Origin of the sequence: Rhodohalobacter mucosus (assembly GCF_003150675.1) — a bacterium.
GTDB lineage: Bacteria > Bacteroidota > Rhodothermia > Balneolales > Balneolaceae > Rhodohalobacter > Rhodohalobacter mucosus.
The window spans coordinates 1-57,671 of the sequence record NZ_QGGB01000007.1; the positions used below are offsets into that span (position 1 = coordinate 1).

56 protein-coding genes and 1 tRNA gene (1 of these 57 running past the window's edge) are annotated in these 57,671 nt (G+C 45.7%); 19 read left to right on the forward strand and 38 right to left on the reverse strand.

What is annotated here, in order from left to right:
• Positions 1–335: 335 nt before the first annotated feature.
• From DDZ15_RS09460 to rpoN, 8 genes are all read left to right on the forward strand, one after another.
• Complete coding sequence (locus tag DDZ15_RS09460; protein WP_109646865.1) at positions 336–1,640, forward strand: dihydroorotase; 1,305 nt, start codon at positions 336–338, stop codon at positions 1,638–1,640.
• Between the two features lie 35 nt (positions 1,641–1,675).
• Complete coding sequence (locus DDZ15_RS09465) at positions 1,676–3,703, forward strand: DUF3857 domain-containing protein (protein WP_109646866.1); 2,028 nt, start codon at positions 1,676–1,678, stop codon at positions 3,701–3,703.
• Positions 3,704–3,713: 10 nt separating this feature from the next.
• The gene (tsaB, locus tag DDZ15_RS09470) at positions 3,714–4,415 is read left to right on the forward strand and encodes a tRNA (adenosine(37)-N6)-threonylcarbamoyltransferase complex dimerization subunit type 1 TsaB (protein WP_109646867.1); all 702 of its coding nucleotides are present in this window, start codon (positions 3,714–3,716) and stop codon (positions 4,413–4,415) included.
• A gap of 60 nt (positions 4,416–4,475) precedes the next feature.
• Positions 4,476–5,324, forward strand: a complete 849-nt coding sequence (gene accD / locus DDZ15_RS09475; protein WP_109646868.1) for an acetyl-CoA carboxylase, carboxyltransferase subunit beta — start codon at positions 4,476–4,478, stop codon at positions 5,322–5,324.
• A gap of 109 nt (positions 5,325–5,433) precedes the next feature.
• Positions 5,434–6,432 carry a GTPase ObgE gene (obgE, locus tag DDZ15_RS09480; protein WP_109646869.1) on the forward strand — a complete coding sequence of 333 codons (999 nt, stop codon included), beginning with the start codon at positions 5,434–5,436 and terminating at the stop codon, positions 6,430–6,432.
• Entirely contained in the window at positions 6,410–7,534 is a 1,125-nt protein-coding gene (dprA, locus tag DDZ15_RS09485; protein ID WP_158278671.1) for a DNA-processing protein DprA, read from the forward strand. The genes obgE and dprA overlap by 23 nt, the downstream gene beginning before the upstream one ends.
• A 102-nt stretch (positions 7,535–7,636) precedes the next feature.
• On the forward strand, positions 7,637–8,224 hold the full coding sequence (locus DDZ15_RS09490) for a DUF3109 family protein (RefSeq protein ID WP_109646871.1): 588 nt from the start codon (positions 7,637–7,639) through the stop codon (positions 8,222–8,224).
• A complete protein-coding gene (rpoN, locus tag DDZ15_RS09495; protein WP_109646872.1) occupies positions 8,217–9,752 on the forward strand; it encodes an RNA polymerase factor sigma-54 in 1,536 nt (511 codons plus the stop codon). Before DDZ15_RS09490 ends, rpoN begins: the two co-directional genes overlap by 8 nt.
• A gap of 214 nt (positions 9,753–9,966) precedes the next feature.
• Here rpoN and DDZ15_RS09500 read toward each other — a convergent pair whose 3' ends face one another.
• On the reverse strand, positions 9,967–11,469 hold the full coding sequence (locus tag DDZ15_RS09500; RefSeq protein WP_109646873.1) for a hypothetical protein: 1,503 nt from the start codon (positions 11,467–11,469) through the stop codon (positions 9,967–9,969).
• Between the two features lie 2 nt (positions 11,470–11,471).
• Positions 11,472–11,951 (reverse strand): Lrp/AsnC family transcriptional regulator, encoded by a 480-nt coding sequence (locus DDZ15_RS09505; RefSeq protein ID WP_109646874.1) that lies wholly within the window; start codon positions 11,949–11,951, stop codon positions 11,472–11,474.
• Positions 11,952–12,122: 171 nt separating this feature from the next.
• Between DDZ15_RS09505 and serS the strand changes: the two genes are divergently transcribed.
• The gene (gene serS / locus DDZ15_RS09510; RefSeq protein WP_109646875.1) at positions 12,123–13,391 is read left to right on the forward strand and encodes a serine--tRNA ligase; all 1,269 of its coding nucleotides are present in this window, start codon (positions 12,123–12,125) and stop codon (positions 13,389–13,391) included.
• Positions 13,392–13,712: 321 nt separating this feature from the next.
• Here the strand turns inward: serS and dusB are convergent, their stop codons facing one another.
• Positions 13,713–14,702 (reverse strand): tRNA dihydrouridine synthase DusB, encoded by a 990-nt coding sequence (gene dusB, locus DDZ15_RS09515; RefSeq protein WP_109646876.1) that lies wholly within the window; start codon positions 14,700–14,702, stop codon positions 13,713–13,715.
• A gap of 194 nt (positions 14,703–14,896) precedes the next feature.
• Between dusB and DDZ15_RS09520 the strand changes: the two genes are divergently transcribed.
• The 3 genes from DDZ15_RS09520 to radA all read left to right on the forward strand — a co-directional run bounded on the left by DDZ15_RS09520 (position 14,897) and on the right by radA (position 18,529).
• The gene (locus tag DDZ15_RS09520; RefSeq protein WP_109646877.1) at positions 14,897–15,973 is read left to right on the forward strand and encodes a class I fructose-bisphosphate aldolase; all 1,077 of its coding nucleotides are present in this window, start codon (positions 14,897–14,899) and stop codon (positions 15,971–15,973) included.
• 140 nt (positions 15,974–16,113) lie between these two features.
• Complete coding sequence (locus tag DDZ15_RS09525) at positions 16,114–17,196, forward strand: lysylphosphatidylglycerol synthase transmembrane domain-containing protein (protein WP_242978968.1); 1,083 nt, start codon at positions 16,114–16,116, stop codon at positions 17,194–17,196.
• On the forward strand, positions 17,183–18,529 hold the full coding sequence (gene radA / locus DDZ15_RS09530; protein ID WP_109646878.1) for a DNA repair protein RadA: 1,347 nt from the start codon (positions 17,183–17,185) through the stop codon (positions 18,527–18,529). The genes DDZ15_RS09525 and radA overlap by 14 nt, the downstream gene beginning before the upstream one ends.
• A 92-nt stretch (positions 18,530–18,621) precedes the next feature.
• Here radA and rpsU read toward each other — a convergent pair whose 3' ends face one another.
• On the reverse strand, positions 18,622–18,816 hold the full coding sequence (gene rpsU, locus DDZ15_RS09535) for a 30S ribosomal protein S21 (protein WP_109646879.1): 195 nt from the start codon (positions 18,814–18,816) through the stop codon (positions 18,622–18,624).
• Between the two features lie 246 nt (positions 18,817–19,062).
• On the opposite strand from rpsU, the gene mnmC2 reads away from it, so the two are divergent.
• From mnmC2 to vapC, 4 genes are all read left to right on the forward strand, one after another.
• Positions 19,063–19,854 carry a tRNA (5-methylaminomethyl-2-thiouridine)(34)-methyltransferase MnmC2 gene (mnmC2, locus tag DDZ15_RS09540; protein ID WP_109646880.1) on the forward strand — a complete coding sequence of 264 codons (792 nt, stop codon included), beginning with the start codon at positions 19,063–19,065 and terminating at the stop codon, positions 19,852–19,854.
• 235 nt (positions 19,855–20,089) lie between these two features.
• Positions 20,090–21,283, forward strand: coding sequence for an aminotransferase class V-fold PLP-dependent enzyme (locus DDZ15_RS09545; protein WP_109646881.1), 1,194 nt, complete (start codon positions 20,090–20,092; stop codon positions 21,281–21,283).
• A 618-nt stretch (positions 21,284–21,901) separates the two neighbouring features.
• Positions 21,902–22,099, forward strand: coding sequence for a type II toxin-antitoxin system VapB family antitoxin (locus DDZ15_RS09550; RefSeq protein WP_109647179.1), 198 nt, complete (start codon positions 21,902–21,904; stop codon positions 22,097–22,099).
• Positions 22,096–22,491, forward strand: a complete 396-nt coding sequence (vapC, locus tag DDZ15_RS09555; RefSeq protein ID WP_109646882.1) for a type II toxin-antitoxin system VapC family toxin — start codon at positions 22,096–22,098, stop codon at positions 22,489–22,491. Before DDZ15_RS09550 ends, vapC begins: the two co-directional genes overlap by 4 nt.
• Positions 22,492–22,782: 291 nt before the next feature.
• On the opposite strand, the gene DDZ15_RS09560 is transcribed toward vapC, so the two are convergent.
• On the reverse strand, positions 22,783–23,490 hold the full coding sequence (locus DDZ15_RS09560; protein ID WP_109646883.1) for a hypothetical protein: 708 nt from the start codon (positions 23,488–23,490) through the stop codon (positions 22,783–22,785).
• 354 nt (positions 23,491–23,844) lie between these two features.
• Between DDZ15_RS09560 and DDZ15_RS09565 the strand changes: the two genes are divergently transcribed.
• Both DDZ15_RS09565 and DDZ15_RS09570 read left to right on the forward strand, forming a co-directional pair.
• Positions 23,845–23,918 (forward strand) — tRNA-Ile (locus tag DDZ15_RS09565).
• A gap of 232 nt (positions 23,919–24,150) precedes the next feature.
• A complete protein-coding gene (locus tag DDZ15_RS09570) occupies positions 24,151–25,326 on the forward strand; it encodes a tyrosine-type recombinase/integrase (protein WP_109646884.1) in 1,176 nt (391 codons plus the stop codon).
• A 99-nt stretch (positions 25,327–25,425) separates the two neighbouring features.
• Here the strand turns inward: DDZ15_RS09570 and DDZ15_RS09575 are convergent, their stop codons facing one another.
• From DDZ15_RS09575 to DDZ15_RS09605, 7 genes are all read right to left on the reverse strand, one after another.
• Positions 25,426–26,301: a DUF2971 domain-containing protein gene (locus DDZ15_RS09575; protein ID WP_146198563.1), complete on the reverse strand. Its 876-nt coding sequence runs from the start codon at positions 26,299–26,301 to the stop codon at positions 25,426–25,428.
• Between the two features lie 754 nt (positions 26,302–27,055).
• The gene (locus tag DDZ15_RS09580) at positions 27,056–27,415 is read right to left on the reverse strand and encodes a hypothetical protein (protein ID WP_109646886.1); all 360 of its coding nucleotides are present in this window, start codon (positions 27,413–27,415) and stop codon (positions 27,056–27,058) included.
• A gap of 244 nt (positions 27,416–27,659) precedes the next feature.
• Entirely contained in the window at positions 27,660–28,418 is a 759-nt protein-coding gene (locus DDZ15_RS09585) for an NERD domain-containing protein (RefSeq protein ID WP_109647180.1), read from the reverse strand.
• A gap of 20 nt (positions 28,419–28,438) precedes the next feature.
• Complete coding sequence (locus DDZ15_RS09590; protein ID WP_109646887.1) at positions 28,439–28,630, reverse strand: PLDc N-terminal domain-containing protein; 192 nt, start codon at positions 28,628–28,630, stop codon at positions 28,439–28,441.
• Positions 28,631–28,819: 189 nt separating this feature from the next.
• Positions 28,820–29,926 carry a type I restriction enzyme HsdR N-terminal domain-containing protein gene (locus DDZ15_RS09595; RefSeq protein WP_109646888.1) on the reverse strand — a complete coding sequence of 369 codons (1,107 nt, stop codon included), beginning with the start codon at positions 29,924–29,926 and terminating at the stop codon, positions 28,820–28,822.
• An 84-nt stretch (positions 29,927–30,010) separates the two neighbouring features.
• Positions 30,011–30,682, reverse strand: a complete 672-nt coding sequence (locus DDZ15_RS09600; protein ID WP_109646889.1) for an ankyrin repeat domain-containing protein — start codon at positions 30,680–30,682, stop codon at positions 30,011–30,013.
• Between the two features lie 187 nt (positions 30,683–30,869).
• Positions 30,870–31,367 (reverse strand): hypothetical protein, encoded by a 498-nt coding sequence (locus DDZ15_RS09605; RefSeq protein WP_109646890.1) that lies wholly within the window; start codon positions 31,365–31,367, stop codon positions 30,870–30,872.
• Positions 31,368–31,619: 252 nt separating this feature from the next.
• Here DDZ15_RS09605 and DDZ15_RS09610 point away from each other — a divergent pair, with 252 nt between their 5' ends.
• The gene (locus DDZ15_RS09610; RefSeq protein WP_109646891.1) at positions 31,620–31,844 is read left to right on the forward strand and encodes a hypothetical protein; all 225 of its coding nucleotides are present in this window, start codon (positions 31,620–31,622) and stop codon (positions 31,842–31,844) included.
• Here DDZ15_RS09610 and DDZ15_RS09615 read toward each other — a convergent pair.
• The 26 genes from DDZ15_RS09615 to DDZ15_RS09740 all read right to left on the reverse strand — a co-directional run.
• Complete coding sequence (locus DDZ15_RS09615; RefSeq protein ID WP_109646892.1) at positions 31,824–32,093, reverse strand: hypothetical protein; 270 nt, start codon at positions 32,091–32,093, stop codon at positions 31,824–31,826. The genes DDZ15_RS09610 and DDZ15_RS09615 overlap by 21 nt on opposite strands.
• Positions 32,094–32,106: 13 nt before the next feature.
• Entirely contained in the window at positions 32,107–32,427 is a 321-nt protein-coding gene (locus tag DDZ15_RS09620) for a hypothetical protein (protein ID WP_109646893.1), read from the reverse strand.
• Positions 32,402–32,947 (reverse strand): hypothetical protein, encoded by a 546-nt coding sequence (locus DDZ15_RS09625; RefSeq protein ID WP_109646894.1) that lies wholly within the window; start codon positions 32,945–32,947, stop codon positions 32,402–32,404. The genes DDZ15_RS09620 and DDZ15_RS09625 overlap by 26 nt, the downstream gene beginning before the upstream one ends.
• Positions 32,944–33,186 (reverse strand): hypothetical protein, encoded by a 243-nt coding sequence (locus DDZ15_RS09630; protein WP_109646895.1) that lies wholly within the window; start codon positions 33,184–33,186, stop codon positions 32,944–32,946. The genes DDZ15_RS09625 and DDZ15_RS09630 overlap by 4 nt, the downstream gene beginning before the upstream one ends.
• A 16-nt stretch (positions 33,187–33,202) precedes the next feature.
• On the reverse strand, positions 33,203–33,664 hold the full coding sequence (locus DDZ15_RS09635; protein WP_109646896.1) for a hypothetical protein: 462 nt from the start codon (positions 33,662–33,664) through the stop codon (positions 33,203–33,205).
• Between the two features lie 3 nt (positions 33,665–33,667).
• Positions 33,668–34,225 (reverse strand): transglycosylase SLT domain-containing protein, encoded by a 558-nt coding sequence (locus tag DDZ15_RS09640; protein ID WP_109646897.1) that lies wholly within the window; start codon positions 34,223–34,225, stop codon positions 33,668–33,670.
• Positions 34,225–35,619: a hypothetical protein gene (locus tag DDZ15_RS09645; protein ID WP_109646898.1), complete on the reverse strand. Its 1,395-nt coding sequence runs from the start codon at positions 35,617–35,619 to the stop codon at positions 34,225–34,227. The genes DDZ15_RS09640 and DDZ15_RS09645 overlap by 1 nt, the downstream gene beginning before the upstream one ends.
• Before the next feature lie 2 nt (positions 35,620–35,621).
• Positions 35,622–36,188 (reverse strand): hypothetical protein, encoded by a 567-nt coding sequence (locus DDZ15_RS09650; RefSeq protein ID WP_109646899.1) that lies wholly within the window; start codon positions 36,186–36,188, stop codon positions 35,622–35,624.
• A 2-nt stretch (positions 36,189–36,190) separates the two neighbouring features.
• Positions 36,191–36,613 carry a hypothetical protein gene (locus DDZ15_RS09655; protein WP_109646900.1) on the reverse strand — a complete coding sequence of 141 codons (423 nt, stop codon included), beginning with the start codon at positions 36,611–36,613 and terminating at the stop codon, positions 36,191–36,193.
• Positions 36,614–36,615: 2 nt separating this feature from the next.
• The gene (locus tag DDZ15_RS09660) at positions 36,616–37,389 is read right to left on the reverse strand and encodes a hypothetical protein (RefSeq protein WP_146198564.1); all 774 of its coding nucleotides are present in this window, start codon (positions 37,387–37,389) and stop codon (positions 36,616–36,618) included.
• 76 nt (positions 37,390–37,465) lie between these two features.
• Positions 37,466–38,080, reverse strand: a complete 615-nt coding sequence (locus DDZ15_RS09665; protein ID WP_109646902.1) for a hypothetical protein — start codon at positions 38,078–38,080, stop codon at positions 37,466–37,468.
• A gap of 94 nt (positions 38,081–38,174) precedes the next feature.
• Positions 38,175–38,717: a hypothetical protein gene (locus tag DDZ15_RS09670; protein WP_109646903.1), complete on the reverse strand. Its 543-nt coding sequence runs from the start codon at positions 38,715–38,717 to the stop codon at positions 38,175–38,177.
• 28 nt (positions 38,718–38,745) lie between these two features.
• Positions 38,746–46,311 carry a helicase-related protein gene (locus tag DDZ15_RS09675; protein ID WP_158278672.1) on the reverse strand — a complete coding sequence of 2,522 codons (7,566 nt, stop codon included), beginning with the start codon at positions 46,309–46,311 and terminating at the stop codon, positions 38,746–38,748.
• Positions 46,312–46,323: 12 nt separating this feature from the next.
• Entirely contained in the window at positions 46,324–48,012 is a 1,689-nt protein-coding gene (locus DDZ15_RS09680; RefSeq protein ID WP_242978969.1) for an ATPase/DNA packaging protein, read from the reverse strand.
• 2 nt (positions 48,013–48,014) lie between these two features.
• Entirely contained in the window at positions 48,015–48,341 is a 327-nt protein-coding gene (locus tag DDZ15_RS09685) for a peptidoglycan-binding domain-containing protein (RefSeq protein WP_109646905.1), read from the reverse strand.
• Between the two features lie 3 nt (positions 48,342–48,344).
• Complete coding sequence (locus DDZ15_RS09690) at positions 48,345–48,746, reverse strand: hypothetical protein (RefSeq protein ID WP_242978971.1); 402 nt, start codon at positions 48,744–48,746, stop codon at positions 48,345–48,347.
• Positions 48,746–49,426 carry a hypothetical protein gene (locus DDZ15_RS09695; protein ID WP_109646906.1) on the reverse strand — a complete coding sequence of 227 codons (681 nt, stop codon included), beginning with the start codon at positions 49,424–49,426 and terminating at the stop codon, positions 48,746–48,748. The genes DDZ15_RS09690 and DDZ15_RS09695 overlap by 1 nt, the downstream gene beginning before the upstream one ends.
• 3 nt (positions 49,427–49,429) lie before the next feature.
• The gene (locus DDZ15_RS09700) at positions 49,430–49,705 is read right to left on the reverse strand and encodes a hypothetical protein (RefSeq protein ID WP_146198565.1); all 276 of its coding nucleotides are present in this window, start codon (positions 49,703–49,705) and stop codon (positions 49,430–49,432) included.
• A gap of 3 nt (positions 49,706–49,708) precedes the next feature.
• Complete coding sequence (locus DDZ15_RS09705) at positions 49,709–50,038, reverse strand: hypothetical protein (protein WP_109646908.1); 330 nt, start codon at positions 50,036–50,038, stop codon at positions 49,709–49,711.
• A gap of 11 nt (positions 50,039–50,049) precedes the next feature.
• Positions 50,050–50,472 (reverse strand): hypothetical protein, encoded by a 423-nt coding sequence (locus tag DDZ15_RS09710; protein WP_242978972.1) that lies wholly within the window; start codon positions 50,470–50,472, stop codon positions 50,050–50,052.
• Positions 50,473–50,479: 7 nt separating this feature from the next.
• Complete coding sequence (locus DDZ15_RS09715) at positions 50,480–51,391, reverse strand: transglutaminase-like domain-containing protein (protein WP_158278673.1); 912 nt, start codon at positions 51,389–51,391, stop codon at positions 50,480–50,482.
• A 113-nt stretch (positions 51,392–51,504) separates the two neighbouring features.
• The gene (locus DDZ15_RS09720) at positions 51,505–51,726 is read right to left on the reverse strand and encodes a hypothetical protein (protein WP_109646910.1); all 222 of its coding nucleotides are present in this window, start codon (positions 51,724–51,726) and stop codon (positions 51,505–51,507) included.
• Between the two features lies 1 nt (position 51,727).
• Positions 51,728–52,168 (reverse strand): hypothetical protein, encoded by a 441-nt coding sequence (locus DDZ15_RS09725; protein WP_242978974.1) that lies wholly within the window; start codon positions 52,166–52,168, stop codon positions 51,728–51,730.
• Positions 52,168–52,977 (reverse strand): hypothetical protein, encoded by an 810-nt coding sequence (locus tag DDZ15_RS09730; RefSeq protein ID WP_109646911.1) that lies wholly within the window; start codon positions 52,975–52,977, stop codon positions 52,168–52,170. Before DDZ15_RS09730 ends, DDZ15_RS09725 begins: the two co-directional genes overlap by 1 nt.
• A gap of 387 nt (positions 52,978–53,364) precedes the next feature.
• Positions 53,365–54,837: an ATP-dependent nuclease gene (locus DDZ15_RS09735; RefSeq protein ID WP_109646912.1), complete on the reverse strand. Its 1,473-nt coding sequence runs from the start codon at positions 54,835–54,837 to the stop codon at positions 53,365–53,367.
• 26 nt (positions 54,838–54,863) lie between these two features.
• Positions 54,864–57,671, reverse strand: partial view of a type III restriction-modification system endonuclease gene (locus tag DDZ15_RS09740; RefSeq protein ID WP_109647183.1) — the 3' portion only. Its footprint extends 168 nt past the window's final position; only the last 2,808 of its 2,976 coding nucleotides appear in the window; its start codon lies off the right edge, out of view; the stop codon is at positions 54,864–54,866.

Consider the following 57,671-nt stretch of genomic DNA (forward strand, 5'->3'; position numbering starts at 1 on the left):
TCAATCAACCCGACAATTTGTTTACGCAAGGTAGGTGAAAACTCCCGGCGTTGCCGAAGATATTTTTTAGACATAAAGAATCGGTTTATAAGTGATAATTTATGTCAACCTATTTTAGGCACCTACAACCCTGCACCCTGCACCCTGCACCCTGCACCCTGCACCCTGCACCCTGCACCCTGCACCCTGCACCTTGTAACCTTCAGACTGCTGCGTGCAGTTCGCAGTCCCGAGCCTTCGGGACAACCTGTATCCCGCTCCATTTAACAAGCTTCACATCTGAACCAAATTCAGCCTATATTTAATCATTAAATCCAAACGTAAATGTACTTTTCATGGCTCAGACTCCCAATCTGCTTATCAAAAACTGCAAACCCGTGGGTGATGGTTTTACCGGAAGCAAAACAATGGATATCCGGATTAAAAACGGCATTATAGATGAAATTTCTGATTCATTGAGTAAGTCCGGCGATGAGGAGGTCTTTGATGCCCAGGAAGCTTACGTGAGCGGAGGATGGATGGACATGCATGTTCATTTTCGTGAGCCGGGTTTTGAACATAAGGAAACGATTGAATCCGGCTGCCGGGCTGCCTCATTCGGCGGATTCACAGAAGTTGCATGTATGCCCAATACACAGCCTCCGATCCATACACGCGACGTGGTGGAGTACATCAAGAAAAGATCTGAAAAGGAAGCCGTTGAGGTGCACCCCATCGGTTGTGTTACGAAAGAACGAAAGGGCGACTCCATAGCCGAGATGAGCGATATGAAAGACGGCGGGGCCGTCGCCTTCAGCGACGACGGAGATCCGGTATCGAGCGCCAGGGTAATGCGCGTTGCACTCGAGTATTCATCCATGCTCGGCATGCCCATAATCAACCATGAGGAAGACCTGGAACTCTCGCGGCCCGGCCACATGAATGAAGGCACGGTATCAACACGGCTTGGCATTGAGGGTACGCCGGGCATTGCAGAAGAAACCATGATTGCACGCGATATTCTGCTCGCAGGATTCACGGGCGGACACATACACGTGGCCCATATCAGTACGCGAAAAGCGGTGGACCTTGTGCGAAGGGCCAAAGCGGAAGGCATACATGTAACCACTGAAGTCTGTACTCATCACTTCGATCTTACGGACGAGGAAATTGACCGGCGCCATTTCGATACCAATGTGAAAATGCATCCTCCTCTCAGAACCCGGGACGATGTGGAAGCAATGATTGAGGGGCTGCAGGACGGCACCATTGATGTGATTTGTACAGATCACGCCCCGCACGCCATTGAAGAGAAGGAGGTAGAGTTTATCTATGCACCCAACGGAATTACCGGACTGGAAACGGCATGGAGCGTGACAGTGAAAAGATTGCTGGAGCCTGGAAAAATGGAACTCACTTCCATTCTGGAAAAACTGGTTAAAAATCCCAGAACCATCCTCAATCTCAGTGTTCCGGTGCTTAAACACGACGAGCCTGCAAATCTCACATTGTTCAATACGCACGAAGAGTGGATTTATTCGGAAAAAGAGGTGCGATCAAAATCAAAAAATTCTCCTTATCTGGGTGAAATGATGAAAGGCAGGGCGGTAGCTATTTATAACAAGGGACAATTCGTTGAAAATATACTTCGGGAACAATGAGGTTCGATTTATTCGTTGACCGGTAAAGTAAATTCATGAAACTTCTGCGACTGTCTATTCTATTTCTGCTGATTTTATCGGGATGGTTTCCGATGCGGGCGGATGTTGCAGGTGCGCAGAACATCACCATGGAAACTGAGGTTCTCGAACAAATTGAAATTTTTGACCGCTTCGGAAATATTTTCGACCAAAATTTCAATGAGTCAGGGTATCCCGGTGAACCCTGGTATTTTCAGCTTAAAGAAACAGTGGTTCGGTTCGACCGCCGTCCGCAGGGCATAACAGCCTTTATCGATTATCTGGTCAGAATACGGATTACAACAGACGACCCTTTACGAATAGCAGAAGCGTCACTGGTGGGGATTCCCTACTATTTCCAGGAAAACATGGAGCGTGTTATCAATCTGGAAGGGTACACCTACCAGCCCGATGGAGAACGGAGCTATTTCAGCGGAGAAGATGCAGCAGTGGTAGACCTGAACAGCAGGTACAAAATCCTTGAATTTCAGATGCCGGATGTGAAAGAAGGGTCTGTAATTGAGTACAAATATACCCTTGTGAGGAGATATATTGAGGAACTTCCCGACGTACAGTTCTCCCATCAGGTACCCGTAAAAAAGGTAAACCTCTACATGAAAAATGAACCCTATTTGCGGTATCAGGCTGTGGAGGAGAATATCGACTTTGATCTGAACTATACCGAAACCCGGGTCGATACCAGCAGCATACCGATGGTTTTTACCTACCGAAGGCCAGAACCCGTTTTCATTCAGCAGTGGAGTGCTGAAGATATTCCGGCGGTAGATGCAGCAGCCTACGTGTCATCGGTAGACGACGTGCGCGGCAAGTTGAAATTCCAGATCAGTGAATTCGGAAATCCGCGGCAACCGCTTGAAAACAGCTGGGAATTTGTGGCGGCGCAAATTCAGAGAACTATTAATCCGTTTAAAATGCTTGCAGAAAACACCGCCCTGACAGATCTCGGGTCATCTCTCTACAGTGATCTTGGTACGTCGGAAGCCCGAATCGACTCCCTGTTTCATTACGTAAATTCCAGGGTTCAGTTCAATAATACGGGATCAGTCTTTGCGGATTCCGGACTGAGTCATGTGCTCCGGGGCGAGCCTGCAGATCAGGCAGAGATTAATATGGTACTGCTTGCGCTTTTGCGCGGGTCGGGCTTTGAGGCCTATCCGCTCTACATCTCCGGGAGAGAGTTCGGAAGAATAAATCTCTCTTTTCCGTCTTTATATCAATTCAATCGCATGCTGGTGGTTGCCCGGAAGCCGGCAGACAATGAATGGATATTTATGGACGCCTCCTTCAGCCACAGTCTGCCGGGGCTGATTCCTGTTGAATCTTTCAGTGAGCAGGGTATGATTCTGAAAGAGAATGAATATGAGTGGACAGAAATAGAACCTGAAAAAAGCTTTTTTGGGCTGGATGTTAACCTGGAAGCGCAGCTGAGTGAAAACGGAACACTGAGCGGTGAGTTTTCGGGTGAAGTAAGTGGGTACCCGTCCAGAATTTTACGTCGCGACATTGCGCTCAAGCGTCCATTAAATGAGATTCTGAAGCAGCTTTTTTTTGATTCGTATCCTGAAGCTGAACTGCGAAATGCGTCTGTATCGCCCCTGGCCGGCAACCGGAATGTTTCTGTGATCAGCGCCGATTTCGTACTATCCGACTACGCAGTCACATACACCGAAGGCATGGACTATCGTCCGATGGTGGTTGGATACCTGTTCAGTAATCCGTTTGAGAAAACAGAACGCAGGGTACCGATCAGCCTGGACGCTCCTGAAACATTAAGTATCGATTACCGCATAACATTGCCCGAGGGGTATCGGTTTGATGTGTCGGGTGAAACACGGTCGACCAGCCTGCCGGGTGCTCAGCTATTTGAAGAGTACCTTCTGTTCGATAACCGGATAGAGTATCTGTTCGACATTGAGATCACCACGAAAGAATTCCCGGCAGATGCCTATGCACAGCTCAGGCAGATTTATGATCGCTGGGTGGCCCTCAGCAATAATGCCTGGTTTATTGAAAGAAATCCCTGATTTTTAAAAGATGACGCTGGATACTCATTTATACAAATACATTCTGGCCATTGAAACGGCTACTCCGGTCTGTTCTGTCGCACTGCGGAAACCGGACGGCAGGATGATTGAAAAACGTGTGGAAGGAACCGGGGTGCATTCCGAGAAAACATTCATGTTCATCAGAGAACTGATGGAGTCTGCCGGGATCGGCGCGCAGGACCTGGATGCTGTGCTATTCAGTAACGGTCCTGGCTCTTATACAGGTTTAAGAATCGGTGCGGCAGCCGTAAAAGGCCTTCTTTTTGGCACAAAAATAAGCCTCTATCTCTTTCCCACCCTTCTTTCATATGCGGTGAGAGCACTGCCAGACGATGGAAATGCTTCTCAAACGATACACGCTGTGATTAACGCCCGCCGGAACCATCTCTACATTCAGAAGGCCGGAGCTGATCTTGAAAAGATCGGTAAACCGGCAGTATCCGAACTTGAGCAGATAAAAAAAGAGCTTAATGAAGGAGATATTCTGATCGGAACAGGCTGGGATAGGCTGAACCTGGAACCCAACGATAAAATCGGGACGATAGGAACAGAGGGGATATCGGCAACGTCGCTCATTAAAGCATTCGGGAATGACAGGCTGAAAGACTATTTTGAAAAAGCAGAACCAAAGTCATTTGAACCGCACTATCTTACTCTTTCGCAGGTAAATAATTCACGGATTCAAGGTTAATGGTTTTTGCTTCGGCCGATTATCATTATTTTTGCTGCAACTGATCATTAATGTCTCAATATGTCCTGGTTTAAAAGAAAAGATTCGAATATACAGACGGATAAGAAAAAAGATATGCCTGAAGGGGTGTGGGTAAAAGTGCCTGAAACCGGCGACACCATCCACAGGCGTGAACTGGAAGAAAATCTATGGGTGGACCCAATCAGCGGATATCACTTCCGCATTGGTAGCAAAGAGTATTTCTCCATCCTGTTTGATGATGAAAATTTCAAGGAAATTGCAGATGATATTCTGCCCACGGATCCTCTTGAGTTTGTTGACCGAAAGAAATATGCCGACAGAATCAAAGATACGCAGAAAAAAACGGGTTTAACCGATGCAGCCAGGGTTGGCGTCGGTAAGATGGGCGGACACAATGTGGTTATTGCCTGTATGGACTTCAGCTTTATCGGAGGAAGCATGGGGTCTGTAGTGGGTGAACGGCTTGGACAGGCAATCGATCATGCCCGGGAAAAGAAATATCCCCTCATTATCATCTCTCAGTCAGGAGGTGCAAGGATGATGGAGAGTGTACTGAGCCTGATGCAGCTTCCCAAAACATCCGCCAAACTTGCCCGGCTTGATAAGGAGAGAGTTCCATATATCTCGCTCATGACCAACCCGACAACGGGCGGTGTTACAGCCAGCTACGCTATGCTTGGTGACTTCAATATCGCAGAGCCCGGATCGCTTATAGGTTTTGCGGGTCCGCGGGTGATACGCCAGACCATCGGGAGAGATCTGCCTGAGGGCTTCCAAACGGCAGAATACCTGGTTGAGCACGGTTTTCTTGACTTCATCGTGCCAAGAACCAAGATGAAGAAGAAATTGTCAAAACTGCTGACCATTCTGGAAAATAAATCGGGCTGACGTTCATCAGACCCCCGATTGCGTGTAAAAAAGTTGTCCGAATGATTAGGGTGCGGAAATGCACACCCTGTAAAAAACTATCTGAATCACAGTCAGAGGAGTTATCTCGATGAGATTTGCCGACTATGCTAAAATATATGTTACTGCGGGAAAGGGCGGGGATGGAATGGCTCATTTCCGTAGGGAAAAGTATGTTCCGAAAGGCGGTCCCGACGGTGGCGATGGAGGTAAAGGTGGAGATGTAATTCTGGTGGGTAATAAACAGCTGAACACGCTTCTTGATCTGCGATACCGGAAATTTATAAAGGCTGACCGGGGTGGCCACGGACAAACATCACGTAAAACGGGCAGAGACGGTAAAACCGAACGGCTCGAAGTGCCTTTGGGAACCGTAGCCTACGATGCAGAATCCCGTGAACGTTTGGGGGAAATTACGGAAGATGGTCAGGAATTGATCGTAGCTAAAGGCGGAGACGGGGGGCTGGGCAACTGGCATTTCCGAAGTGCCACCAATCAGACTCCGCAACACGCACAGGAGGGAAAAGACGGTGAGGAGAGAGTTGTGGAGCTGGAGCTTAAATTGATTGCAGATGTAGGACTTGTGGGTTTTCCCAATGCAGGCAAAAGCACGCTCCTTTCAGCACTTTCAGAGGCAAAACCAAAAATTGCCGATTATCCGTTTACAACGCTGGAACCTAATCTCGGGGTGGTTGCCTTTTCCGATTATCGCAGTTTTGTGATGGCGGATATACCCGGAATCATTGAAGATGCCCATCAGGGTAAAGGGCTTGGGCTACAGTTCCTGAGGCATATTGAGCGAAATAATGTTCTCCTGTTTATGGTTGGCTGTGATTCTGATATTGAAGAGGAGTATAGCGCACTGCTTCACGAACTGAAGGCGTATCGGCCCGATCTTCTTGATAAACCGCGAATCCTCGCCATTACAAAAATGGACCTAAAGGAGGGGTATGAACTTGACAGCCCGCCGGAGATTGATGATGATGTGGAGGTGATTAAAATCTCATCAGCTACAGGATACGGGATGGAAGAACTGAAAGAGCTGATCTGGAGGAAATTGCAAAATATTGGAGAGGAAGAGCCACTATAGAGGATTGATTGCGCTGCAGCTTGTGCCCGGCCTGGGGCTTCAGCGTGCCAGGATACTGCTGCAGCAGCTCCGTGCCGAGGATGCTTCGGAGCTGTTCAGATGCAGCATCAGGGAACTGACGAAAACAGACGGTATCGGGGAGAATGTGGCCGGTAACCTGGTGAGATTCAATGAATGGCAAAAGGTTGACAGGATCCTGTTACAGACCCAAAAGGCGGGAGCCCGGTTCATCGCTTTTGATGATGAACACTATCCGGAACTTCTGCGCCATATCTATGATCCGCCGCTTATTCTGTGGCTCAGGGGAAGCAGTGAAGCGCTTACCGCCCCAGGGATCGGGGTTGTCGGAACACGTCGCCCCGGCCGGTACGGACTTTCACAAACAGTAGAATGGGTAAAAAACCTTGTCAGCAGCAACGTATCCGTCAACAGCGGACTGGCATACGGTGTGGATACCGCTGCACACCGGGAAACGCTCGACGCAGGCGGAAAAACGGTTGCCGTTCTGGGGTCCGGTATCAATGTGATTTATCCGGCCAGAAATTCAGGCCTGGCGAAGCGGATAACGGAGCAGGGAGGTGCGCTGATTACCGAATATCCGCCGAATACACCACCGGATGCGGTAAATTTTCCCGGCAGAAACCGGATTGTAAGCGGTATGAGCCATGGAATTCTGGTTGTAGAGTCGGGAATCAAAGGCGGCAGCATGATTACGGCCCGCTATGCGCTCGATCAGAACAGGGAGGTATTTGTAGTTCCGCACCCGCTGGGATACGCAGGTGGTGAAGGCTGTAACTATTTGATCCGGACCGGTCAGGGGAAACTTGTTCAGACACCCGATGATATTTTTGATGAACTCTCCATTGGGCCGGCAGACGTCATAAAGTCCACACAATTGCACCCCGGTGAGGCCTGGAAAAAACTGGACCTGAGTCCCGGACAAACGGAGATATGTAAGGCGCTCAATGTGGATAAGCTCCATATCGATGTACTCTGCGAAAAGTTAAACCTTCCCGGTTATAAGGTATTGCCTGAAATGCTGGAACTGGAAATGAGAGGCGTGGTAAGGCAGTCGGCCGGAAAATACTTTGAACTGGTTTGACCGGTCTGTCGTTACTTAATATTGTGAATCAGTTCGTAAAATCACCTTTTAAATGATCTATTTACATTTTGCGGGTAGTGTAAATTTCGTTTCCTTAAGTGTATGATTCGAGTAGGAGACGTCATATTGTCGGAAGATATTGCAACGGCCAAATTTGCATGCAATATTTCTCTGTGTAAAGGAGCCTGTTGCGTTGTAGGTGATGCGGGTGCACCCGTTTCACGCCGTGAAATACCCGTACTGAACAAAGCTTTTCGCAAGCTCAAGGGATCACTTGCACCTGAAGCAGTCAAAAAAGCGGAAGAAGAGGGTGTTGTTCTCGGCGATCCGGAAAACGGTTATGAAATCAACTGCATTAACACCGGGGAATGTATTTTTGTTGAAAAAGACGAACATGGCATAGCAACCTGTGCCATACAGAAAGCATATTATGAAGGCCGGTTTAACTGGGAAAAGCCGATAAGCTGTCACCTCTATCCGGTTCGGCTGAAGCATATCGCAGGTTTCGATTATGCCAATTTTGAATATATCCCCGACCTCTGTTCGGCCGGCTGTAAGCGGGGGGAGGATGAAGGAATTTACCTGTCCGATTTTCTGGAGAGCGCCCTGGTAAGGAGATACGGGCGCGATTGGTATGATCAGTTTTTGATGGCATGCAGGGATGTGAGGGGTGAGAAGGAGCATGCTTAAAACCGGTCAAAACATATCACAGAAACAGAGCCTCCAGCAGAAGCTATCGCCTCAGCAGATACAGTTTGTAAAACTGCTGCAGCTCCCAACAATAGGATTGGAGCAGCGGATCAAAGAAGAAATTGAATTGAACCCTGTGCTTGAAGAGGCCGATCCGGCTGCAACGGAAGAGTCGCTTAGTGAGAAAGAGGCGGAGTGGGAAAGGGAAAACCCTGAAGAACAAAAATCGGAGGATGAACCCGATATAGATCCGGTTGACCAGAATGAGGATATTGATTGGGATTCGTTTCTCCACAACACAGAATATGACGGCACAGGGTACTCAGGATCGTCGTCACCGTCGGGGAGTGCGGACGAGGATTGGAGAGATCTGCCGAACCCCTATCATGAAACGTTGCTTGAAGAACTTGAACAGCAGGTCACACTTCTCGATCTGAATGACGAAGAGATGCTGATTGCCGATCAAATTCTGGGGTCGCTCGATGAAGATGGCTACTTCAGGCGGGAGATAGAAGCTGTGGTCGATAATATCGCTTTTAACCATGGTAAACTGGTCAGCGCCGCACAGGTTGAGGATGTGAGACAGAAAATCCAGGAACTGGAGCCGGTTGGCATAGCATCCCGGGATCTGCGCGACTGCCTGATCTGCCAGGCACGACTTTCGGATGGTGATTCCGAGATCCGCGATCTCGCTGTAACCATGTTGAAGGATGAATGGGATGCATTTGAGAAGAAACACTTTGACAAGCTTAGAAAACGCCTGGATGCAGATGATGAAACCCTGAAGGAGGTATTTGATTTTATTCGAGGCCTCAATCCAAGGCCCGGCGCTGTATCTGACCCTGAGAGCGATTCGCGAAATTATATTGAACCTGATTTTGAAGTCTATTATGAACCCGCGGGGGAAGAAGGAGAAGAAGATGGCGAGTTTGTAATCCGCCTGAATCAGAGAAATATTCCACCGCTCCGGATTTCACCCGATTATAAGCGCATGTGGGATCAGCTAAAAAAAGAGTCGGGAAAAGGTGAGGGCAAACAGGCAAGAAATTTCATCAGAGACAAAGTGGAATCAGCCCAGTGGTTTATCGACTCTATCAGGCAGCGCCAGCAAACCCTGATGACCACCATGCGAACGATCGTGGCACTTCAGGACGACTTTTTTAAGCACGGCGACGGCCTTAAACCAATGATTCTGAAAGATGTTGCGGAACGGATCGGAATGGATATTTCAACGGTATCGAGGGTGGTGAACGGCAAATATGTGCAGACCAATTTTGGTGTTTATGAGCTTAAATATTTCTTCAGCGAAGGCCTTGAAACTGAAAGCGGGGATGATGTATCGAGCCGGGAAGTGAAAAATATCCTGCAGAGAGTGATCGACAATGAGGATAAAAAGAAGCCCCTCAGCGATCAGGCATTAACCGATATTCTACGAGAGAAAGGATTCAAGGTAGCCCGCCGAACGGTCAGTAAATACCGGGAACAGCTTCAGATTCCCGTTGCGCGCCTGCGCAAGCAAATAGTCTGAGATGGTAAGGTAAATAGAGTCAGCTTCCGCTCCTGATGTTTCAGCCGAAGCAGAGGAGGAGAAGTTGCCTTATTAAGCAGGTTTTCTCATGAGCGGAGAAAAAGAATGATATGAGTCACTGTTTATCCGCAGAAATCCCTACGGGAGATGGGACACTTTTTAACCGGCCCTTTTTCGCAATCAGGTTACATAAATCTTGACACTGAAGAAGATGCTATTTACCAAACGTAAAGGCCATCTGAAGAGGTTCAAAGATCATTGGCGAAGTAAATAGAAACCAGGAGAGGATCATTACGGCGAGTACGTGGATACCGGTTGTCAGCAGGAGGTAGAGTAACCGGTTTTTCAAAAACTTTGCAGCATCAACTGATGCGATGATAAAGCTCATAAACCAGGTCAGTCCAAAGAGTATTGCAAAAGCGGCGATCCAGAATCCTGTAATCCCTGTCTGGCTGAGAACCACCAGAACCGTTGTCAAAAGAAGATTCACGTGAAGCGGCCAGCTGTAAAGGTTGAGGGCCTGGCTGAAGCTGGTAAGCTCTTTGTTTAAAAAATAGATCCAGAGCACGGAAATACCCTGTGTAATCAGTGCAAAGGAAAACCCTGCAAGTGAAAGAGATAAAAGTGGATTTTGGAAAAGAAACAATTCAGGAACCTGCACCTGAAGTGCATGAAGGCCTGTCTCTGAAATGAGAATATCTGCGCTCAAGTACGTGAATAAGGCAGTAATGGCTGCGTGCTGAAGGAGTACAATAAGGCCGGGCGTTGAATTTCTGACGCGGTGCTCCATGACGTCGATTACGTAGAAAGGATGATGCAGGAAATAACGGGACAGTGACTGACCGTAAACGGGCTGATAGCGATAATGCAACAGAAAGGAGATCCAAAGGAGCAACAAAAACACTACGCTCCAGTTTGCAACCGGACCTTCACCGGAGTCGGCCGGAAGGGGCATCGGTATACGCTCACCGCTGGTGTAACGGTTAAGTACGGTGGCCATTCCCGGAACCGACTCTGAGGCAGAAAAAAACCAGCCTGCCGGCAGCACAATAACACTGTTTTGAGTAACAAGCTGTGTATCGAGGAGCTGATTCAGGGAGCTTAAAGAAACATTGAGATCGTCTGATGGATTAAAGTGCACAAATGAAGAGAATTCATAATCGGGGTCCGTTTCTGCACGGGCCACAGAGGCGATGTATGAAAATGGTCCCCGGGCTGTGGAATCTGAATCGGTAGCACTTGTGTAAAAAATGGGCAGATCGGTATAGACCCTGATTGAATCGGTAACAGGGGCCGCAGCTTCGTGAAACGCCGGATTTCGGTCGTTAGGATAGCGATACAGTTCGATGGCAGCTAAACTGCGCGGATATCTTCCTTCAATCCGTTCCGCTTCGCTCACTAACGTTTGTGCTGTACGCGCAGCGCTCTCCCTAACCTGGCCAACTGTTCGATAGGAATTATCACTGAACAGAATTAGAGAGAAATCAGGGCTCAGGGTGGCGGGCAACTCCGTATCGGGATCTATGAGTAAAAGATGGATCCCTGCATTCCGGATTCTATCCAGGTTCGCTTCGGTGTTCCAGTCAATGTCCTGTTGAGTAACATCGAGGGCCAGAAAATGGCGTGTGGAGTCAGCAGACTGCGCTTCCGCAGCCTTTGAATAACAGAGCACCACTACAATGAGCAGGAAGAATCGATATGGCTGGTGAAGGGGCAAGATTATTTCTTTAACTCGACACTTCGTTCAACGGGCAGTTCCCGGGTCTCTTTAAAACTTGACAGCACAATATTTGACCTTGTCCTGGTTACACCGTCCCAGGACTGCACGAGAGACAGAAATTTTTCAAAAGAGGCTGTATTCATCGTGCGCACTTTCAGGATGTGGGAACCGTCGCCGGTAATGGAGTGACACTCCAGTACCTCCGGATGTTCGGTTACATTTTTAACAAATCCCTGATATCGCTCGGACCCGTCTACCTCCACAAAAATGAAGGCAGTAATGTCGAAATTGAACTTTTTTGCATCCAGAATGGCATTATAGGATGATATCAATCCTTTCTCCTCAAGCTTTCGCATTCTCTCGGATACGGACGGAACTGAAAGATGGACAATCTCAGCAATCGTATTTCGCTGGGCTCGGCCATTACGCTGCAGATGATTTAATATTTTGATATCTGTTTCGTCAAGTTGTATGCTCATAGCAACTCCATTTAGCCTAAAATTTCTAATCAATAGTCAAAATATCCTTAATTAGTTAGGAATTCAATTCCTGAAAGTGAATCGGAGGTAAAAAAATTTCAAAGGAGAGCTGCCTACCCGTATCTTTTCATTCAATGCAGATTTTAATTCAAAAAACGATCGTATAAGCCGATGCTCGACATTAATTTTATTCGTGAACACCCCGATCTTGTAAAGGAAGGAATGAAAAACAAGGGTGAAAATGATATTTCGGTGGTAGACCAGGTACTGGCTAAAGACGAGGAGTGGCGTGAATTGATTACCGGGATTGATAATCTGCGGGCCAGGAGTAATGCCAAAGCAAAAGAGATTGGAAACCTGATGGGCCAGGGAAAGAAAGATGAGGCACAGGCGCTGATCAAAGAGACCGGCGATAACAAGAAAAAAATTAAAGAGCTGGAAGATCAGGTCAGACTGGTTTCGGACGAACGTGACGAATTGCTCTACCGAATACCCAATGTGCCGGATCCATCCGTACCGGTAGGAAGCACCCCCGATGACAACATTGTGGATAAAACCGCAGGCACCATTCTGGAGCGCGATTGGCGAGTGCCGCACTGGGAAATTACAGACGAAAAGGGCTGGATCGACTTTGAGCGGGGTGTGAAGGTGACCGGGGCCGGATTTCCGTTTTATGTGGGAAAAATGGCCCGCCTGCAGCGTGCGCTGATCAATTTCTTCCTCAATGAGGCCGTTGAAGACGGATACACGGAACTGCAGGCACCCTACTTTGTAAACGAGAACTCGGCCAGGGGTACCGGACAAATTCCGGACAAGGAGGATATGATGTACACCGTGCCGCGCGACGGTTTTTTTGCCATTCCCACGGCAGAGGTTCCCGTAACCAACTTCCACCGGGATGAAATTTTCAATGAAAAAGACATGCCTGTTCGGTACGCGGCCTACACACCGTGCTGGAGACGGGAAGCCGGCAGCTATGGCAAGGACGTTCGCGGTTTGAACCGACTGCATCAGTTTGATAAAGTGGAGCTGGTAAAGATAGTTCATCCCGATAACTCGGATAACGAGTTGGAATCGCTCAGAGAGTACGCAGAAGGACTGATTGAAAAACTCGGTTTGGGGTACCGCACACTATTGATGTGCACGGGCGATATGGGCTTTACGCAGACTAAGAAATACGACCTTGAAGTGTGGAGCCCAGGCCAGGAGCGCTGGCTGGAAGTGAGCTCCTGTTCCAACTTCGGGTCTTTTCAGGCCAGAAGAATGCAGCTGCGGTATCGCAATGAAAAGGGCAAAACGGAAATGCTTCATACATTAAACGGATCCGGCCTTGCGCTTCCCAGAATCGTTGCGGCGCTGGTTGAGACGTATCAGACTGAATCGGGTGATGTAAGAGTGCCGGAGGTTCTGCAACCGTTTATGGGGACGGACAGTATCTGAGCGTTATTGGAATTGAAAAGGTAGAAGGCAGAAGGCAGAAGGCAGAAGGCAGAAGTGAGAAGGGAGTCTTGAGTATTGAGACTAATTTAATCTCTTAAACTACTAATAAAATTAACTTTAAAATAGTTCAAAAACAGCTTACTGCACCCTGCTGCGTGGAGTCCGCAGTCCCGATCCTTCGGGAACGCTTGAAGCTGCTGCGAGCAGTTCGCAGTCCCGAGACTTCGGGAAAGTCTGCCCCTTGCCCCTGATCCGGCGCTTTCAGAATTCCTGAAAGACACAGGAAATCCTTACAGGCCTCTTTTCACCCTGCACCCTGAATCACGCTACCGCAAAGTACTCCTCCTCGCGGAAGTTGAGCAGCAGTTCCAGTACCGGTTCCATCTCTTTTTCTTCCATTATAGCGGCACGCAGCTTTTTTCCGTTGCGAACTCCCTTCAGGTACTGCCCATAGTGTTTTTTCATAATGATCACACCGTATCTCTCGCCATGATGGGCCACGGAGAGGCGCAGCTGCTCTGCGCACAGCTCCAGGCGCTCCCGGAGTGTGGGGTTGGGGAGAAGTTCGCCCGTTTCCAGGTAATGACGCGCATGTTCAAAAATCCACGGATTGCCGATGGCGCCCCGGCCGATCATCACGCCATCCACGCCGGTTTCATCAAACATCTTTTTGGCGAGTTCGGGAGTGGTAACATCACCGTTTCCAATGATCGGAATTTCAAGCCCGGGCGTATTCTTCAGTTTTTTCAGATACTCCCATCGCGCATCTCCCTTATACTTCTGGCTGCGGGTGCGTGCGTGTACGGTCAGGGCTTTCACGCCAATTCGCTGCAGCATCAGGGCCACTTCCCCAATGCGAATAGTATGATCATCCCAGCCCAGACGTGTTTTTACCGTTACGGGATAATCACCGGCTGCGTCAACCACGGTTCCCGCCATGCGTTCCATCATCCCAAGATCTTTCAGACAGGCGGAACCGGCTCCTTTTTTCACAATTTTGTACACAGGGCAGCCGAAATTTATGTCAATCAGGTCGGGGTTATTCGCTTTCGCCACCTTCGTGGCCCCTTCCATGGCCTCCTCGCGGCCGCCGAATATCTGAATCCCGAACGGACGTTCCGCTTCCTCAAAATGCATCTTGTGAAGTGCAATATCTGAGTCGCGGATGATGGCTTCGGAACTGATAAATTCCGTGTAGACGATGTCGGCACCTTTTCGTCTGCAGATCTGCCGAAATGGCGAATCGGAAACGTCTTCCATAGGTGCGAGAAACAGCGGCCTGTTGCCAAGTTGTATCTGATCGATGTACATACTCTATTCGGTTTACATTCAGCACTGAAAATACGGGTTTTTCGTGATCTTCACATCCTCCCTTTTAAAACCCTTGAAAACAAAGCGCTTTCATCAATACTTGTGGTTCAATGGATAGCCATTTGATCTATGATCATGTATATTAACCTACATCTCAACAAAATCTTTGAACCTTAAAAAAAGGGGCTCAATCAATGGCACTTGCAATTTCCGGAATCGAGGAACTCTTAGGTGATGACGCCGATTCCCTGCTAAATCATACATGTAAAACCATTTCTAAAGATAAACTGCATATTCCATCTTCGTCGTACGTGGATGAAGTATGGTACCACTCTGACCGGAACAACCGGGTTTTGGGCAATCTGGAGTGGATGCTTAACCACGGCCGACTGGCGGGAACGGGCTATCTCTCCATTCTTCCCGTCGATCAGGGAATTGAACACAGTGCCGGGGCATCTTTTGCAAAAAATCCGGCCTATTTCGACCCCGAAAACATTGTAAAACTGGCTATTGAAGGAGGATGCAATGCTGTGGCGTCTACTTTTGGAGTTCTGGCGTCCGTATCCAGAAAATATGCCCACAAAATTCCCTTCCTGGTAAAAATTAACCATAACGAACTTCTCACGTTTCCGAATAACTACGATCAGATCATGTTTGGTACGATCGACAAGGCTTACGACATGGGTGCTGCAGCCGTTGGCGCAACCATCTATTTCGGTTCTGAAGAGTCGAACAGGCAGATCGTTGAAGTGGCGGAAGCGTTCGAATATGCCCATCAGCTTGGAATGGCTACCGTGCTCTGGTGCTACACGCGAAACAGCGCATTCAAAGTGGATGGAACCGACTATCACAGTTCTGCCGACCTTACCGGCCAGGCAAACCATTTGGGTGTTACGATCGGAGCCGATATCGTGAAACAGAAGCTTCCCACCAATAACGGCGGATACAAAGCGCTGAACAGCGGCGACTCTTCCTATGGCAAGCTCGATGAGCGCATCTACTCCGAACTTACCACCGATCACCCGATCGATCTGACACGCTATCAGGTGGCCAATGGATATATGGGCCGTGCGGGCCTGATCAACTCCGGTGGTGCGTCCGGCAGCGACGATTTTGCAGATGCGGTAAAAACAGCCGTTGTAAACAAACGAGCCGGCGGAATGGGCCTGATCAGCGGCCGGAAGGCTTTTCAGCGGCCAATGGACGAAGGCATCAAACTGCTGAACTTTATTCAGGACGTTTATCTGAGCGAAGAGATCACTATCGCCTGATTCTATTTCAGGGTCTGATCCGTTTAAAGCCGGATCAGGCCCTTTTTTTATTCAGTGCGATGATGTTCCACTTCATAAGATTCATTCTCCATGCACACAAGGGGAGTGATTACATTCCATTGACCAACCGATAGCCCAGTTTGGAGAAACCTGACGAAAATATTGTCCGAAGCGGACCCCTGATCTCCTATAAATATCTCGCCGTTTCCATTGCGCTCAGCGTGGCGACAATGTCCCTGGTGATCTGGTACACCTACACCCCAGATACGCTCCACTACCTGGTTCCCAAGCGTCTACCCGGGATTTTTATAGCGATCGCAGTCACCTTTCTGAAAGTCTGGTTTTTTGCCGCTAAAATCAGGGTACTGGCAGATGAAGCAATCAGCTTTATGGCGGCGGTCAGGATCTCACTGAGCTGGGATTTTGCTTCTGCGGTGACTCCCTCTACGATCGGAGGTGCCCCTGTGGCCACCTATACGATGACCCGCGAAGGCATTCCCCTGGGAAAATCATCGGCTATCATGCTCTACAGCGTTATGCTGGATCAGTTCTGGTATGCCATAGCTGTTCCGATTATCCTTATCACGGGAATTTTCTACGAAGTGGTGCCTGATGAGATCGGTCTGGTTGGCAATGCTACCATGTTTTTGATTTATACCGGTCTGCTTCTTTACGGCGCACTGCTCTCCTATGGACTGCTGGTGAATCCCAAGGCTATTAATAGAGTGATCAAGGCCATATTCAGGCTGCCGCTGCTCCGGCGTTATTCGGAAAGTATCAATGCAGAGGCCGAAAACCTGGAGAGCTACTCGTACGAGCTCAGAAAAAAGCCCATGGACTTTGTTCTGAAGGCATTCTTCTACACTACGATGAACTGGCTATGCAAGGTTGCACTGCCCGTGATTGTAGTACTTAGTCTGCTTCCGGGTCCGGAGGTGCTTCTGGTGCTGCGCAGCCTGGCCATGAATCTCGCATTTCTGATCATCCCCACACCGGGAGGATCTGGGGGTGTGGAGGGACTATTTGTTCTTTTCCTCGGTCCGCTGATCGACAGGGCTGCATTTATTGGTCTGTCCGTTTTCGTATGGAGGGTTATAACCTACTACTTCAGCCTTGGAATTGGAATTATGGCCATGCTATGGTATGTGAACCGTTCCGTCTCGAACAAGCTTGAAAAAATCAATATGAAAGAGGAGGAGAAGGAGGAGATTGGCCAGGCCTAAGATTCAGTATCAGTGCAGCAACTGCGGACATACATCGGCCAAGTGGCTGGGCCTGTGCCCCTCATGCGGTGAATGGCATACCTTCGAGGAGCATGAATCTCAGCCATCTGCCGGAAAAAAACACAAAGTGGATATTTCTGAGGAGTCTTCCTCCAAGGCCCTGCGCCTTTCAGAAATTGAAGTGAAGAGCACCGAACGTACATCAACCGGTCTCGCTGAACTCGACCGGGTATTGGGCGGGGGGCTGATCCGCGGTTCGCTCTTGTTGCTCGGCGGTGACCCGGGTATCGGTAAAAGTACCCTGATGCTGCAATCCGCAGCAAAAACTCCGGATAAGACGATTCTTTATGTTGCAGGGGAGGAGTCCGCTTCCCAGATCAAACAGAGAGCGTCCAGAATCGGGCTTAAGGGGGATAATCTTCTGATATGGACCGATACACGGATTCAGTCGGTTATTGCGCAGGCACGAAGCATAAAGCCCGACCTGATGGTGGTCGACTCCATTCAAACCGTTTTCAGTGATGATCTTAGCAGCCTCCCCGGCAGCGTGCAGCAGATCCGCGAATGCTCGGCCATGTTGCAGCAGATCTCCAAGAAAGAGGGCATTACCACGCTGATGATCGGGCACGTAACCAAAGAGGGCGATATTGCAGGACCCCGGATCCTGGAGCACATGGTAGATACGGTGCTTCATTTTGAAGGCGACCAAAGCCAGCTTCACCGGCTGCTCAGGGGTGTCAAAAACAGGTTTGGACCTGCTCATGAGGTTGGGGTGTTTGAAATGAGAGACAGCGGCCTTCATGAGGTGCTCAACCCATCGGACCTTTTTCTGTCTGAGATGGATGAAAACGTGAGCGGAAACGCCGTGGCATGTATCATGGAAGGATCGCGTCCGATTCTTGTGGAGGTACAGGCGCTTGTGACACCCAGCAGCTATGGTACGCCCCAGAGAACAGCGGGTGGATTTGATCAGCGCAGACTGCAGCTGCTTCTGGCTGTGCTTGAGAAGAGGGCGGGTATGGCATTTTCAGGACAGGATGTATATCTGAACATTGCAGGCGGAATCCGGATCAGTGATCCGGCTGCCGATCTTGCCGTTATGAAAGCACTCGCATCAAGCCTGACGGACAAACCTGCCGATCCCAAAACGGTATACATCGGGGAAGCGGGTTTGGGAGGCGAAATAAGGCGGATACCCTATATTGACAGACGACTGCGGGAGGCAGAGAAAATGGGATTTCGCAAAGCGGTACTTCCCGGGCGGGAAACATCCGTAAAATCAGATCTGTCACTGGTTGTGACAGATACGGTAAGAAAAGCAGTCGGTAGTTAAAGTGCCCGGCATGCATACCGGGCGGTAAGGCAGGAAAACGTTGTCAGCGGTTAGGCAGCGATATCTGAATATCGGCTGTATCCTAAGGGTTATTAGTAGTTATCCCGCTGACGTCTTCTCTCTTCGCGAACGCTTTTCTTGAGGGCTTCACGCCGCTCTTCGGAAGGTTTGGTAAACTGCTGACGCTCCTTATATTCATTCAATACACGTGAGCGTGTTACCATCTTTTTGAAGCGGTTGATCGCGCGATCAATGCTTTCGTTATCTTTTACGTTTACTCCGATCATAGATTTACTTGGGTTTGAAAAAATTTACAGACCTCAAATATAAAAAGAGTAATCACAAAATAATAGTTCCGTTTTAAAAATTGTTTATTGACTCAATTCACGGCTGGAAAGCATTTTTTGTGACCTTTGAGTACAAAAAAACAGAGGGAATCCATTTACAGGATCGGTAATTACTTCCTTTATGCAAAAGGTATGTATGTTACCCCATTAAGATGCAAAAAGTCTGAAATTGCGTACGTTTCATCCATGCAAACATCCGAAGAGCACCATTCAGTACATATTACCCTGACGCGAGACGGGTCCACAACCCTTTATTCGGACAGGTTTGGCCAGCACTATCACAATCCGAACGGAGCGGTCGCGGAGAGCCGTCATGTTTTTTTCGAAACAGCAGATGTTCCCGGATTGCTTGGCAAACGGGATCATCTTACCGTTTTTGAAACCGGGTTTGGCTCCGGACTGAACCTGATCCTCATGCTTGACTACCTCAAAGAATCAGAATCGAGCTGCCTTGTGGATTATGTGAGTATCGAGGCCTATCCAATCTCCCCCCGGAAGGCTGTTGAACTGAATTTTGGTAAAGAGCTGGCAAACCTCGAGCCGAATCGGGTTCTGCAGGATTTTTTCAAAAATGTGAAACACGGCTGGAACCGATTCAGTCCCGGAAACAGGCTTAAGCTTCATCTGTTTAACGGGTATTTTGGTGCTTTTGAGTCTGGATTCCCCCGTCAAAAAGCAGACCTCTTTTTCCACGATCCGTTCTCACCGGAAGTGAACCCGGATCTCTGGACAAAAGAGGTCTTTGAAAAACTGCTGTCCATAGCGGCTCAAGATGCATTTCTGATTACCTACTGCGCAGCCAGTTCGGCCCGCGCCGCAATGGCTTCAGCCGGATGGCATGTGGCCCGAGCTCCGGGCGCCCTCGGCAAACGGGAAATGACAATCGCATCTCCTAGTCCCTCGCAGCTCAGCCATTTTAAAAGAGTGAATGAAGAGCGCCTTAAAAAGCGTTATGATGCCGGTGACTTTAAAAGGTGATTGTAAAACGCCTCATGGTTACCTTTAATGGAGATAGATAGTCCTGAGACCTGAGTATTGAGAAGACCCCGGAGCAGACATGGTATGTCTGTTCTGTGATTATTGTTCGAAATAGCTCAAACCCAGGTTTAGATCCAGAACTAATCATCTTGTTATACAGACATACCATGTCTATGCTATGTCTGCTTTGGACGATTCTCAATACTCATGACTCAAGACTCAAGACTTTAAAATAATGCAGGAATTCGACAAGCTCGCTAAATCGCTTCAACCCCACTATTCACATTTTAATGTTTCCAACCGGCTTTTGTTTACGGGTCATTCCCACCAGGCGTGGCCGGATGTTGCGTTCGAGGGAGTACAGCAATATATGCAGATGGTGGCCGAGCAGGTGGATAAAAAGTGGGATTTTGGGTTTGAAAAAACGGAGATTATGCGTGAATACCTGCGGGGATGGTACGACGACCCGAATGGGCGCTACTGCCGCGAGCAGAATACTCACATTCTTATGGTGTCGTGGCTGTCTGCTCTCGACCTTCGGAATAAGCCGAAAATTATCACAACCACCGGTGAGTTTCACTCCATGTATCGTCAGCTGAGAAGGCTTGAGGAAGAGGGTCTTGAGATCGTCTACCTGCCGCACGAGGATGATGATGCTCTGCTGGAGGCTATCACAGACGAACTCGATGACAGCACAGCCGCCGTGATGCTGTCACATATCTATTTTGAAACATCGGAGGTGAATACGCGAATTGCAGAGATTGCGCAGGCAGCCAGGGAGGCGGGTGTACCGTTGCTGATTGATGACTACCACGGTACCAATGTGGTTCCTCTCTCTGTGGAGAAGAACAACCTGCATGACTGCTATATTTTTATCGGCGGGTACAAGTACATGCAGTGGGGTGAAGCGAACTGTTTCCTCAGATTTCCCGCCGATTGCAAACTGCGTCCCGTTATTACGGGGTGGTTTTCCGCCTTTGAACAGCTCGATCATCCCCGGACCGATGAACCCGTGGAGTTTGATGAGGGAGATCAGAAATTTGCCACAGCCACTTACGATCCTATTTCACAGTATCGCGGGGCAGCCGTAACGGAGTTCTTTATCCGCCAGGGACTCACCAAAGAGGTGCTGCTGGAGAATTATCACGCCCAGGTGAGCTATCTGCGGAGGTTATTCGACGCAAAGGGTTTTGATACGGAAGTGATCCGCCATGCCAATACTCGTCCAATCGAACAGACCGGCGGATTCATGGCACTCCGGTCGCCCCATGCACGCAAATTCCGAGCCATGCTGCTCGAAAAGGATGTCTTTACGGATGCACGGGATGAGATCATCCGGTTTGGTCCGGCACCCTATACCACCTCTGAACAGTGCGAGCGGGTAATGGATAAGCTCGAAGAGGTTGTGAACGAGGGAAGCGAGGGTTAATACCCTCGCTCGTATGTTAAGCTCTCCGGGCTTGGAAAAAGCCTGTTTCAATTAGAGTTGAGGAGGTTTATTTGTGGGATGCTGCGTTTTTTAAGGCCAAAGTATGCGATAAATAAAGTCCTGCTCCCGCGGAGTGAACGGGGGCTGAAGCCCCCGCTCGCATATTAAGCCCTCCGGGCTTGGCAGAAGTTTGGTTTGATGAAAGCAGAGGAGGTTCTTTTACAGGGTGCTGCTTTTTTGAAGGTCCAGTGGTTGAAACAACTAAAGTCCTGCCCCCTGCAGGACGACATACACTAGCGAGGGCTTCAACCCTCGCATCCCGGAGCGGGGAATACCCCAACGGGATCCATTCGGAAAATTCCCCACTCGTGCATAAAGCCCTCCGGGCTCGGTAAAAACACGGATTGATTAAGTAGAGGAGATTCTTTTAACGGAAGGTCCGCGTTTTCTTAAAGGCCCGAAGGTCTGCACAAATAAAGTCCTGCTACCGCTGGACGGCATACACGAGCGAGGGTTTCAACCCTCGTTCTCATGGCCCGACCTTCATTTCAGTTAGGAAATCTATTCTAATGTGTATAAATTGAAAAATAATACACATTGAAAGATTCCGGAGGTGGTATGCGAACAAATATTGTAATAGACGATGAGTTGATGGAAGAGGCTTTGAGGGTGAGTCGCCTGAAAACGAAGAAAGAAGCTGTAGAAGCAGGTTTGAAGCTTCTGGTACAGCGAAAGAAGCAGGAAAATATCAGAAACTTGCGCGGCGCTCTGCACTGGACCGGCGACCTGGAGCAGATGAGGGTTAACGAAAAATGATCCTGGCAGATACCAGTGTCTGGATTGATTATTTCAACGGTGTTGAATCTTATCATACCGACAGCCTGGACATTGCTCTTTCTGAACAGACGGTCTTGATGGGCGACATCATACTCGCTGAAATTCTTCAGGGTTTTGACAGTGATTCTGAGTTCAAAAAGGCAAGGGATGCACTGAAGATACTCGAATGCGTCCGTCTCGGCGGAAAAGAACTGGCGATACAATCGGCATCAAATTTCCGGTTACTGCGATCAAGGGGTATCACCATCCGTAAAACAGTGGATATGATTATAGCCAGCTGGTGTATCGAGCACGGTGTGGAGTTAATGCACAATGACAAGGACTTTGACCGGATTGCTTCTGAATTGCCGCTTCTAGTATATACGCGTTGATCAAAAAGCATAGGGCGATATACCAATCCTGCCGGAAATGTTTCTAAATAGCCCAATTGCACTACGACACGGGGGGCTGAAGCCCCCGCTCGCATATAACGCCCTCCGGGCTCGGCAGAAGCCTGGGTTGATGAATGATGAGAAGGTTTCTTTGTGGAGGACTCTTTTTTAAATGAAGGCGCAATATTTGGAACAACAAGAGTCCTGCCACTGCAGGACGACATACACGAGCGAGGGTTTCAACCCTCGCACCCTCGCATCCTCGCACCCTCACCTCCGTTCCACTCTATCTCAAAAACTCCCCGACAGCTCCAGAATGCGATGTATTGCGAATGCCAGGTATCCGATGAGTCCCGCAGCAAAACCTGACAGTACCGCAAAAAGGATATACCCGGTTGCGTAGGATGATATCAGCCTTACCCACCCCAGGAAATCGGACGGCCTCAGGTATTGCCGGTAGAGGTGGAGCATCGGCAAGGCCAGAGCAACGGCCGGAAGGGTGGAGCTCATCATGGGATCGGAAACGGGCAGTCCGCTCAGCATCCAGGCGGGTACAAGAAGGGCCAGAACCGGAATGGAAGCACCGACCGTGTAGGTGTTCAGGATCAGGTTTTCATAAAACCCGCTGACCGACTCCCTGAGGAAAAAGAGCCCGCCCAGCGAAAGCATCGGTATCAGAAAAAGCGCTGCGGAAAGCGGCAGAAACCGTGTAAAAGCCCAGACGTTGCTCACTTCGATCCACTCCGTGATCGCTGCAATCTGCTCGTTAACCGGTTCATCGCCGGGTCCGGTTTGAATGCCGGCCGGGTCAAACGAATAGTCAACAGGAATCACATTCATAACCAGCAGAATAAAAGCAGCTGAAATCAAGACAAAGGCAAAAGGATGCGTAAAACTGCGGGGTTGGTCCGCTTCTGCATGGAGAAACGAGTCAATGACGTTCCGCGGTGCAGACCAGAGCTCTTTCAGGGTTGGTAAGTAAAGCCGAAGGTTTTTCATGACAAATATTGAAAGGCTAAACAGCTTTCGTTACACAGGCTTTACGATAAAACCTGTTGGTACCGCAGTAAAAGTAATTTGAAGGTTTCCCTTCATCACTCCGTGTCTCCGTGGCAGCCGTAACGCATAGGCACAGACAAAAAATAAAAAACCGGCTGCCCTTTCAGACAGCCGGCTGTAAGAACTCTGAAGATCCTTTAAACAGGCCAATCAGAATCCTTAACCCCGGCTAAATATAAGATAATAGACGTCAGATGAAAAGGAGAGCTTTTACCGAATTTGGAATTTGAATGGATTCGGTTGTTGTTTCTGGATGGCAAAGCTTGTAATTTTGTAACTCTGTAAAAGAAATGAGGGCCCGTAGCTCAGTTGGTCAGAGCAGTCGACTCATAATCGATTGGTCGCAGGTTCAAGTCCTGCCGGGCCCACATCTTACCAAACAGTACAAGAGGGGGCAAAAACCCCCTTCTATTCCTCTCTAAAGCAAAAAAAACCTCAAAAACTAACATTGGTAAGCGAGCAGAAGTGATCAAAAGTGATTGCTTCGCACAGCTCAATTCCCAGTCTTGGTGTCCAAATTGGTGTCCAAATTGGTGTCCAATTTTTGAGGGTTTGGGAGCCACTCTAAACGAGAACTCTCAAATACGTTGGAGTGGAACTATGGCATTTCTTACAAAACGTGGAAAGTACTATTACGTAAAATGGAATACATCTGAGAAGGGTAAAGTCAGAGAAGTCCGAAAATCGCTGGGAACTCGTCATAAAGATGTAGCTCAAAAAATGGTGACAGAACTGGAGAAGCTGGAATCGCTTGGGAAGATCGATCCATTTATACCCGGCTTTAATCCCAAACGAGCATTGACAGATGATAAGACTGAAAAGACGCTTCAATGCGCCACTGTTACGGATGCACTTAATCTATTCTATTCTGCTAAACAGCATTTATCTCCTGCGACAGTCGATGCATATAAACGGGCACTTGATCATTTTGTAGAACTAAACAGGCTGAAAATGGCAAGTCCAAAGAGCATTCGGCCACATCACTTTGAGAATGTAATCTTTAAACGTGGCATTACTGCAGCAACCAGACATTACTATTTTCGGCATTTCCGTTCTTGGTGGAAGTTCCTGAAAAAGAAAAAAGTAGTTGAAGCAGATATTTTTGACTCCCTGAAAGAAGATCTTCCACGCATTCGGGAAAATACCCGGCCAAAAATGATTTCGGAGCAAGAGTTGAAAACACTCTTCAAAACGTTCGATTCTGAACTGCAAAGAAAGAAAGCACTTTCGGAATTTGATCCGGAAAGAGTTCAGCATTGGTTCAAACCAATTGTGGCTTTGTACTTCTATGGTGGGTTACGAAAGCACGAAGCCGGTTACTCACCCTATTTAAAATATTCAGGATTAAAGGGTGAAAATTTGATTTTTGAGGACGGAGAACTGACTTACATATACCTGCCTCCCACAAAAGGTCGGAAAGAGCGCCAGATACCGATTATCAAAGAATTAAGAGTACAATTAGAACAGTACTTAAAGCTTCGTGGCAAATTAAATTCGAAGGACTTTGTGTTCGTGTATCAGGGAGGAACTTCTAATAATAAGCCGGTTCGAGGGGATCGTGTTTATCGTGAATTCAAACGCTACGCTAAGGTTGCCGGAATACCTACCACTCGTAGCTTACATGGGATGAGACACCAGGCGGTTACTACCTGGATTGAGAAAGGATTTCATACTGCAGAGGCAAGTTATATGGCGGGGCATTCGAGTCAAAAAGTGACAGAGAAGTATACGCATCTGACTGCGAAGAGACTGAAGGAGAAGATGGAAAAGTTATAACGGTTTGGCATTTGTGCGGCGTGGCAAGATATTAAATGATTGGGCAACAATTCATTACACGACCGCACGAAATGCTTGTTATGCCAAAAAAACAAGATTTTAGAGCTCGATATCTTCAAAAGTGAGACCATATTTTTCTTTTGACTTAATTGCACGTTTAATGACTGCATTGGAATCAACTCTACTGAGCTCTTTTTTGAGTTTTTCAATATTTTCATCTTTTGCATTAAGTCCGATAATAACTTCTCCAACAGCATCTGCACCAAACGAATAAGGAGTATCTGGATGATTCCACATAATTAATCTAATTTCATTTTCATGTTTCCAATGTATTGATTTCGTGCAATGGACAGCTTCTGTTACATCAAAATTTTCATCTGTAGAATCACCATTAAGAGGAGTATCAATATTTACGTGTGGTATTTCATCAGTATATATAACATCGTGAAGTGCAAGCAGTATACCTTCCTCAGTCAATAATTGTTTTTGCTTTTCCGCTATGACTTCTGTTTTCAGTCCGATACAAATACCTTCATGATTTTCTGAATAGTAAGCCCACATTGGTAATGAATTCCAATCCCTAACCAATGATAAAATTCCAAACCTTTCATATTGTAATTCCAATAGTTCGGCAGCTGCAATTGTTGGATCCTTTCGGTGAATCATAGCCCTTTTCCAAGCGATACTTTCTAATTCTTTACGTTGCAATCGAGTTGCTGTAGAAAATCTTTGCTTGGTTTTTTTATGAATGTACTGCTTTAGTTCATCTTCAGGTAAACCAATAAAATTTGACTCAGGAATAAAGTAGTGCTCAAAAGGATCGTTAAGATGACGAGCACTTGAAAAGAATGCTTCACCCGTAGTTGCCATTTTTATTCCGAAGTTATCTTCATCGAAAACTCTGTATTTGTATAATAATGACGGCATGTTATCTAAGTTTTCTTCAATTGGATTGTAGCTAATTCGTTTAGTCACTTTTTAATTTCATTTAGTGGTTAGAATTTGGCATAACGACACAGCGTTTAAACGGCACGGGGATTATGATTTGGTTGAAGTAGCAAAATTAATTCCTGGCAATCAAGTTCCATCGCACCCCGTCCGCGTCCGATTTAAAACGCCTTGTGTGCGCCCGGCATAGGTGCCTTTGGCTTACAGGTATGTAAGCCAAAAATCTTGAGGGTGAAAGTCCATTATGAGTCCCGCTGGAGAGCGGGGAACCATTAGCAAGTCGCAAGGGCGTTGCCGGTAACCGCAAGTCTGAAATAAGCGAGACTGCAAGCTCTGGTGCTGATGAACAGGAACCGCATAAGAGGCTAAATGTATTGAACAAGTAAGCACATCATTGAAACGTCCGAAACACCTCGAGGTGAATGTTCATTATGTAGATGCGGCAGGCATTAGATGAAAGAAGGCATTCTTACTCGGGGAGATCCTGGCTGTTTATAGAGTCAGGAATTCGAAAAAAGTCGTATTAATCCGGCACTGCCGGATGAAGGGCTGAACGTTGTTCTCTCAGAAATTGAATTGGAAGCAAGACTGCAAAACGGATAATTTACCGGCAGTCATGCAGTCCAATGTGAAAGTATGAGATGGCTCCAACCAACGAAAAGAGCGGTTGGAGTGATGGATGACGAACCGCCTTATACGCGATCCGTACGTGCGGTGGTCTGAGAGGCGCACAATGAGTTTAATTGCTCACGGCCGTCTACTCGATTATACCCAGACTTTATTAAAATGAGTATTTAGAATATTTCATTGCTTCAGCCTCAATTTTTTTATTGTAATTCCGTACACCTATGATAGCCCAGATTATATTGATCAACCAATAAATTGCTGGTATTGAAATTCCTATTAAGTAAAACTCAAATAAGTAATCAGCTGTCCAATCAAAGAAGTCATAATTTCCTTCAATTATGTTATCAAATAGGTAATAGTAGCTAATACCTATCAACGCAATTGGAAGGAATGTCATTATAAATCCACCTAATACGGTTGAATAGAATAAACCGATAGGGCCGAACAGCAAAGTCAGAAGTATTGCTATTCCCGTACTTTTTGGAGACTTAGTAATAATGTATGGTGTTGACATTACATTTAGATTCTATGGGTTAACGGTTTGGCGTTTAACCGGCTTAGCCTATTTGGTTAGTAATGTAATTAAAACTGAAAACATCTTTTAGCCCACGAATATTGAAATAGCAAAAAGCGGCCATGTTCACGTTGAAACGCTGGTTATAGGGCGCTGTGAGATGCGTTTAGAAATTATTTTCAAGCTTTAGATATGGTGTGTGCCTTACTCGATTCAATATTTTTAAAACATGAAAATTTCTGCACTACTTTTTCTTTGTATATCTACATTCTGGAAAATTAGAACAGCCAAAAAATTTTCCATGCTTGCCATTTTTTAAAACAAGTATCCCCCCACATTTGGGACAATATCTAGGAACTGAACTTTTTTTGCCCCATTTGGTAATCCTCTTTACAAACTTCCTGTGCTTTTTTTTAATATCCTTTTTGTCGACAATTACTTGTTTAACGAGGTCGTCAATTCTTTCCAGTTGATTATGCGTTAAATGAATTTCTTTATTTCTCCTGATTGTTCTTAAAATCTTACGTTTGTAAATGACGGGCACAGAAGATTTTATTTTTTTGAGTTTTCCAGATCCTGCAAAAACAATAATTGGGAAATATTTCAAACCAGTAAAATCTGAAAATATCTGTTTGAGAAAATTAATGTGAGACCAGCTTTGAATAACTGGATTAAAAATTTTGTATTTATTTTTGAAAAGCGTTTGAGTCCAATATTTGGAGTTCTCATTCCCAAATATCCACCCCTTATAGTTTTTTGTTTCAATTACAAATATTCCATAAACAGATATGATTAAATGGTCTATTTGTTTGCTTCTTCCCTTGTTTTTTAAGTAGATGTCATTATAAACTATATAATCATTTTTGTTAAGTCTTCGTAGCTTTCGTGCAACACTATATTCTCCTAATACGCCTTTGATTTTTGGCAAATATTTCTTTTTAAAAAGGACGCCAACTAAATAGAGAATAAAAACAAATACAATATATGCTATACTTTCATCCAAAAATTATCTTTTAAAGTCATTTAATTTTTCTTTTTAATAGGAGCGAGCAACAGATAAAAAATCCATGCAAACCAAGAAATGAAGAGCACAGCCAAAACCCAAGCTAACTTTTCGCTTCCCATAGTTTTTTTAGAAATGAGAATTGACATTAGAGGTATTAGCCAGACGATTGCTATGATTGTTAAGAATGCAAGAGCTACTGATTCGTCCATTTTATATCAAATTAATTCAATATAAATATTCATTTGGAGTGTAAAATCTCTTTAAGTGTGTATTAAAAGCCCTATAACGATGCGGCGTTTGTCCGGCGTGGCAATCAGCAAAGCCGTGAACAAGAATTGCTTAAACGACCGATACGCTTGTTAGCGGTTAAGCCAATATTTATTTTTTACATAAAAAGTTTAATGAACCTTTGCTTTAATTCTACTTCTCAGCTGTGGTTCAGCAACTTCAAGAGCCAAGTCAATAATATCCTGAATATTTTTCCGACTGTAATTAGTACCAAGCCACCAGCCTGAGACTACTTCAACTGATTTTTCTTCTGCTAAATCAGGACGTCCCGGATAAAGTTCATATTTATCTCTTGCCAAATACCTTCTTTTCCTTCCATGCTTTCTCGAAGCAAATCTTTCAAGAAATGAATCATCTTCTTTTGCTAATAATTCAAATAGGGTGACCATTACTTCACGAGCAGAACCTGCTGAAATTTCTTGATCCTTAAATGTTAAATTGTAGTCATCAACTTTTTGAGTTCGAAACTTTTTGGGTGACGGTTTACTATTTTTTGTAGATCGTTCTGATATGTTTCGAACAGTTTTCTTTTCAACTCTTGAAGTACCATGAGAATTTATTTGTTCATCAAAAAACTGACTACAAACATCCAAATCGGGCTTATAACCACATAAATCTTCTACTTTTTCAGCTAATAACTCTAATAATATTGAATCTTGTTCCTGAAGTATAGATTCCCATGCTTTAGGTAGATTATTTGCTATGACTCTAAACTTTGCGACATTTTGGTAATCAGATCGGGCTGATATTAATGCTTCTCCAGATGTAACATTCTGGTATTTTAAATATCGAACAAGTCGCTTTTCGATTTCATCAAGACTCCTTTCCAGCATATCTATTTTATAAACTCTTCTTTCATCATAGCGCCCTTGTTCACCTGGTAAGTAAAAACTCCATTCTTGACCATCAGTTAAAATTGCCATCGGAACCCCAAGATGAAATGCATATTCAAATAATTGGCGGTCCGCTCCATCTGCTAACCCAACATTTTTTACTTCTATAAATACAGCCGGTTTATTTTTAGGATGACACAATGCATAATCAACTCTTCGATTTTCAACTGTAAATTCAGGAACTACAATTGACGTGTCAAATACGGGCCAGCCGAGTTCATTTAAAGCTGGCAAAAGAATACCTTGAGAAACAGATGCTTCTGAGGTAAATGATCCTTGACGTAACCCATTTTGCACTTTTTTTAAGTGATCAGATAGTCCCATGTTTTTGGATGAACTTAGTAAAAATTTGTGATCTTATTTTTTGACCGCTAACGGCTTGGTAATTACGGCATATAAGTAATTAATTTACCTAAGTTTTCGATAAAGACTTGGAGCTCTTTCCTCCAATTCACTTGTTACGTAGACATCTCTCATGGGTGTTTCTCCAAATACCCAGCCACTAAACGTAGCCCCATTATTTACTAAAAACTCAGCAATCTCATAATATTTTTTATCATATCTCGAATACTGCCCCCCGAAAGTACCGTAGCCAGTAGCGTTGGCACCTCGACCTATTCTATTATAATCCAACGCAAAAGCTAATGGAAGTCTTGTTTCTGTATTTCCACCATAAGTACTTCTGTCATGTAATTTATTAAAGTCTGCTCCTTTTGTTTTTAAAAACTCAAGAGCATCCATGTTTTTAACCCATATTGCAGTAAGAACTACACCCGAATCATCAGGCTTTAAACCGTGATCAAAAAGTAATTCTAAAATATTTAAATGGCCGTAGTAAATAGCATATTGCCCAGCTTCGTTTCCGGCATTAGGAGTCATTCCAGCTTTTAAAAACAATTCGACCGCTGAATAATCACCTTCTTGTATTCTAGAATGGTATTCATCAATTGTGAACTCAATTCCAATGTCTGACAACATTTTACGAGCTTCAAATCTTTCTTGAGCTTTTCTCTCTTCAAATTTACAACCAGTAAGTAAAAGTATTAGGAAAAATAAAACTGAGTATGTTGTTTTCATCATTATTCAAAGTTAGAGTGGATTATAAAATGTCCATGAATAAGAAATGGATTTTGCTATACCATCTAAGCCTGGAAAAAGAACGTCCGCGGTGACATTCATTTATTTCAATTCTTTTGCTAAATCTCTAAAGAAATTTATTTTATAAATATTCGAGTTTTCTGAGAGTCTGATGCATGGAAATGTTTAATCATTTACTAATGGTAATACTCTTAATTGTTCCATTCTCAAAGTACCCAAAATTATCATCAATACCGTCTCTAGACCAGACTTCCAAATCAACTCTATGTCTATCGTAGTAAAAAACAACTTTAGAATATTCGGCTGGGACAGAATATTCTAATTCTTCCCATTCTGCATTATTTCCCCACAACTCCATACATTTGGATAAATGATCACCAATTGATACGCCTAGAATTTTGCCACTAAATGCTATACCTGAATGTAATTGAGCGGCTTTAATTGAGGATACTTGGTTTCGATTGTTGTAGTAGACTATTAATCCATGATTAAAAAAAGAATCAAAATAATCTCCTGTACGAGTTGGTGTGCCTAAAATTAGCTGAACCTCCATTTTACTTTGTCCGATATCTATAGGTAAATCACTATCAGTATTAATTTTTTTATTGGTTTCTTCACACCCAAAAAATACAATCACGACTAATGCATATAAAAGAAGATTTTTCATATTTCAACAAAATCTAAATTTATTGGTTAAGGCACCTAACATATAATTCTGTTTATGAAAACTTGATCCTATACTTTTCGCACATTATCTGATTTCTCTGTTATTAGCAAATGCAGACTATTACCAGGCATGTTCTGCGACACTTTATTTGCAGTACTGTCTTGTGATAATTCAAAAGTGACATTTTTCTGTAAGGGATCGCCATTTTTTTGTTCTTACTATTATAAATGGCAACAAGAGACAGGAGAAAATATGACTGAAGAAATCAGACTAACCAGAGATATACACAACTTCGTCCGTGACCACATGTGCTGGGAAGAGTCACTTAGACTTTTAGATGAGATTGTTGAATCAGAGGAGTGGATTCAACATTTAGAAATTGATATGCTTCTATATGAAATGGCAAGTAAAGAACAGGAACTGAGGGCGGTTAAACCCTCAATTCCTGAATTTTTATTAAGAAGACGTGCTTTCTGATTGGGTTACTCCAACCGATACAGCAAAGCATCCATACAAATAACCTGCTGCCTCAAGTATTCCCAGGATAAGGAGTAGGGTAGTGTCAATTTCACCGATTTGAAGTTTACCGGCAGAAATTGATCCGGCAATAGCTAAGCTGGTGACACCACTGGTGGCAATGTCTTTGCCCTCTTCCGGGGTTTTGCCTCGGATTAGCTTGATGATTGCAGGTATTGCGGTAATGGTCTTTTTAAGTCGTGTGATCATTGGGGGACGAGGTTTAAGGATTGTTGGGTGTTATTTCAATTTCGAGAGCACGGAGTCGGCCTTCGTGCTCTTCGAGGGTGATGGTTGTACTGGACTGATGAGTCTCGATGGACTTTTTCAGCGATTCCAGGTCAATACTTTGTATTCGCTGTTCGGCCTGAATATTGATCATTAGCTCATACCACTTCTTAATTTCTGCGGTTTGATTGTTGATCGAGTCATAGATCCCGGTCAGAAACAGGCAGATGATCGTGGTAATAATCAGCTCCTTATACTTGCTGAGGTAAGGTTCTATTCGTTGTGGTAGATTAGACTGCTTCGGCTGTGGTTGCATGTAGTTTCAGTGCCTGGTCAAGGGTTATAGATTTGCTGTTGGTCTGGCAGAAGAAGCTTCCATTAACCACAGATTGATAGTAGTACAGGCCGTTAATTCGAAGCCACCTTAGCGGTCTCTGCTTTGTCGTATTTCCACTCCATCCATCAACATGCAGTCCAATTGCCGGGATATCGGCTTTGGTTATTGGGCATTTATAACTCCAGTCGAAATACAAGCCCACTCCCTGAAACGGCCAGGTTGTAGCAAGCAGCCAATGATTAAGGGCAGAAGCCTGCTGTACACGCCATTGCGTAAAGAGTAGGCAGTCGATGGCCTTGCCCTTTCCGTGCGATTTCTGATCATTTCTGCGCCATGCAGAGGTAATCATGGTTGGCATGCCCGTCCACTGACGCCATGCCAGGAATGATTGCAGGAATCCGGTATCCATTCTTCCAATAGAATCCTGGATATCAAATTCACTGATCTTAAAGTGCCCACCATATGCATCAATTAGTGCGAGATAGTCTGATCGAGTCATCTTCTCCTCCTGCGTCTGGATTTCCACCAGCAATATCCAAGGCCGACTGCCAGTGCTCCGGCTTTGTATTTGAATGGAATCTCGTCATTAATGTAGTCCTTGGCAGTTTTGATGAGATCCTTTTTAGTTTCATTATTTGTCTGATTATCAACAGGTGATTCACCAAGGCCGGGTGTTGGTTTTGAACAGCCGCAACCACAGCCGAGTCCATTATCGTAGATGTATTTTGATTTACTCATGTAGGATTATTTTAGGTTAGAGGACAATTTTTAGTAATACAGCAGCTCCAAGCAGGCCGCCACCGATAAGTGCTGCTTTCTTTTTTTCTATTCGATGATTCCCGTTGATCACAAGTTGATCTCCTTCAACTTTCACAAATGAATTGCCAGAGATGATTACCCCTAAAGGTTCAATACCGGCATCAGGTTTTGGGTCTACAATTGGGTGAGGGCCTCCGGTTTGAGGCATTAACCTTGTCCTGATTACAGGATCAGGAATTTTGACCGGATCAGGTTGCAATACCGGCTGATTAACCGTAGGAACTTTTACTACCGTAGGTTGAACTGTTCTTTGAAGTGTTGAACCACCTGATGAATATGAATCGGCAGGTTGGAGAATCATTCTTTCATCATAAAGCATGGGGTCTGCTTGCTGAGTGGCGATTCGTCCGAGTCCGGCTGGATGTTCATTATACACATAGCTTGATTGCGAGCTCATGGTTTAGGTTTTATGGGTTAAAAATTTGTAGGAGAGGAAACCGGCGAGTACCATTGGGAACAACATCACGGTGAATGAAGACGCCTTGCTTGCACCAAGCATCGATTCAATGATCTGTTTTCTTTTCAGTACATCTGATGCATAGTCTTTGCCGGTCGTTACCATATCAGGAGAAAGCCCGGAAGAAACTGCGGATCGAACCCTTGATGCTCCGGCATTGTAGGCAGCAACTGCTGGTTTTAGATTTCCATGAAACTGGCGAATAAGTTGGGACAGAAATTCTGCTCCATAATGGATGTTCGCCTGGTGATCATTGTTTGCAAACCTGCCGGTAAACTCCGGATGATATCTGCGGTCAATTTGCATGATGCCGATACCATGACCACTATCACCCGTCCAGTTTGCGTCCAGGTTCAAACCCATATTGCTTTCCCGTGAAGCGATGGCCAGTAAAAGTGCAATCGGAACATTATGTTTGACTGCAGCCTCATGAAAATAGCCGATCAATCCACGAACGCGGACGTAGGTAAGCTGGGAGGATATTTGAATTGTGCCAGGCATTAAACAACCGCTTTACAGTTGAATCCAACCTTTACAGATTCGCCTGGCTGGATAGTGAACTGATCTGTTTCAGCCAAAGCCCTTCGAGCTAATAAGTACGGTGAGTAAGCAATTGAATTGGTTCTGTTACCATACAGACCAATCTCTCGCACAGTTATTGGAGTGGCACCTCTATTTTCAAATATGCGCTCCACCGGGAAATAAACCTCATTTGCTACATCATCGACTACGAGGTCACCAATATGCATACCATGATGGACAAGAGAGCCATCTTCATATCCATGAGATATTCCATGTTTGTTGTTATCGTCAGGGGTGAGGTTCGTGTCGGTCATTGATACGAACTTGTTGTCCTCACCAAGACGAACACCAAATTGCCATGCATGAATATTCGTAGAGGTGTCGGGAGAGATACCTGTTCCTCCACCACCCAAACCACAAGCAAGATTCCACTCTACACCAGAGGAGTGTGATGCATTTGGATTTGCACAACGGTGTAAAGCAAGTATGAACTGTTCCGTCCATCCTCCGTTTGAACCATTCAAATTCGTATCCTGGTTGAAATTTTCAATCTCTGATAGAATTTCGTAGTCAAGGGATAGAGTTGATGCATGCTCAAGGTGAACCGGAGAGCCTAGTACATCACGAGCCATCAGCATATCGTTGGCATACAATGCAGATTTTAACCCGATCTCTGCAATCTGTTTAACGACTCCTGATTCGTTTGTGAAAGGCCTGGAAATAGTAAATTTTGAGCTCTTTTGATCCGTTAATACACTCGATATAGATACACTTCCTTGGTTGCATCCACGTTTGAAGTATCCAGGTAAACACAGATCAGATGCTTTTACAGCTCTTGCATCCGTTCCTATGATAGGAAACCATTTCAAAGGCATGCGCTGATAAATATTCCACCATTCCGTTTTATGGTATGAGCCAATACCAATACCTGAAACTCCATCCCAACTACCGCTTACCGAAGGTGCAATACCTTTTATTCTCCAGTTATACCGGCTAATGCGTTCATGAATGAAGGGAGTTTCGCCTTCATGTACTGAAAATTGGCCATTTAGACCATCCAGGCCATAAACACCCTGAATACATAGCATCTGCACATTGCCGCCATTGTAATCAATCCAATTATCAACTGTGATATCAACGTCTCCATCTTCTTTTACATTTATAGCCGTGATGTTTCTCTCGCCATATTGAGTGTTCCAATACTTTGGTTCTCTATGGCCGGTCATACACAGGCGAATATACTTCATTAGGTTGGCGACAAAGCTCTCACACTTCATTCGGTATAAATGCTGCTCATTTAGGGTGAGATCGCAGAACATGTCAAGACCGGAGTTCGACCGGCCAATGTTTAAATCGGATACAATTTTTTTCATAATTAAGTAATTGTGATGCTGAAAGAAGTTTTAAGATTATTGCCACTTGAGGATTGACTCGATTCATGATCGAGTGTCTTTGTCGCGTCAATTACAGGTTCAATGGTTGCAGGGGAGTCAGAACTTATAGGTTCCGTATTGGTCGTTGGCAGGGTGGTTGGTAAAGACTGGGAGATAAATTCAACATCAGATAAGGGGATTATCTCAAGCTCTATTTCTGCAGTAAGTTTGCCACCTACCTGCATTGTGACTCCGGGAGGAACGATGACCATATAGATCGGGGATTCGCCAACTCTGTCTGAAATTGTTCTTGATCGAACCCTAAAATAATGTCGGGTGTCCAAGTATGTAGTAGGGAACCACAAGCGATGATAGCGAACCATATCTTGTGGTTCAGAGTTGTACTCGGGTGTGGTCAACAAGTCATCTGGGGATATTCCCCAATCCATTTGGGAAGATGCTTTTTCGCCTGTTGCCCAGCTTACCTGGATGGAGCCATCCAATAACATCCCGCTGACAACTCGCATTTTGAATGGTTCACCGAATTTTTTTCCTGAAATTTTGCTCATGATTAATTCGTCCAGAAGATTTCAGTCACCAGTGCTTTGGAGTCTACTTCAGCTCCGCTTGCACCATCCCATAGTCCCATGAAGGCACCTTTGTATAGTTCTCCAAAGGTTCTCAAATCAAAATGGAGGGTTTCTCCTGCCCGGATCTTGAAGGTGTAGTGATTTTCCGTAATCCGCTGCCCATCAAGGGCAATCATGAGCTCCCCGCTACTGTTGTTATGGACGATCACACCCAGCCGGCCCGGATTGGCGTTTACCAGACGAACAGGTGAGCTCCCTTGCCGCATGACAGGTGAAATGGATGTACCAATTCGTTTGCCGCTTCCAGTGGCTTCTGATCCTGGGCCGGAGCCACGCATTTCCTGAAGCAAGGAGTCCAGTTTTGCAGAAAGGTCGCAAAGTGCTTGAATGAGCTGATTCCACATATCTAAGCCTCTTCAGTCATCAGTTCATCCTGGACGATGTAGCCTTCACACAAAAAGCTGACTTCTGCCGCTTGACCATTCATGTTAGTCGCGTACACATCGAAGGGCACGTTTGAGCCAACAATAAATGGTACGTTGGCGTACCTTCCATCGAACTCATCATTGATCTGATCGATAAACAATTCATTTCGAACAGTGGTGTTGTAGATTTTCATCGAGGTGATAATGTTTTGCTGATCGCTACTCATCGCTATACGTCGGACTTCTACATCCACGCTCTTACTCTTCACGCCCAGATCGGCATTGAAGCCACCGGCAGGAACAGATGCATGGCCATATAAAAAGCGGGGAACAGGTACTGGAGAACCGATTTGGGCATATGCAGATTGAAGTTTGCCCATTGCATACTGATCGTAGCCAATTAGTTGGATATTCACGGTCTGCTTGGCAGTCGATTTATTTTCCAGCTCAAATACGATGTTGTTGTTCTTCTGGATAATGAACGGAGCAAAGAGGCCGTCAATCGATTTGAAAAGGGTGTGTACCACGGAAAGTTGGACGTCCCTGAACATATAGAGGTCTTCGTTCAGCCGCGCCGAAACCATGATCTTGTTCATATCCTGGCTGTATGGTAGAATTCTCCGAATACCGAAGCTTTCTCCACCCATCCCGTTCATGATAACTTCACCCTTGGCACCGGCAGCAAGCTCCAGGGATTTTGAAGGGTTATAGGGAGAGGATTCTTTAGGGGGTAAAAAGTTCTTTATGATTCTCATATCTATCTGCTTAGTTAGCCACGGTTGAAATAAAATCACCGGCCACGATTAGCCGTGACCGGTGAATGAGGTTGATTTAAGCGTCCACTTCTGCTACAACCAGGGAGGCACGAAGCCAAAGCTGGCCTTGACCGGATTGAGTCCAGTTCTCTGCTGATGGGAAAACCGATGCATCGTCAAAGTGCACGGCCAGAGATACCGTCTGGTTTACAGCCAGGTCGAATGGATCAGCCAGGCGGTACTCACCGGCAGATTTTAGAGTGGCCGTTCGCTTGTAGGCGGCAACAGCATCTACGGTATTATCGGTAGCAGATACCAGTTGCAGACCGGTTCCGGCAAAGTTGGAGAACTCGCTGATAGGGGCCCGGAGGAATTCTTTGTTGTCATTGTCGGCCTGCAGAAGAACTGCGGCGTCTTTCAGACCGTTGACGATCGCGCGGGCATCAATGCCGTGAGCCAGATCATCTTCAATGAACTGTTTGGTGATCTCGAAGGAAAGGCCAAGAATTCGGCGTTTCATCGATCCCGGAAACGGGTTGTTTACGTAGTTGTCTCGGGTAACTTTCCGAGTGGCATTAGCAGGAAAGAAGTTGATAACAGAGTTGTTCTGTTCAACTTGTTTGGTGTCATAGTAGGTTTTGATTCGCGCGGAGGCGGGAACCAGTGCTTTTTTACTGATACGATTGCTCATAACTCGTGATGTATTAAGGGTTAATTTTTGGCTTATAGCCGCTGAGTATTACCAGTACCCCCCTTATGTGCTGCCAGAGCTATGAGACAAATGGTTACACTTCGATAGTGTTCTCCACTTCAAAAGATGTCTCCACATCGGCTACGTGCCGGGTGGATTCGGGAAGCCGGGGCTGAGAGGCAAATACGTGTCCGGTATCTGCTCGTCGCGGGCCGCCGCCATTGATGTAGCCCGATCCGTCCATCAAGCCTTGGGAAGGCGTCCAGTCCGGCATGACGAACTTGATGATTTCCATTACACCCTGAACGCCCATCCCCATGGCCAGGCCACGGATATGCTTGTTCTTGCTCATGAGGGTTAACAGAACGCCTGCGGTTAATGGGATTCCGGCACGGGTTGCCTGCTGGATGGTCGCAGATGAATTGCCTGTCAGTATGGGGACGGCCAGTGCATTCACCTGAGCTGCTACAGCTTGGCCACCGAGAATATACGCGGCGGTAACCGCCTGTTGTTTAAACTCGGAAACAGCCTTCCCGGTTGTGATTTTGCTTTTTTTTGCCATGGTACTGCGTCGTTTATTTGGGTTTTCGATTATGTGTAGCTCGGAAGGATTTTTTGCGAAAACTCGCTCTTTCATAAGACCTTCTCGGTTTTGTCGGGTGGGCTCAATTAAGAATGCCCCTGCCGTCTATGTTTACGTTAGCGATGATGTAGACATCACCGTACTTATACACCGGTCGCTTTCCCGAATCGAAGTAGTGGAAGTAATGGTTATCCTTGCCTTTTTCGTCATCGGCGTAGATTACCTTGTCACTTACATACAGGATTCGGTCGGCGTGACCGGCACTGAGTAGTTTCTCGCCCGAAGACGGAAACAGCTCATAGTCGTAGTCATCGGCTGGGAAATGGTGAAACTCTTCAAACATCTCAGCCGCTTTGTCGTCGTCGTATGCTCCCTTGGAGAGCTTCATTAAACGGGTTGGAAATACAAATATGGTGGTTCCGTCTGCATCAATGATCATAGCAAGATCATCCCGTTCGGCCTGGATTCGCTCCATCATGCCACCCTCATCGATGATTTCCAGTTCTTTGACGATCCCGGAGTAGACCAGCGGTTTTTCGTAAAGAATTTTGAGCAGAGCCGGTCGATTTTTGGGTTTTGGTCGCTTACCTGCTCCACCGGAGGAGTTCTCCCGTAAGGTTCCTTTTGAACCGGATTCCCCTTTTAAGGCTCCAACATCACGAACCGTGATAGCCTTTTTGATTTTGTACGTGGGAGCGATTCGATTGATCTCTTCATAAAGTTCATTTCGGTCGGAATAGCTTACCGCTACCAGCTCATTGACGACATCATTAAGCTGGATCACGGTTTTTTGGTTGGCATCGAGATCCGTTTTGGCCGCGAGGAGTTCCTGCCGAGTAGATGTCAATACCCGTCCAAGCTCGGCCAGTGTCTTTTCGGTTTGGGTGACCTCGGCGCGTAACAGCTCCAAACGACTCTTGGATGTTCGTTGCCAGGCTCGTTCCAAGGCAAGGAATAGTTCAGCAAGCTTACGGGTGATAATCGGCTGCCATTTTGATATCGTGAACATACCCAGAGATTGTTTGATCTCTTTAAAGCTTCTATCATCCCCGGACTCGTTTGTTATTGCCTTCTCCGCCTGGATATCTACCCCGTACTCACGATAGAAGTCCTGCTCGGTGGCGATGATATTTCCAAGGTTTCCTGAGATGGAGCGTCCATTGCCGGTTGGCTCGTCCAGCGTCCACCCGAAGGTCTCGCCGAGTTCTTCTTTTGCCATCCGTTTGATTGAACCCCAGTTCGCCTTATTGTAGAAAGCTCTGTCAGGCATATTGCTGTCAGGAATCAGATGAAACCACACCCGGCCATTTTGGTTATTTTCCGGCACGTCAAGCTCTGCCTTCATACGGAAACTGGAAATTCGCTTCGCGTCAGATGACAACTCAACATCGATCTGATACGGTTCTCCATTCCATCCGAACTGCAACTGGAAAAGGTTTTGCTGGGTGGCCTGCTTCGCACTTGCCGGAAGGTGGGAGGCTTGCAGGGCTTTTTCTCGCTCAACTACCGACTGCATCTTTTCCTGCTTCGAAGTGATATCATGGGTGGCTTGCTTCTGGCTGGACTCTAACCGTTGCACTTCAGATTCCAGATTCCCGATCCGGTCTTCAAGCAGGTTCTTTTGCGCCAGGGCCTGGAAGAACTGTTTTACCCGTGGATCGGAGTTGGTTGCAGCTACCATCTGTTCGTATTCCAGTGATTCACTGTCTCCATCGTTAACGGTTTCTCTGGCGTTGCCAAAGAACAGATCATCAATCCAGCTCTGTTTCTTTGATACCAGTTCCAGGCGATATTGATCAAAGGAGTCCTGCATCAGATAGTAGTGGATAGTCACTTTCGGGTACTGATTTCCCTGGCGAAGTCCACGGCCATTTCGCTGCTGAATCTGTGAAGGTGTATAGGGTACATCCATGTGGTGTATATCGGTAGTCCACTTTTGCAGGTTCATGCCCTCTGCAATGGACTGATTACCAATCACCACCCGGTATTTACCCTGGTTAAAATCATCCTGCACGTCTTTCTTCAGAGCTTCTTTATCGTCCTTGCTGCTTACCGAATAATCGGAGCCATCTTTATTGGTACCAATGATTGCGCCATTAATGATTGCAATCTGATCTTTTGGAATCCCGGCCTTCACCAATTCAGATTTGATGAGCTGATGGAAACTTCCCCCCTGAGACTGATGGAGGCTTATCCAGTCGCAGAATATGATCTGGTTGCGGATAGCCGGACCAGTTGGATTTGATCGGCTTGCCTTGATCTTTTTCCACTGATCATTGAGCTTCTGAGCACGCTCTTTTGCCTCTTTTTCACTGCCATAAATTCCTTCATCCCATGTATGTTCAGGCTTCTTATCCTGCAAAATGTGTAGGGGTTCATACATCTCCTTTTTGCTATCCCATACCACCCAATAGCCGGATTTTTCCTTAACCACACCCTTGCTGGTAATCACCTCTATATGAGAAGGATTTGATCTCATGTGTGGGGGCGTGGCTGCATGTCGCTGCCTGCCGTGGCGATTGAAGTAATCTCCGTACATATCCTCCGGCTGAATAGTCGGTGCCGGATTGGATCGTGCCTGATACGAACTGGCTACGGAGTCCACCAATGCGCCAAGCTTCAGGTAAGTTCGATCAATCCCTTCAAAATCCTTGTCATAAACTCGTAGATCCGTAGCAATCTTGCTGCCGTCTCCGGTAATGACCAGGAAATTATCCCTGGTTTCGCACTGCCGGTCTTTCATGCAGGCCAGCACATCATTGGCACGAAGGATGATATCATCAAAGAGAAGCTTGTGAAGTTCACTTGGCTCAATGACCACATTTCGGGAATTAGCTTTTGGCCGTTTGAATTTCGGCTCCAGTACTTTGGGCTGGCCGTCCGATCCCTTCACCGGTTTGCCGTCACTGCCCAGAATGTAATCTGGGTACTCTTTGTAGAAGCCAATCAGCTGATCATAGCTCTTGATGTCCATCACCTCATCGATGATCTTCCGCATTTCAGGCAAATTGTAATATCCGGCCACCACTCGTTCAGATCGGTATTCACCATTGGTCTTCTTAACGATCTTCTCTTCCTCCCGGACAAACAGATTGATGAAGTTATCCAGATTTTCGATTTCGTACTCTTTGAGCAGATCAGGTGCACAAAGGTTAAGCATGTGCCATACTTCCACCGGGGAATTCACAACGGGGGTTGCCGTCAGTACAAATACATTCTTGTACCCAATCTTACTAAACAGCCATCGGGTTTTCTGAAGAGCATCTTCAGCTCGTTGAGAGGGTTTATTCGCAGAGATACCCAGTTTAGCCGCTTTCGCTGAACCGAGTGCATTTTTATAGAAGTGAGCCTCATCAAAAAACAGGCAGTCCACACCCAGCTCGTCAAAAAAGATATCCGTTTCGAGACGTTTGGCATGGGCCACATTACGTAGCTTGGTTTCCCACTCTTCCATCTGCTTTTCCAGGCGCTTCATCATCGAGGTTTTTGCCTGTTTTGATATCGCCTGGTCTTCATCCAGCAGCTCCTCAAAGTTTTCAAGCATCTGATTGAAGTATTCGATGCGCTGCTGGTAAATCCGGGCCTGCTCGGAGGGGGAGAGTGGAAGAGATTTGAACGCATGATCTGCAATGAAAATGGCATCCCAGTTGTAGAGCTGCGCCATGGTCAGCTCTTTATGCTTGCTGTCCGATGTCATTTTCATGTTCAGAACTTTTGCGTCGGGGAACAGCATCATATACTCTTCCACCCACTTCTCCTGAACTTTCCCCGGCACCACAAACATGGGCTTTCGCGCGGCTCCCTGTTGGAGCAGCACCTGCGAGGTAATGATTGAGGCGAGGGTTTTACCGGCTCCCACATCGTGGCAGTTGGCACCTTTACCGTTCCAGACCAGTTTTTCAGCGATAGCCCGATTGTGTTTGTACACGGTAAAATCTTTCACCCCGTAAAAGGTATCACTCATTCCACGAACACGTAGAGTACGGCCGTCAAATGGTGGATTCACCACAGCATTGTAGGTGTTGTTGTAGGCCGATTCGATGAGTTGCCGAATTTCAGTGGAGGCTTTCGTCCGTACCCAGTTATTGAACTTTTTAGGCACATGCGTCAGCATCCGGTTGTTATTCTGCCTCTGAATTTTCCGTGCCCGCTCAATAAGAATCTGCCCTTTATCACCGGACATGGACAATGCTTGCTTCAGCGTCATGTTTGGAAGCAGCTCGTCATTTTCATCGTAGAATTTCAGTGGAAACGTACTGTCCTGGATGTAGGAGTTGATGATTTTGGTGAAGGGTGTCTCACCCCAGCCAAGATTCCAGTCATCATTGGTTTCATCGCCACCGGAAACATACCGGCCCCACTTTCGGAGCTTCATGTAGAACCGGTTGCCCAGATCCGCTTTATCCTTAACGAGGCCAATCTCCACCTTGTCGTAGTTCATCTCATCTTTGATCCACTCCTCTATAGCTTTGGCTGGCAGATAGGTGAAAATGTGTTGTGGATCGACTGTGATATTGTAGATATCGATCCACTCCGGAACCACCTCTTCAAGTGCAGTGATGTTCTTTTCCAGCTCGTTTTCACGGGCAATGGCCAGTTTTGAGCGAACGTTTCCGGCCAGATACTCATAGCGGAATTCGTGGCGCGCCGACTCCGGGTTCCAGTAAAAATCAGGATGTGATTCCAGAGCTTCCAAGAGTTCATCTTTTGTAGCCGTGCCACCTTTGTACACCGACTGGAAGAAACTGGTATCGAGCGACTCACCAATCGACCGGCCAAACATGGCCAGCTCTGCCAGATCCCCAGAATCACCGATGGAGGGTACATAGTTACGGTTGAACATGGAATCGGCGTCGATGATATCGGCATAGACCAGCTCGCCATTCACCGGATCACGTTTCACCAGGGTAGTCAGTTTGTAGAGCCGGTTGTCGTATTTGAAAACAGAACGAATATCTTCGTCTTCATCGGGGACGCCAAACAAATCCATATGGCCGGAGAGCAGCTCTTTAAACTCTGCCCGAAGCGCATCCTTTTCGGAGGTTTCCCGTGCCAATGCTGTAACGTAATCATCGTATTTATCCAGTAGCCGACAAGCTGACCCTATGCGGTTTTTAAGCCCTTCACTTTTACCGGATAACGGAAGAGCCTTGAAATACCTGCGCTGTTTTTCATAGAAGGTGCCCTCATGCAGAACAATATTCCCCGGATGATACTCCCGGCGAATATCCAGCATGATCCCGTCATCGGGTATATTATAGAGTGGCATTTCTTCGGGGAGTGGATAAGCAAAGGCCATCTCATCCGATAGAGCTTTTGAAATGACAGAATCCGTTAATTGTCCCTTCACACCCATACGGGAAAAGAACTGCACGTTATGTCCCTGAATATGGTCACCCAATACTTTTTCAGGGTACTCCTTGTAATAGGGGTTGTAGGTGGCCCGGTAAGTTTCGCCGTTATACTCATGTGTACGTTCAATCAGATCATCATAGACAAAGAGCCGGTTCAGTGGGCTATCTACATCCGGGTGAACCTCACCGGAATGATCGCCATACTTTTGGAAGAACAGAATATCGGTCGTAACAGACGTATCAGCATTATCCTTGAAGGCCGAAGATGGAAGACGATATGCGCCAATGAATCGCCCGCGTTGAACCATTGCCTGACGAATGGCCGGATCTTTTTTATCCATCGTACCTGTGGAGGTGATTACGGCCATGAATCCACCCGGTGTAAGAGAGTCCAGGGATTTCAAAATAAAATAGTCGTGAATCCTTGGGCTAAGGGGTGCAAGCGGATCTCGCTGGGTATGAATCTTCAAATCGCCAAACGGCACATTCCCTACAACTCCGGTTAGGTTGTAGATGGACAAATCACTGTCGGCAAAGTTTTCATGGCGAACGGTCTGCCGGGGATAGAGCAACCGTGCAATCCGTGAGCTGATCGCTGATCGTTCAACCATAACCATTCGGTAGGTATCCCGGTCTGGCAGAAAGCCTGCAAAATTTCCAACTCCGGCTCCAGGCTCTAAAACATTTCCGCCTGTTGCGCCCATCTTTTGAAGTTTATCCCAAATGAACTGTACTACCGAGTAGGAGGTGTAGTGTTCATTGAGCAGGCCACGTTTTCCACTTGCCTGTTCATCACTGTATCCAAGTCCACCGGCACCGGTATATTTTCGCAGTACATCAATATCGGCTTTGGTGATGGCCCGATCCTCTTTCTGCAAAACCTCAATGGCCTGTTCATTGGCCTTTCGACGCTCGGAGGCCGTCATTTTGATCGGCTGATAGTTTTTCAGCTCGACGTCCGAAAATCCGCTTTCAAATTTCGATTCTCCCGTTCGATCTCCTTTACCTTCATAGGATGGGCTGCCTGTTTTTTCCGGTTTTTGAGCCTCTTGGAACAGATTGTCAAAATCTACACCAATAATAGAACCGTGATTTCTGAACAGTTCCAGGGCTTCCTTGCGATGCTCTTTTGGAAACTTATCCAGTGAAAATGCAAGGGCAAGTTTCTTCACGGTTTCACCAAATGCATCCTGAAGCTCCTTCACTTCATCGGAAGGGTTTTTCCGAATCGTTAAGTCTTCCTGGAGTCGGTCGAGATCGGTTAAGTATGGTTCCAGTGCTTCGGCTGCTTTAATATCTCCTTTGTCTGCTTTCCAAGCCAGATCTGTCAGCTCCAAAAGCAGTTCACCATTCAGATTCCCATTCTTGTACGGGTAGTGGGAAGCCGCAGAGATCATCGACATTCGCTTGGTCTTGATCTGGATCTCTACCGGGGTGGCCTCGTCTACAACAATGATAAAATGGTGGGCGCGGTAGCCGTCCGCAGGATGGGCATACTTATCTTCATGTTCCCATACGGTTCCAAGCTCTCCATCCAGAATTCGTTGTACTATGGCTTCGACTTGCTTTTGAGAGTCGAGCACTGCCATACAACCGGCAATATCTGTCAGTCCGGTCGTGTAGGTTTCTCCCGGTTGGTCGGCAACCTTTACCGTGAATGGGAATCGTTTGCGGATCAGTTTTCCCAGGGTAGAGTACATGGTCTTGATCCGGCCTTTCACCAATAGCGGCAATCCGGTATCTATCAGCTTTTGCATGACGGATTTCAATGCAGGCAGGTAAGCGTTTTTCTGCTTGATCAGTGCTTTGATTTGTGGCGTCAATTCGGCGCTGTCAATCGGCAACGTATCGCCCGGAACCAGTGGGTTGGGATCGTCAATATTCGCAATCCCATCTCCATCCCAATCGCCTAACCAGTGATCAAAGTCATCCTGATGAATCTCTTGAAGATCATCGATATTTGTTTTTACCTGGGCTGGATTTTTACGACCTCTCTTTAAATCTTGTTCAATCTTATCGACAACCGCTAATGCTTTTCGAAGTATGCCCACTTCATCGAGATGCCACAGATCGTGTTCATCATAAAAGGTTTCTTTCTCATAGAGGTTCATCTCTCCATCGATCATGCCCATGACCGCTTCTGCGAAAGCAACTTCCTCGTCCTGATGATATCCTTCGTAACGATCCTGGAGGGAATCGGGATACCCCATCAAACGATCCTGAAGCTCATCATAAAGCCTGTCGATATCACCCGCGGATGAATTCTGTCTTAGGTTTGAGGATTTCGTTTTCATCTGCGACATAGCTTAGCTCAACACCTTTTCTAAAAATGCATCCAGCTTATTCTGGCTTTTCCGTGCGGCCTCGATATCGATCCCTTTCGCTTTCGGGGGAGTTTTTTTCTGTTTAGCCGGTTTGTGCTTCGTTTTTGTCGGAATGGATTCAACGATGACTGGAATCTTCTTCCACCCGGATCGTTTGGCTACTTCTGTTGTGGCGTTGCCATCTTTGATGATATATTGACTGCCTTTTTTCTGCACCTGAATCGGTGCACGTTTCTTCTGATCACCGTTTGCTGCACGCTTCATAAAACCCAGTGCATTTTCGATGCTCTTTTCCGGGTTCTTTTTCTTGGATACCAGCTTCTCCAATGGCACAAGCTGTGTACCGTTTGGAAAGTCAAAGTAGTCCCTGTGTTCCTCCGGCAGGTTGTATCGTTTGATCTTGTCGGTCAGCTTTTCAGAGCTTTTTGAAGCCTGCTGGGGAGGGCAATCGCTACCGGTTTTCTGCGCTTTTTTGAAATTACGTTCCTGTCGTTTGTACTCCCTGGCTCCAAGAACTTTCTTTGCATGATCCTGCGAATAGATCATCACTTCCAGATCTCCATACTCCTTTACCAGCTGCCGCCATGATGCTTTAAAACCTCCACTGGCACCTTCCGTGCAAATCTGTGTTTCCAGCCTGCCATCAAGCAGGAGTTCAAGTACATATTTTTTGTTGTTGTAATCCGGGGTATATCGGATGCTCAAATGGGCAGATTCCGATTCTCCTGAATGCGCCTTTGCATAACAGGGCATTTTGGAACCAAACATGGAGTTGGCACGCTTCCATGATCGAATTTTATGCAGCTTATCAATTTCTGATAGTGTGATTCGAAAAGGTACTTCTACCGGATTCGCCCGATGTTCGCTATGGAAAGGGTTTGTAAGGTATTGGCTGCGTTTGGAAACCCAATGAGATGCCTGCGATTCAGTGAGTCCAAACTCCTTCTGAAAATGCTCCTTTAATTCCTGATCAGTTGAGACTTCATCATTTGACAAGGAATCTTCAACTGCTTCAAATTGCTTTTGCGACAGCTGCTTAACATCTGCCGGATTCTTCCGGATTGCTTTTTTACCCGTTGCTGTAAAAGGAACGTCAATGGCAGTCAGTGTCCTGTACCGATTTTTTTCAGCTTCGGCTTGGCCTTCTTTGGTCACTTTTATTTCGATGTCGCACTCGTGAGCGATACTCGTATTCCCTTTATACTTTCCGTCTTTGGTGGCATGGGCAACCATGATGAAGCTGATACCAGTTTCCCTGCACCATTGAGCCAGCTCAATTGTTGCCTTGTCGTTGGCTTCAATCACCGTAATCGAATCCAGCACGCAAAAAGCTGTCCGGTTTTTCCGAAGAGTATCTTTTAGAGCTTCAAGAGACTTCCACTTGGTGAAGTTCAGATTCTTGTGAGTAGCATTGAGTCGTTTGACTCGATCCACCAGGGTTTTGCCAAAGTGCTCTTCTGCCGGAATGTATTCCACCCGGCCATGATCGGCCAATGCATTGGCAAGTCCCAGGCTGAACGTTGATTTTCCTGCTCCTTTCTCGCCCCAGATAAACATCACCGCATTCCGCTCGGGTTCTCCCAAAAGTGTTCCAAAAGGTTCGGCAATCTTGATTCCCTGAATATTTAGATTCGCCAATTCCTGTGCGCTGAGGGTATTCAACTGATCCATTGTTACCCCCTGATCTTTTGAGCTGCGAATGCAAGCGCTCCAACCAGAATACCGGCCAAGATCCATTTCTTCACTCCGGGTGAAGCGGTCTGTTCAGCAGGATAATGGGTAGATGTGATATCCGAAATCCCCAATACATCAAATAGCTTTTGGTCGGCAATGCCGTTCGGTTCCATCAGGAATAATCCTTGCGCCTGTTTAACCGCTGACTCTGTTTCCGGACCAAACATTCCATCCACTCCATAGGCAGGCAGTGCAATTCCGGCTTCCTGAAGAGAAGCCTGAAGTACCATTACTTTCTGTCCTTTATCACCTCTGCGTAATGTCATAACCTATTTTTTTCGATTGTATAATTTCAGTCCGGCCACGCCAATCAGAATTCCAACAGTTAGAAGACCACCAACTTTCAGAATAGCACCCGGTGCATGGCTGGCAATGGCTTTATCCACGTCCAGTTTTTTTGAAAGGGCAACTACATCCACATATTCAAAGTATTCATCAATCACCTGGGCATGTTGCTCGTAGTGCCTGCTGATCCCTTCACTGCTGGTGGTTACACCTGCCATATTCAGAGCAATGGTTGCATATTTCCCGCGTCGACCACTGGTGGCGCTATTGATCAGTCCGGCAAAATGCAGAAATGCATTTCGTGAGGTTCGCTCCAGGTAATCACCGATAGCTCCAAGTCCTTCATCCACTACCTCATAATCTCTTCCTTTGATCAGCTCTTTCACTATTTGCTGGTTTTGCCGGTTAGTTGTTTCACGCCATCTCGCAGGCCGGGAAGCAAGGGAGCAGCAAAGTAAAATCCGGCTCCAACTCCGGCGATAATGATGACTCGTTTCAGCATGGTATTCACTTCACCTAAAGCTGATCCGGCTTTCATGGATGGCAGTTTATACCAGGAACGCGTGGGTGGAGCATAAATCCCGGACTGCTGGCCATCTTGCTCGCCCAGATCCAGAGTCATGGCCATGGATTGCTCAATCCGGTCTTTTTCCTGAAGATTGTTGATGTCCACGCCATCCGGATAGAGTTCGAAAACAATGCGGCTGGTTGCATCCGGGCGAAAATCGCGATCAAATACCAATCGGGCCTGGGCCCGGCAGTTTTCCCACAGGGAGGTTCTCATTCGTTGCACTCCCCACACCCGGCCGGTGTCAGCTGACCGAACCACTACAAGTGCATCCGGGCACGCTCCCCAACTGGCCAGAAATGGGAGAAAGAATACCTTTGCCCAGTTGCGAAAAGTTTCAATTTCCAGATCCAGTGAAAACGGAACACCTTCTCTGGGAAGTCCTCTTTGTGGATTACGGCCAATGATTCGAAGCTCTGCTTTGTCCGTTGCGATAACATTGCCGACAATTCGTGATTCACCCAGGCCGGTTGAAGTAAAGGAAGATTGATTACTCATGGTCTACCTCCTCAATAGTCTATACCCACCATAAATTGCCAGCACCGTTATGATGGGTTTTCGGTTGTTGCGAAACCAATCAGCAATGCCAAGATTCACCTCTCCATCTAGGCGTTGACAAATACTCTTTTTGTCATCCTCAACCAGAGATCCTTCGCCCATTTCAGTGGTCTCAATATCGGGCTGGATATACATGCGGTCCTCGGAATCAAAAACCCGTGGATTTCTCATTCCCGGCATGGTTCCGTCCAGGTATCGTGATTGTCTGATTGTAGTCATGGGTTACTTCTTAAAACCTTTCATGACAATAATTCCACCACCTACGGCAACACCGGCAATGGCCAGATATTTCATAAAGGAACCGTTTTGGGGTGCCCTTGAAACATGCTGGCCGGGATAGAGGGGCTGTTGCACCGAGCTTTGTTTGTCCTTATTGATCACTCCATCAACGGTTACAAAGGTATGAGTAGCGGTTTGAAGGAATTGATTGATGCTGTTGAGTGCATTTGAAAATCGGGACGGCTGGCGAACAGCTGATTGGCCACCGGATGCAGTAGCAGCCTGGGTATTTAACAGATCAAAACTGTCGTATCCACTGGTTTCGTTAATCATAGATGATGTTTCTATTTAGAGGGTTTCGATTTTCTTTTGCTTTTTAGATAGAGGAAAAGAGCAGCTCCAGCGAGGGTAACTCCACCTATGGTAAGACCGGTTTTCATCGCTGAATTGGCTGTCTGCTGTTTTTGGGCTGTGCTTGTCATTGTGGTTTGAAGCGCCTGCATCATCTGGTCTCGCTGGCCTTCCCATTCGGCTTTTTGCTCAAGTTGCTTTTGGTGTGCCTGGCACAATGCCTGGCTTTTTTCACGCTGTCTTCGGCAGCTTTTCAGTGCGCCAAATAGTTTTCCCCTGCAGCTTTGATTCGCATACCGGCAGGGATCGGTATCCTCCCAACTGCCTAAACCCGTTTCGACCGGTGATTGAGTGAATACCTGGTCGGTGCCCAAAACAAGAACGCCAGTACTGGTTACATAGCTGCTTCGATTCATTTGCTCATCACTTTTTTATAGTCCAGATCACGATGCTGGTAAGCAGAATTCCACCTGCCGCTAAACCGGTAACCATGGTCATTTTTCGTTTACTGTTTTGGGCTCGCTGACCTGCCACAAAGGAGTCCGACAAATTCCCGTACCTGTTCAGTTGATCAACAGCCGGTTTTCCCAGCTCATCAATCATTTTTGCATAGCGTTGAAGCTTGTGGTTTTCGGTGTGTGAATAAGAGATCACTTCCGATCGCACTCCCTGCTGCATCAAATAATTTCGCAGACCGCTACGTAGCTGGCGCTGGTCTTTATCTCCGGCTGCAAATAGTTGTGAAAGGGTATTCTTTACGCTGATCCCGGTACTTACCGTGGAAGCGATAGCCGCTGCCGTAGTTATCGGTTCAAAGCCAAGTCCATCCGGCAGGCGGTTGGGAATGTGCCGGGATTTTTTAATCAGCCGTTCATCAAACGAATATCCCGGATATTTTAGAACAGTAGTATCGAATGACTTCCATCCGGCCGGTGACCGGTACACAGCATAGATATGATCAAAATGGTTGCCGGTTCGTGATACAATTCGGAATCCGGTTTGAATGCCAAGGCTTTGAAGGAGGGAGGCTCCCAGAATCGCATGATCATCACAATCACCGGCTTTTTGGCGAATGGTGACATCCGGCGATTGAATTCGCTCAATATTCCAGGGATCACGTACATAGTTAATGTTACGAACCATCCATTTATAGATAGCCTCGGCAATCAGATCATCGTTGCGGAGATCGGGCTGGCCGGTTGCTGAATGCTTTCGCACGGAACGGGTGATGTTAAGTGCAAGACTGCGAACCCGTTCATCCCCGGTGTACTTTGCAACCAGATCCGTGGCCGCCTGCATCACGCCATCAATTCCCGGATAGCGGGTCTTTTTCACAGAAAGAGGTGCTGTGGCACTTCCCGAGGAAGATGCCACAGACCGTGCCCTAACAGTACGCTGTCGGGGTGCTGGTAATAGCGTTGATGATATATCGCTGAATCCACTCTGCATTAACCGATTGCCTTCCGGGTTAGCACTGAAACCGTATGATGTGGATTGTGCTGAAGTGAGTGTTGGAGCCTGTCTGCAACCGTTTTGGAAAGTTCACCAGTGGAGATGAATACGCCAACAAACCGTCCTCCACGGGTAATGGCAGTCATTCCGAGGGAGTCTGTTTCGCTGTAAATGCCATCGCGAAACCGGGTAATTGTTTTGATAGCTACGTTGCTCATGCTATGCCGGTTGTGGATTCATGTTTCGGCTGTTCACGCTGATCTTTTGAAGCTCAGCGACAACCTGGATCAACAGGGTGGTCAGCTCAGGTTCGATTTTTTTGGACAGACCTGTATACCAGAGTAAAAGTTTGGTAGCAGACTCAGCCGGGATGTTGGCGTATTTGGCCAGATGTTGCCCTGATCCATCCAGAATGGGATATATGCTCTCTGCAATCTGCCTTGCGCCGATGTCCTGCCGGAGAGCCTGCTTACCTAACGTCATTGCCATTTGCAGCCAATCGCCCATCTGCATTGGTCTTCGTTCAATTTGTTCGATGATGGCGATCTGATTGTGAACTTGTTGTGCGTATTTCAGATAGAGATTCCGTTTGTTCTTTTCAGCCATGAACGACATGGCCATTGAAAGCAGATCGAATCGGTGCTTTGGCATTTCCTGCATTAAAAGCCCTCCATATCCGGTTCATGGTGGCCGTTTGTTTTGCTTGCAAAAAAGTCGTTCAGGCCGATAGCCTCTTCCTCGAAAGGAGAGCGGTGAAGGGACTGCTCACCCTCACCGTTTTTGGGCGTCTTTGCCTGATTATTTGGGGAAATTTCTTCACCGATTATGCCTGCATCACCATTCATATCCTGTTCAAAAGCTTGCCGAAGCTGTTCAGTCTGTTGGGGTGAGAGTTCCGCAGGAGCAGATAGTGCTGGTTGCCCCTGGGCTGTTAGTGCACCACCCAGAACCCCGGAAAGGTTTTCAAATAAAGTGGGGGCTACATCTTCCAGCATATCCAGAATGCGGTTGCCGGTTGTTCGGTCGCCGGACCGATGTTCAAGCTCCATCTTGAATGCCTGGCGTTCCAGGTCGATGATCTGTCGTTCAAACTCCCGTGTGTCTCGACGGTGATTTTCTTTGAGCCTTTCAACTTCCAGCCGGTGAGACTCTTTTAAATCGGATATTTCTTTTTGATGGCTCAGAAGTGTTTCGGTTCGATCTTTCGACAGCTCCCGTTTAAGCTGCATGATCTCATCTACCTGAAGACGAATTTTTCGGTCAGAATCATGAAGCTCTCCTTCCAACCGGCTGCACCTCTCACGATAGTGCTGAACCAGTGATTCATCTACAAAAGAGGGTTTTTCTCCACCCAGGTACGACTCCATTGAAGGGCGTCCTGCCGAAGAATTGCCATTTCCTTTAATGATTTGACCATTAACGGGCAGCTCTGTTGAATCTCCGGTATGTGGTTGAGAAAGTTCGGCCATCTGTGATTGAGTTTTCGTTCAAACACAGATTAGGGGCAAAAATACTGGCTTACAATGCTCTAAAGGCTGGTTGGTTGGATATGGATAACAAAAAAATTAACCAGAATTTAGAGGCTATTAAATGAGTAAAACGGTTTTATATGTTCTCCTGCAAGGATATGAGTAAAATGGAAGAAACTTTACTTTTTTGAGCGGAATGATCTACATTATTGCTGTTTGCTTGAACCGTTAAGAAACAATCGGATACGATTTTTATGATTTTATCTTGAAATCATCGGTTTACTTTAAATTTTTTTGAGAGTACCTGCTAGTGTTCTTCTATTATATCTAATACGGAGTTTGACATATAAGAGATAACTAGTAATTAATTTGACGCACGAATATTGTCTATTTTTTAAGAATATGAATCATTGATTCAATTGATTCTTCAAGCTCTTTAGAACTAAATGTGCTCACCTGCATAATTGTATTCTCTGGATGGTGAATTTTATTTCTTATAAATACAGGTAAGGTACACATGTATTTTGCGCCAGGATTTCCATTTTGCTCACGTTGCCATTGTTTTGAATTCTTCAAACCTTGCTCCTCAAAGAAGTCATCTATCTCTTTTTCTTTAAACTTTTCATGTTTCTCTTGGATAAATCCATACAATTCATTGTGAAACTCAACTGTTGGGTAATTATAGGCTTTGTAATTGATTTCACCCCATGAGGGACTCCAGGGAAATAAACCAGAATCAGGTTGCATTTTTTGGATCACTAATTCATCACCATCCTCAAATGATGTAACAAAGGTTTTAACACCTGTCTTATTAAACGTATTCTTGTAAAAGATTGGTGAGTGAGTTGAGATGAAAATTTGATGATTATTACTCTCCTGCGAAAGGCTCAATAAATAGTCAGCTAATTTTTCCTGTAATTTAGGATGAAGGTGCAATTCAGGTTCATCAATTAGAATAAGTAGTTTTTCTTTCGAAAAGGAAGCCAAGGTTTCAAGAAATAATAATGATATAATCATTTCAAATCCTGATCCTAAATCTTTAACTGGCAGATCAAGAGTACCTTTTTTTGAAGAAAAAAATGCCGAATCATAGGGTGCTACTGAATCAAATATTGACATATCTATTTCAGCAATATCAAATTTATTTAGTTTCTCTCTTAATAATCTAACCAACTCCAAATCCTCAACCTCTGAATATTTATGTATTTCATTTGTAAGCTCTTGGATTTTTTCTTGAATTGTCTGAGAGTCAGGATCTTTTCGAACATATCTATTATACCGCCAGTTTAAATCCTCAACCACATTAGAAAACGAAGAGTTAAATCCTTTAGTGAGTTGACGGTTTCTATCTTTTCCAAAATAGAATGTTCGAGGTAGGTCTTCCGTAGATATATTGGATAATGTTAAAGATCTTTCTGAAAATTTAAAATCTGAGCCACTTTTCCTTTTAATTTTCCAACCTTTTCCATTTTCTTCTCTTTCAAATGCAGGACCAACGAGATGAGTAACAACATATGGGTCAGACAATACTTTCCCTGCTTTCTTTTGGTCTCTTTTCTTGACCTCTAAATATAACTTATCGCACTCAATTTCTTGAGTAGTATAACCATCTGGAAGTTCAACCTTCAGATTTTCAATAAATTTTATAAACACAGAAAATGAATCAACTGATCCACCTTTAAAGTCGGTATGTTTAATCCTATTAGCTAAAAAGTATGGTGAAAATGCATGATTTAAAGCTTCAATTATACTTGTTTTGGAGGTCCCATTATCTCCAATCAATATGTTATAATCACCAACATTTAAATCACTAATTTTTCCTATACCCCTAAAGTTTGATATCGAAAATTTCTCTATCATTTGCCCCGTTTCATTCTTTAGTACTATTACTCTTCAACTACGTCCAAAAACCGATCAAAATCATCGGCAACTTCATAGGCTACACCCGATTCCAGAGCTTTAAAGTGCTCTCTTCCGCAGTCGATCTTGGCTTTTTCAGTGGCTCTTAGTGCATCACTAAAAAGTGAGCCTTTGGTTTCTACTACAAAATAGAGCTTTTTATCACCGTTGTTCTCATAAACCACAGCCCAATCCGGATTATAAGAACCAAGGGGCGTATCTACCTTGAACCAGGCGGGGAGCTTAGCATATAGATTCACACCATCATTTTCTTCAAAAGCTTGTGCAAAATTTCTCTCAATATCAGAGTCATAAACCACATGGTCATGCACGGACTTCTTAGCTTTGATCATGTTCTTGTCGAGGTAACCAAATAGTTCCTCGCTTTCAAAAAGCTCCTGAGCGTAAAAGTGGTCATCACCTATTTTCTGATACTTGATACCATCAACAATCACCATTCGCATCTCACTTTTTATAATATCCAATGCTTGCTCAATGAACTTTTGAGGATTATTGGTAAAGGATGAAAGCCTTCCGCTATCCATCAACATCTTAGCAATAGATTTTCGGGTTAGTTGAGTCTCATCCTGGAGAATGGTCAATATATCCGGTAGGGGAAAGTCGGTAGCATCGTAGGTCTGTACTTGCTGATTTGGATCACCGGCATGAACACCTCCGCGATCCATTGCAAGTTTAGAGGTTTCATACCGGAAACGGGCTTTGCTTACTCTTAACTGATCTCTGAGGGCTTTTGCACAGTTCTCAATAAGTTTCTCTGAATCAAAATCTACTCTGTATGTGGTTTTGTATTTAATCTTATCCCAGAGCTGCTTGAAGTCTTCATCCAGAAGTACCTGCTTATTAAGTTTGACTTCACGCTTATCATCGGCATTTTTGATATTGAGCTTGCCAGCCAGTTTTCTTAGTAGAGAAGTAATCTGAGCTTTTTGCTCTTTCACTTCTTCAGGAACATTGACCACATCACTCTTAATATCCAGCCTTAGTTTATCTTGGATTTTTCCTCGTTTATCAATGTAATCTTGTTCTATAAAATGCTCATAGATCTTAGCTGATTGTTCGACTCCGAGGTTTTTACTTTCACCTGATTCATCCAACACAGGAATACCTGCAAAGGAATGTTCTTCTACGACACCAAACTTAATACCTTCTTCTTTTTCAATTTCCTTCTGGAGCTCTTTGGCAAAGTTCTCATAGGATTCATTTGCCATCACCGTTAATGTATTTACATCAAAACCATACACCCGTTCACCATCCTGATCTACCGCTATCCGTAAACCACGACCAATTTCCTGCCTTTTCTTAATGGTGGAATTGGTTTCATTGAGGGTACAGATCTGAAACACATTGGGATTATCCCAGCCTTCCCGTAGAGTGGAGTGAGAGAAGATGAATTTTAACTTTGTATCCAGATCAAGGAGCTTCTCTTTGTCCTTCATGATCAGATTATAAGCATCTCCATCAGCTTGTGTTGTACCAGAAGTATCCTTGAAATACTCAACTTTACTGTTACCTCTGCCTTTGGTATCAATAGAAAAATACCCATCATGTACTCTTTCGGCTATAGTATCTTTATCAACGCCTTCAAATAACTGACTATATTTAGGGCTGGAAATCGCCTTTTTATATTCTTCTTCGAACATCTTAGCGTATTTGCCATTCAACTGATTTCCATCTTCATCATACTGGCGATAGTTGGCAACCCTGTCTATGAAAAACAGGCTGAGCACTTTAATTCCTCTTGGGCGTAGCCGCAACTCTTTATCCAGGTGTTCATCAATGGTTTTTCTTATCTGAAGCCGTTTCAGAGTATCTTCATCAACTCCGCCAATCGTTTCTCCCTTTTTCACGTATATATCAGTGCCAAATTTCACAAACTCGTTGCCTTTTTCCGCATATATCTCACTGATAATGTACCCATCATAGACTTCTCTGCCACCGGAATACTCAAACAAGTCAGCTCCTTGACTAACTCTTCGCTTAACCCGTTTCACTTTACCATCTTTAAACTGGTCAAAGGATATGGTAGCCTCCGGGCTTCCTTTTTTGTTGCTCACATCATGCACTTCTATAAAGGCTTTATTATGGGCATCATCTACTTGAATTCCCGCTACTTCTATCTGCTTCACTAATTTCCGCTCATAGGCATCTACAGAATCCAGTCTATAGAGCATGTGATATTTGTCAATATGAGTAGCGGAATACCTGTAGGTGCATAGTGGATTCAGAGACTCAATTGCCTTGGTACTCTTGTTGGTGGTATCCACAGATTGAGGCTCATCAATAATCACTATGGGATTAGTGGACTGAATGTATTCAATAGGCTTCTGACCATTCATCCGGTCATGGCTACGGTGAATAATGTTTGCCTTTTTTTCTAACTCTGGATTGGTGAAAGATCTTCTAAAGGCATCAATATTGATCACCATGATTTGTATGTGCTGTGAAGTAGCAAACTGCCTAACCTTAGGCAGATCATCAGAATCATAAATGAAATAGTCATAAGGTGTATTATCGTAAATTTGGCTGAAATGCTCTTTGGTCATTTGCAGAGATTTGTACACCCCTTCTCTGATAGCTACAGATGGAACCACTATTATGAACTTAGAGAAGCCATACTTCTCATGAAGCTCAAACATGGAGCGGAGATACACATAGGTTTTACCAGTCCCTGTCTCCATTTCAATAGTGAAGTCCAGGCTTTTTAGTATTTCATCGGGCCTAAGTCCATTTTCAATTTGAATGGATTGAATATTTTTTAAAATATCTTCTTCTAA

Coding starts and splice junctions, on each gene's coding strand:
- DDZ15_RS09460 (WP_109646865.1), top strand. CDS start 336: ATGGCTCAGACTCCCAATCTGCTTATCAAAAACTGCAAACCCGTGGGT.
- DDZ15_RS09465 (WP_109646866.1), top strand. CDS start 1,676: ATGAAACTTCTGCGACTGTCTATTCTATTTCTGCTGATTTTATCGGGA.
- tsaB (WP_109646867.1), top strand. CDS start 3,714: ATGACGCTGGATACTCATTTATACAAATACATTCTGGCCATTGAAACG.
- accD (WP_109646868.1), top strand. CDS start 4,476: ATGTCCTGGTTTAAAAGAAAAGATTCGAATATACAGACGGATAAGAAA.
- obgE (WP_109646869.1), top strand. CDS start 5,434: ATGAGATTTGCCGACTATGCTAAAATATATGTTACTGCGGGAAAGGGC.
- DDZ15_RS09490 (WP_109646871.1), top strand. CDS start 7,637: ATGATTCGAGTAGGAGACGTCATATTGTCGGAAGATATTGCAACGGCC.
- rpoN (WP_109646872.1), top strand. CDS start 8,217: ATGCTTAAAACCGGTCAAAACATATCACAGAAACAGAGCCTCCAGCAG.
- DDZ15_RS09505 (WP_109646874.1), bottom strand. CDS start 11,951: ATGAGCATACAACTTGACGAAACAGATATCAAAATATTAAATCATCTG.
- serS (WP_109646875.1), top strand. CDS start 12,123: ATGCTCGACATTAATTTTATTCGTGAACACCCCGATCTTGTAAAGGAA.
- dusB (WP_109646876.1), bottom strand. CDS start 14,702: ATGTACATCGATCAGATACAACTTGGCAACAGGCCGCTGTTTCTCGCA.
- DDZ15_RS09520 (WP_109646877.1), top strand. CDS start 14,897: ATGGCACTTGCAATTTCCGGAATCGAGGAACTCTTAGGTGATGACGCC.
- rpsU (WP_109646879.1), bottom strand. CDS start 18,816: ATGATCGGAGTAAACGTAAAAGATAACGAAAGCATTGATCGCGCGATC.
- mnmC2 (WP_109646880.1), top strand. CDS start 19,063: ATGCAAACATCCGAAGAGCACCATTCAGTACATATTACCCTGACGCGA.
- DDZ15_RS09545 (WP_109646881.1), top strand. CDS start 20,090: ATGCAGGAATTCGACAAGCTCGCTAAATCGCTTCAACCCCACTATTCA.
- DDZ15_RS09550 (WP_109647179.1), top strand. CDS start 21,902: ATGCGAACAAATATTGTAATAGACGATGAGTTGATGGAAGAGGCTTTG.
- vapC (WP_109646882.1), top strand. CDS start 22,096: ATGATCCTGGCAGATACCAGTGTCTGGATTGATTATTTCAACGGTGTT.
- DDZ15_RS09560 (WP_109646883.1), bottom strand. CDS start 23,490: ATGAAAAACCTTCGGCTTTACTTACCAACCCTGAAAGAGCTCTGGTCT.
- DDZ15_RS09570 (WP_109646884.1), top strand. CDS start 24,151: ATGGCATTTCTTACAAAACGTGGAAAGTACTATTACGTAAAATGGAAT.
- DDZ15_RS09580 (WP_109646886.1), bottom strand. CDS start 27,415: ATGTCAACACCATACATTATTACTAAGTCTCCAAAAAGTACGGGAATA.
- DDZ15_RS09590 (WP_109646887.1), bottom strand. CDS start 28,630: ATGGACGAATCAGTAGCTCTTGCATTCTTAACAATCATAGCAATCGTC.
- DDZ15_RS09595 (WP_109646888.1), bottom strand. CDS start 29,926: ATGGGACTATCTGATCACTTAAAAAAAGTGCAAAATGGGTTACGTCAA.
- DDZ15_RS09600 (WP_109646889.1), bottom strand. CDS start 30,682: ATGATGAAAACAACATACTCAGTTTTATTTTTCCTAATACTTTTACTT.
- DDZ15_RS09605 (WP_109646890.1), bottom strand. CDS start 31,367: ATGAAAAATCTTCTTTTATATGCATTAGTCGTGATTGTATTTTTTGGG.
- DDZ15_RS09610 (WP_109646891.1), top strand. CDS start 31,620: ATGACTGAAGAAATCAGACTAACCAGAGATATACACAACTTCGTCCGT.
- DDZ15_RS09615 (WP_109646892.1), bottom strand. CDS start 32,093: ATGATCACACGACTTAAAAAGACCATTACCGCAATACCTGCAATCATC.
- DDZ15_RS09620 (WP_109646893.1), bottom strand. CDS start 32,427: ATGCAACCACAGCCGAAGCAGTCTAATCTACCACAACGAATAGAACCT.
- DDZ15_RS09625 (WP_109646894.1), bottom strand. CDS start 32,947: ATGACTCGATCAGACTATCTCGCACTAATTGATGCATATGGTGGGCAC.
- DDZ15_RS09630 (WP_109646895.1), bottom strand. CDS start 33,186: ATGAGTAAATCAAAATACATCTACGATAATGGACTCGGCTGTGGTTGC.
- DDZ15_RS09635 (WP_109646896.1), bottom strand. CDS start 33,664: ATGAGCTCGCAATCAAGCTATGTGTATAATGAACATCCAGCCGGACTC.
- DDZ15_RS09640 (WP_109646897.1), bottom strand. CDS start 34,225: ATGCCTGGCACAATTCAAATATCCTCCCAGCTTACCTACGTCCGCGTT.
- DDZ15_RS09645 (WP_109646898.1), bottom strand. CDS start 35,619: ATGAAAAAAATTGTATCCGATTTAAACATTGGCCGGTCGAACTCCGGT.
- DDZ15_RS09650 (WP_109646899.1), bottom strand. CDS start 36,188: ATGAGCAAAATTTCAGGAAAAAAATTCGGTGAACCATTCAAAATGCGA.
- DDZ15_RS09655 (WP_109646900.1), bottom strand. CDS start 36,613: ATGTGGAATCAGCTCATTCAAGCACTTTGCGACCTTTCTGCAAAACTG.
- DDZ15_RS09660 (WP_146198564.1), bottom strand. CDS start 37,389: ATGAGAATCATAAAGAACTTTTTACCCCCTAAAGAATCCTCTCCCTAT.
- DDZ15_RS09665 (WP_109646902.1), bottom strand. CDS start 38,080: ATGAGCAATCGTATCAGTAAAAAAGCACTGGTTCCCGCCTCCGCGCGA.
- DDZ15_RS09670 (WP_109646903.1), bottom strand. CDS start 38,717: ATGAAAGAGCGAGTTTTCGCAAAAAATCCTTCCGAGCTACACATAATC.
- DDZ15_RS09675 (WP_158278672.1), bottom strand. CDS start 46,311: ATGAAAACGAAATCCTCAAACCTAAGACAGAATTCATCCGCGGGTGAT.
- DDZ15_RS09680 (WP_242978969.1), bottom strand. CDS start 48,012: ATGGATCAGTTGAATACCCTCAGCGCACAGGAATTGGCGAATCTAAAT.
- DDZ15_RS09685 (WP_109646905.1), bottom strand. CDS start 48,341: ATGACATTACGCAGAGGTGATAAAGGACAGAAAGTAATGGTACTTCAG.
- DDZ15_RS09695 (WP_109646906.1), bottom strand. CDS start 49,426: ATGAGTAATCAATCTTCCTTTACTTCAACCGGCCTGGGTGAATCACGA.
- DDZ15_RS09700 (WP_146198565.1), bottom strand. CDS start 49,705: ATGACTACAATCAGACAATCACGATACCTGGACGGAACCATGCCGGGA.
- DDZ15_RS09705 (WP_109646908.1), bottom strand. CDS start 50,038: ATGATTAACGAAACCAGTGGATACGACAGTTTTGATCTGTTAAATACC.
- DDZ15_RS09710 (WP_242978972.1), bottom strand. CDS start 50,472: ATGAATCGAAGCAGCTATGTAACCAGTACTGGCGTTCTTGTTTTGGGC.
- DDZ15_RS09720 (WP_109646910.1), bottom strand. CDS start 51,726: ATGAGCAACGTAGCTATCAAAACAATTACCCGGTTTCGCGATGGCATT.
- DDZ15_RS09725 (WP_242978974.1), bottom strand. CDS start 52,168: ATGCAGGAAATGCCAAAGCACCGATTCGATCTGCTTTCAATGGCCATG.
- DDZ15_RS09730 (WP_109646911.1), bottom strand. CDS start 52,977: ATGGCCGAACTTTCTCAACCACATACCGGAGATTCAACAGAGCTGCCC.
- DDZ15_RS09735 (WP_109646912.1), bottom strand. CDS start 54,837: ATGATAGAGAAATTTTCGATATCAAACTTTAGGGGTATAGGAAAAATT.